Raw genomic sequence first — 46,382 nt, 5'->3', positions numbered from 1 at the left:
GGCATGACCGCTCTCGCCACACCACAGATCGAGGAGGTACCGCCCCTACAGATTACACCCAAGGCCGCCTGAACGATGCGGCCCGGTGGCACACCTGAAATTACACCACGTTGACGGACACGACCGGATCGCACGACTGCCGGTACGCTCGAAGAGGCCCGGCACCAGCGCGTGTACCATGCAGGCCATACCGGCAGCGATCATGGTGAGGCCGAAGCTGCTCGCTACCACGAGATGCTCGCCATAACTCTCCTGCACGGTGCGCGGATGAGCCAGAAACAGTCGGTCAAGCATGGCTTTCTCCCCTTTGATTGGAACGACGACAGTCTATGGCAGCGCGGCGGTGCATTGGTTCTTTATTTGCATAGACAATTAGCCGTAAGGAGATCGTCGTTCGCTTTGGAGGCCTTTGATGGAGAATCTAGTTCTCGACGCCACCGACCGCCGTATCCTGTCGATCCTGCAGGAAGACGTGACAGTCCCCATTGCGGAGATTGCGGAGCGCGTCGGGGTATCCCAGACGCCGTGCTGGAAGCGGATCAAGCGCCTGGAACGCGACGGTGTGATCTCCAGGAGAGTGGCCGTCCTCGATCGCGTGAGGCTGAGTCTTGGCGTCACCGTCATCGTCGCGATCAAAACCGCTCATCACACCGACGACTGGTTGCAGACCTTCGCCGAGGGCGTCGCGCGCATCCCGGAAGTGGTCGAGTTCTACCGCATGAGCGGCGACGTAGATTATCTTTTGAAGATCGTGGCGCGCGACATCGCCGACTATGACCGCATCTATCGGAAGCTGACCAAGGTCGCCCCGCTCCACGACGTCAGCTCGTCGTTCGCGATGCAGGAAATCAAGTCGACGACCGCCCTACCTCTGTTCGACTAATAGCCGGTGCGCCACGGCATCGAAGCGGGCCGCGATCGCGTCCCGATTGCGATGCCGGCCCTCGGCAACGACCTGCACACCCGCACGCCACACGCCGCGAACCCGCCCGGTTGCAAAAATCCAGCGGTCGAGCGCGCTGTCACCTGCCGCTGCAACTGCGGGAGCGAGTTCGACCAGATCGGCAGCATCGCCGACCTCGAGTGCCGGGCCATCCGCCAAGGCGCACCGTCCCCCCTCCAACGCCGCGTCGAACAATGTTCGCCCGTTGGAACGGATAGTGTCGGCCAGGACCGTGCGCTGCTGCCGAACCAGACGCTGGCTATATTCCAGCGTCCGCAATTCCTCCGCCAGATCGATGCGGACGTTGGAATCGGTGCCGATCCCGAACCGGCCATCCGCTGCGAGGAACGAGGCAGCGGGGAAGATGCCGTCGCCCAGATTCGCCTCGGTAACCGGGCACAGGCCCACTACCGCGCCGCGCGCGGCGATCGCGCGGCATTCGGCATCGGTGATGTGCGTCGCATGGACGAGACACCAGCGCGGGTCGACGGCCGCGTGATCGAGCAGCCATTCGACCGGACGCCGCCCGCTCCATGCGAGACAATCCCGGACCTCCTTCATCTGCTCCGCGATATGGATGTGGATCGGCCCCTTCGTCATCATCGTGAGCGCCAACAATTCGGCCGGCGAGACGGCGCGCAGCGAGTGCGGAGCGATACCAACGATCGCATCCGGAAGAGTGGCCGCCGCCTGTAGCGTGCGTTCGTACAGTCGCGCGAAACCGTCGAGATCGGTGAGAAACCGGTGTTGTCCGTCACCGGGCGGGGTGCCTCCAAAGCCGCCATGCGCATAGAAGACGGGCAGCAGGGTCAGGGCGATGTCGGTCTGCGACGCCGCGACCGCCAACGCGAACGCCATTTCGGCCGGATCGTCATAGGCTTCGCCGGTCGGCTGATGATGCAGATAATGGAACTCGCCACTGCGCGTGAAGCCGCTCTCCAGCATCTCCACGAAGGCCATCGCGGCGATCGCCGTCAGGTCGTCGGGCGTGATCGCGCCGACCAGACGGTACATGAGATCACGCCAGCTCCAGAAATCGTCTCCGTCCGGCCCTGAACGCGTCTCCGCCATTCCCGCCATCAGCCGCTGAAACGCATGGCTGTGCAGATTCGGCATGCCGGGCAAGACACTGCCGTGCCGCTGCTCGCCGGCGTCCGGCGCTGCGTCGACCTCGATCCTCGTGAACCGACCCGCCTCGATGTGAAAGCGCACCTGCGATCGCCAGCCCGTCGGGAGCAGCGCCTGCTCGAACCACAACGTCGTCATGCATCCCCCTTTTCGTCAGTCAGGGCTGGACACTATGCCGCATCCGTGATTTTGTATAGACAAATAGGGAGGCGTAATGACGGTCCGATTGTGGCGTAACGCTCGCCTGGCGACAATGGTGGGCAGCGACCTTGGCTGCGTCGATGATGGCGTCGTCATCGCGGATGGCGGGACCATCCGCTATGCCGGTGCGGCGGGGTCGGCCCCGGACCTGCCCGACGCCGAAACGATCGATTGCGAGCGCCGCTGGATTACGCCGGGCCTGATCGATTGCCACACCCACCTGGTTTATGGCGGCAACCGCGCCGGTGAGTTCGCCAAGCGACTGGAAGGCGCAACCTATGAGGACATTGCCCGGGCGGGCGGTGGTATCGTCTCGACGATGCGTGCGACGCGAGCCGCCAGCGAGGACGCACTCGTGGCGCAAACCCTGCCCCGCCTCGATGCCTTGCTCGCGGAAGGCGTCACGACGGTCGAGATCAAATCGGGCTATGGCCTGTCGCTCGACGACGAACTGAAGATGCTGCGCGTGGGCCGCGCGCTGGGTCGGGTGCGCGATGTCGGTATTGCGACGACGTTTCTGGCGGCGCACGCTGTTCCCCCGGAATATGCCGACGATGCCAACGGCTATGTCACCGCCATCGTCAACGACATGATGCCGGTCGTCGCGAAAAGCGGTCTTGCCGATGCGGTCGATGCCTTTTGTGAAGGCATCGGCTTCACCCCCGCCCAGACCGAGCGGGTCTTTGCCGCCGCGTCGCATCACGGGCTACCCGTCAAGCTCCATGCGGAACAGCTCTCGGCTCTGGGCGGGGCGAGCCTCGCCGCGCGACACAGCGCATTGTCGGCCGACCATCTCGAACATGCGACCGATGCTGACGTCGCCGCGATGGCGGCGGCAGGAACCGTCGCCGTCCTGTTGCCAGGGGCCTTCTACTTCATGCGCGAGACGCAGTTGCCGCCGATCGCGGCGCTGCGGGCCGCCGGCGTTCCGATCGCGCTTGCGACCGACAGCAACCCCGGCACCTCGCCCCTGACCTCGCCCCTGCTCGTCCTCAACATGGCCGCGACGCTGTTTCGCCTGACCGTCACCGAGGCGCTACGGGGGCTGACCATCAACGCCGCCCGCGCACTCGGCCGCAGCGACACCATCGGTTCGCTGGCGCCCGGCAAGGCGTGCGACCTCGCGATCTGGTCGATCGAGGACCCGGCGGAGCTGGTCTATCGCATCGGTTTCAATCCCCTCCACTCCCGCATCAGGAACGGTCGATGATCCTTCGCCCGGGCAACGTGCCCTATGCCGACTGGCTTGCCATCTATCGCGGCGCGCTGCCGCGACTGCACGACGATTGCCATGCTACGATCGCGGATAGTGCGGCTGCGGTCGATCGCATCATCGCGCGGGGCGAACCGGTGTACGGCATCAACACTGGCTTCGGTAAATTGGCCAGCGTCCGGATCGACACCGCCGATCTTGCAACGCTCCAGCGCAATATCGTCCTGAGCCACGCGGCCGGTGTTGGCGACCCGATGCCGGTGCCGGTGGTCCGGCTGATGATGGCGCTGAAACTTGCGAGCCTCGCCCATGGCGCATCCGGCGTCCGTCCGGCGACGATCGCGCTGCTCGAGGCGATGCTGGCGCGCGGATTGACGCCGGTCGTACCTGCGCAGGGGTCGGTGGGTGCGAGCGGCGATCTCGCCCCCCTCGCCCATATGACTGCCGCCATGATCGGTGTCGGATCGATCATGATCGACGGACAGAGGGTGCCTGCGCAGGATGCGCTGGGTCAGGCGGGCCTTTCCCCCTTGACGCTTGGCCCCAAGGAAGGGCTGGCGCTGCTCAACGGGACGCAGTTCAGCACCGCCTACGCGCTCGCCGGGTTGTTCGAGGCCGAAAGGATCTTCCGCAGCGCATTGGTGACGGGCGTCCTGTCAACCGAAGCAGCCAAGGGATCGGACGCGCCCTTCGATCCGCGTATTCATAGCCTGCGTGGTCATCGCGGCCAGATCGAGGTGGCGGCTGCATTGCGGGCGATGATGGCGGATTCCGCGATCCGGGCCAGCCACCGCGAGGACGATGTGCGCGTGCAGGACCCCTATTGCCTGCGATGCCAGCCTCAGGTGATGGGTGCAGTGCTCGACCTGCTGCGCCAGGCCGCAGCGACATTGATCGTCGAGGCAAACGGCGTCAGCGACAATCCGCTGATCTTTCCGGACACCGACGAGGCGTTGTCCGGTGGCAACTTCCACGCCGAGCCGGTCGCCTTCGCCGCAGACATGATCGCCATGGCCTTGTGCGAGATCGGCAGCATCGCCGAACGCCGGATCGCGATGCTAGCCGACCCCGTGCTTTCCGGACTGCCGGCGTTCCTTACACCTAGACCGGGCCTCAACTCCGGGTTCATGATCCCGCAGGTAACGGCAGCCGCGCTGGTCAGCGAGAACAAGCAGCGCGCCTATCCGGCGTCGGTGGACTCGATCCCGACCTCGGCCAATCAGGAAGATCATGTATCGATGGCCGCGCACGGCGCGCGCCGGCTGCTCGCCATGACGGCGAATGTCGATGCGGTGCTGGGCATCGAACTGCTGGCGTCGTGCCAGGGGTGCGACTTCCATGCGCCGCTCGCGTCGAGTGACACGCTCGAGGGCGTTCGGCAGCGGGTGCGCGATCATGTGCCGATGCTGGTGGACGATCGACACATGGCGCCCGACATGGCGGAGGCCACCGCGTTGGTCTTCGACGGCGTGCTGATCGAACTGTCCGGCGCATTGCCCGGCGTCGTCGCATGACCCCGCCATGGCTCTCGGTACGTCGTGCCGACACCCCGCTTATTCTCGCGATGCCCCATGGCGGCACGACCTTACCCGATGGTTTGGCTGACCGGTTCCGATCGCCTTGGCTCGCGCGCCGTGATGCAGACTGGCATATCGCTGATCTTTACGATAGTCTGGTGGACGCTACGATCGTGTCTACCGACGTCTCGCGCAGCATCATCGACGTCAATCGCGATCCATCGGGCGCCTCGTTATATCCAGGTCAGGCGACCACCGAATTATGTCCGACGACGACCTTCGACGGGGAAGCATTGTACGCCGGGGAAAGCACGCCTGACGACAGCGAGATCGCGTGCCGGCGCGAAACCTGGTTCGACCCTTATCATGACGCGATCGCCGCGGAGATCGTCCGCCTGCGTGCGAAACACCCGCGTGTCGTCCTATATGACTGCCATTCAATCCGCAGCCGCATCCCGCGCTTGTTCGATGGCGAACTGCCGGTCTTCAATATCGGCACCAATGGCGGGCTGACCTGCGACCGGTCGCTCCGCGACGCCGTCGAGGCCGCCTGCTCGGCGTCGGGCCAAAGCCTTGTCGTCGACGGCCGGTTCCGGGGCGGGTGGACGACGCGCCATTATGCGCAGCCGGCCCAGGGGCTCCACGCCATTCAGATGGAACTGGCGATCCGCGGATACCTGACCGAACCCGACGCGGTGTCGCCCGACAACTGGCCACCACGGTTCGACCCTGCCCTCGCCGCGCCGATGCGCGCCACTCTCGCCAATATCCTGTTCACCTGCCTGGAGTTTGCCCGATGAACCGCGTCGACCCATCCCGCATCATCCGTCCGGCCACCGGCACTACGCTCAGCGCTAAGAGCTGGCAGACCGAGGCGGCGCTGCGGATGCTGATGAACAATCTCCATCCCGACGTCGCCGAAAACCCGCAGGAACTGGTCGTCTATGGCGGGATCGGACGGGCAGCGCGCGACTGGGCAAGCTATGACAAGATCGTCGAGACGCTGCGCCGACTGGAGGACAATGAAACGCTGCTGGTCCAGTCGGGCAAGCCGGTCGGGGTGTTCCGCACGCACCGCGACGCACCGCGCGTCCTAATCGCAAATTCCAACCTCGTGCCGAAATGGGCGACGTGGGAGCATTTCGACGCGCTCGATCGCAAGGGGCTGGCCATGTACGGCCAGATGACCGCAGGCTCGTGGATCTATATCGGCACGCAGGGGATCGTGCAGGGCACCTACGAGACGTTCGTCGAGATGGGTCGTCAGCATTATGACGGTGACCTTTCTGGCAAATGGCTGCTGACGGCGGGGCTTGGCGGTATGGGCGGCGCACAGCCGCTGGCGGCGGTGATGGCGGGCGCCTCATGTCTCGCGATCGAGTGCCAGCAGAGCCGGATCGATATGCGGCTGCGCACCGGCTATCTCGACCGGGCAACCGACAGCCTCGACGAGGCGCTGGCGATCATCGCAGAAGCACAGGCACCGGTATCAGTTGGGTTGCTGGGCAATGCCGCCGAACTGCTGCCCGAGATGCTGAAGCGCGGGGTGCGCCCCGACCTGCTCACCGACCAGACGAGTGCACACGATCCCGTCAACGGCTATCTGCCGATCGGATGGAGCGTCGAGCGCTGGCAGGCAACCCGTGAACAGAATCCCGCAGCGGTAGCCGAGGCGGCCAAGGCATCGATGGCCCGGCATGTCGAGGCGATGCTGGCCTTCCAGCAGCAGGGTGTGCCGACCGTCGACTATGGCAACAACATCCGCCAGGTCGCCCGCGACGAAGGCGTCGAGCACGCGTTTGATTTCCCCGGCTTTGTCCCCGCCTATATCCGGCCGCTCTTTTGTCGCGGGATCGGGCCGTTTCGCTGGGCGGCACTGTCTGGTGATCCGGAGGACATCTACCGCACCGATGCGAAGGTGAAGGATCTCCTGCCCGACGACGCGCACCTGCATCGCTGGCTGGACATGGCGCGGGAGCGCATCCGGTTTCAGGGTCTGCCAGCACGCATTTGCTGGGTCGGGCTTGGCGATCGGCATCGCCTTGCGCTCGCCTTCAACAAGATGGTCGCAAGCGGCGAGCTGAGAGCGCCGGTCGTCATCGGCCGCGACCATCTGGACTCCGGTTCGGTGGCCAGCCCCAATCGGGAAACCGAGGCAATGCGCGACGGCAGCGACGCGGTGTCTGATTGGCCCCTGCTGAACGCGCTGCTCAACACCGCGTCGGGCGCAACCTGGGTATCGCTGCATCATGGGGGCGGTGTCGGCATGGGCTATTCGCAGCATTCGGGGATGGTGATCGTCGCTGATGGTACGCCGGAAGCTGCCGAACGGCTTGGCCGGGTACTGTGGAACGATCCCGCGACCGGTGTGATGCGGCACGCCGATGCGGGCTATCCCGTTGCGGTAGACTGGGCGAGAAAGCAGCGACTGGACCTGCCCGCGATCCTGTGAGGAGTCCGATCCATCTACCTGCCGCCGTTCGGAAGGCTCAGCCCTGGCAGAACGGCGGTGGGCGGACGACGACGATCATGCAGGTCCCGTCTGACGCCAGTCTCGATACGCTGGATTGGCGGATCAGCATCGCCGACATCGATAGCCCAGGACCTTTCTCGCTTTTCCCGGGAATGACCCGTCACCTCATGGTTCTGAAAGGCGGGGTGCAGCTCATTGGAGAAAATGCGGATGCCACTCTCGGCATAGCCGAAGGTGCCTTCAGGTTTTCCGGCGATCGGAGAATATACGCCACGCCGTTGGTAAAGGGTACACGGGTCTTGAACGTCATAGTCCGGCGAGGTCGGTTCGATGGATCGTTGCGGCGCACCACGTTCGGCAGCGAGCAGCGAGGCGACAACATCGCTGTATACGTCGCAGATAAGGCTGCCGTCGTAACCATCGCGGGTTGGGATTATCATCTGAGCGGCGAGGACGGCCTCATGCTCACCGGTCCCGGCGAAGTCCTGGTTTCCTCCGGGTTAATCGCCGTGGATATCTCATGCCGGTGAGATGTTTGCGCAGGCAACTTTCGCTCCTTTCTCATCGATCTGAGAGATAGCTATGGAGCAATTCTGGCGGGCCCTGGCGAACTCACATATTTTAAAATCTGACCGCCTTACGCCGGTGAGATCGCAATATCGTGCGTAAATTATCACTGTAATTGGCTTCAACGTGCTGTCAATCTGCGCCTTAACCGACAGCGCATGTTCGAAGTGGGTGTCTAGACTACAAGTAGACCCAGTTGGCGACGTTCGCGGCGCCTTTAGCGCTTCCCGAAAGCGGCCGCTGGTTCATGTGCTGCTGGGTGGCTGGAATTGGGCCGGCAGTGGACTGGCAGGTTTTGGGCGCTTCAGCGCCCAGAGCAGACGTTCGCTCCGGTAGCTGTGGACCAGCAAACACCCAAGAGCGAGCGAACATATCGCTTGGTCAGCTCTCAAATGCGGGACGCGCTGCGGAGCCGCGCCGAGGTGCTCGGGCTGACGCTCACACCGAGGGCGCGCCCCTGGCTGATCCATTCGCAACACGAATAATTCCCGGCGAGCTCTACTCATGGCAGGTGAGCTGGTCACCGTTGCATCCCCACCCGTTCGCGCTATGTTCGAAGAAGGGGGTGCGCGTGGCCTTTCAAATCCTTTCGCTTTCTGGAGGCGGATTCCTCGGCCTCTACACCGCCGCTGTGCTGGCGGAGCTGGAGGAGCGGTCGGGCAAGCCGCTGAACCAATGCTTCGACCTGATCGCGGGCACCTCGATCGGGGGCATCATCGCGCTCGGCCTCGCCGCCGGGCGCTCGGCCAGCGACATCCGCGATGCCTTCATCGAACATGGACCACGCATCTTTCCCCGCGCCCAGCCGAAGACAAAGACCGCCTCGCTCGTCCGATTCGCGCGCAACGTGCCCAAGCCGCTCTACGGCTCCGCTCCGCTGCGCGACACGGTCGAGCAGATCGTCGGCAAGGACACCCCCATGTCGGACCTGGTCCGGCCCGTCGTGATTCCGGCCGTGAACCTTACCAAGGGCGGCCCCAAGGTGTTCAAGACTGGGCATCATCCGCGTTTCGTGCTGGACTGGCGCCTGAAGGTGGCCGACGTGGCGCTCGCCACCTCCGCTGCGCCCACATACTTCCCGGCGCACCGGATCGACGACGAGCTCTTCGCCGACGGCGGCATGTTCGCGAACTCGCCCGACATGATCGCGATGCACGAGGCCGAGATGTTCCTCGGCGCGCGGCGCGACGACATTCGAGTGCTCAGCGTCGGGACGACCACCACCGACTTCGCCATGTCCAGCTCGCTCAACCCGGACTTGGGGGTGTGGGGGTGGACGAGAAACCAGAGGCTCACCGACGTGATGATCGGGTCGCAGCAGGCGTTGACCAACGATATGATGAAGCACGTCCTCGGCGACCGTTACATGCGCATCGACCGCCGTCAGGCCGACGAGCAACGCCCGGAGCTCGCGCTCGACGTGGCGACGCCAGGCGCGGTCGCGAACCTGCAGTCGATCGCCCGCGCCTCGTTCGCCGAGGTGTCGGGGGACGAACGCCTGCGCGCGTTCCTCGCGCACGAGGCGCCGCCATTCACCTTCGTCAACGCGAGCATCTGAGGCCCCATGTCCCGCGCCGCACGCCTGTTCCATTCCAAGTCCGACCAGACGCTCTACTCGCGCATCACGCCTTCCAGCGATCAATTCGCGACGCAGCAGGCGCGGTGGAACGACTTGGCCGACTTCCTGAAGTCGCGGCTCAAGGACGACACGGGCTACGCGATGAGCACCTGGCTCCAAGGGTCCTACAAGTTCGACACCCAAATCCGCCCGTGGGAATCCGGCGCCGAGTTCGACATCGACCTCGGCCTCTACTTCGAATGGTCCGGCGACGACGACGACGGCGAATATGAGCCCGAAGGGTTCAAGGAACTCGTGCAGAACGCGCTGCTGGACTATGCCGAAGACCGCGAGAACGACGCGTCGGGGGTCGCGGACCCGAAGGAGCGCTGCTGCCGCATCGCCTTCAAACCCGACTTCCACATCGACGTGCCCTCCTACCATCTGGATCGCGGCGCCGACCGGCGCGCTCTCGCGACCGAGACCCGCGGATGGGAGGACAGCGACCCCAAGGCGATCTACACGTGGTTCAAGGACCTGCACGAAGACGCGGCGGACCGCGCACAGCTGCGGCGCCTGGTCTGCTACTTTAAGATGTGGGCGGCGCTGAAGATCGAGGACGAGGCCGCGCGACCGTCGTCGATTATGCTCACCGTCCTGGTCGCCGAGGCGTTCGGGGAACTCGACCGGTCTGACCTGACCGACGATGACGACGTGCTAGAGAAGACGATCACCGCGGTCGCCGACCGGCTGGAACCCGATACCGAGGTCCCCAATCCGGCCGACACCGGCGAGGACCTCAACAGGCTGACGGCTGATGCCAGCAAGGACCTCGTCGTGCGGCTGCGCGAGTTCGAGGATACCGCCCGGCGGGCCAATACCGCCACCAGCGAGGAGAGCGCCGCCGAGATCTGGACCGAGGCCTTCGAGCACTTCTTCCCCATGCCCGAGGACATCGACGGCGAGTATGGCGGCGAACGCAGCGAGGCGACCGTCGCCAAGAGCACGGCGCTTGTGGCCTATACTTTCGACCCCCGGATCTACATCCGGGCCGTCTCGAGGGACAACGACAGCTACGTCCGCGATGGCGTGAACTCGATCGCCACGATCGTGAAGAACTGCTCGATCCACTTCGAGCTGATCAACGCCGACGAGCTGCCGGCCGGCGCCTCGGTGCGCTGGACCGTCCGCAACCGCGGGCACGACGCCTGGAGCAAGAACGACATCGGGCACTTCGCCGGGGCGGAGCTCACCGCCGACGAGCATTCCGCCTACAACGGCAACCACGCCATGGACGTCACCGTCTATCAGTGGGGCCGCATCATCGGCCGCCGTCGGGTCGAGATCAACGTGCGCGGCGGCGTCGTGCCGCCGAGGAACAAGCCCATGAAGCGCATCTTCAGGCGCCGCTAGATTCGGCGAGGTAGTCCTGGGAAGAGTGGAAAAGAGGCACGGTCAGAACGGCGGATCGTCTTCCTCCTCGTCGATCAGGTCTGCGGGCGCGGCCGATAGCGTGATGCCCGCCTTGCGTCCGGCCTCGTGGAACCACAAGTCGACGATCTTCGCGTCGTCACTCGCCGGCAGCGGATCGGCGCTCCGAACCCTGAAGGTCGTGGGCAGGTTAACCGAGTTGCCGAACACCAGTGCGTGCTGCTTGGGCAGCGTCGGTAGCCTGCGCAGCACACCATCCGATATCGACGGCGACATCTGCCTGATCTGCGACAGGTCGTCGGGGTTCTGGATGCGATGCACGACGAAGTTCGAGCATTGCGACAGCACGGTCTTCGACAGTTCGCTCGGCCGTTGCGACGCCACCAGCAGGAACAGGCCATACTTGCGACCTTCCTTTGCGATCCGTTCGAAGACCCGACCGGCGTCGAGCGCGTATTTTGACGGCGCGGAAGATACGTAGCGATGCGCCTCCTCAAGCAGCAGATGGACGGGAAAACGGCTGCGGGGATCTGCCCGCCGCAGCAATCGGAACACCATGCGCGCCGTGACGGCGCTTACCAGCTCGACGACCTCGTCCTCGACGGCGTTCATGTCGATGATGACGATCTGCGCCGTCTTGACGTGACCCCCCTGCGCGGCGCCCAAACCTAGCAGGCGGGCGAGGAACGGGCCGGTATCCTTGGTCCCGCCGGCAGCGGCATGCCGCAGGAACGCGTAGTCCTCGCGCTCGAGCAGCGCCTTGAACCGGGTCACCATCTGCGAGCAATAGTCGCGGATCTGGCGATTGCCGTGCGCCTCCTCATACAGCAGCGCCAAGTCGATCGCGTCGCCCAGAGCCGCGAAATCGAAGGGGCTGTTCGTATAGTCGGGCAGCTTGAAATCGTCGATGACGAAGCCACCGTCCCCGTCCGCCCCAACCAGGTATTCGAAAGCGTCCTCGATGTGGTCCATCTTGCCGAAGTGCGTGTGCACCATCGCGCCGATTGTGCCCGAATTGATTTCCGTGGTGCGGAAGCGCTGGAGTATGCCGAGGATCCGCGTCTCCTTAGCACCAGGGGGACTTTCGTCCGACAGTATTTGGGTGACGCACTTGGCCAGGATATGGTTGCGGATGTCGTTCAACTGCTGGTCGGCGGCACCACCGAACAACGTCGCCAGACCCAGCGCCATGCGCAGGATCGGAACCTGCGTGCGCTCGCTCGCCTGCAGCAGCAGTTCCCATTCCGACAGGTCGAGGAACCAGTGCGGAATGCGGAAGCGGCCGGCCGCGGAGCTGCCGTCCAAGATGAGCCTGTCGACCCCAATCACCCCGGGGCCAGCAAGGCCGCCGAACGCCTGGTGGTATTCGCCGTTCACGTCGAGCACGACGAACGTCGCGCCCCGCGCGTGATGCTCTTCCGGCTTGTCGAACAGCTCCTGCAGGATCGACGCGACTGTGCACGACTTGCCGCTGCCGGTGTTGCCGAGCACCGCGGCGTGACCGCCGAAGAACTCGTCGATGCGGACCTTCACCTGATAGCCCTCGAAGACGACCGACCGTCCGATCTCGAGGATGCGCAGACGGGTGGCCTCCGCGGGAACACAGTCGCCGCCGTACGGACCCGTCGACCTCTCCCACGCCGGACTGGTGTCGAAGATGCGGTCGAGCTCCTTGTCTAAGGCATAGAGCGCGTCAGCATAGAGGGAGGGGAAAATGGAAACGCCGAAGCGGAACCTGCCGCCTTCCACAGGCAGCATGCCCACTGGCACGACGTCGAGGAACTTGGCGGACCCGGCTCTGTCGATCTCGCCGCCGGCACCGGCATCGCGCTCGCGCAGGCCGACGATCTCGGCGACGACATACTCGGCCTGCGCAGGTATCATGACGAACGACCCGAGCCGCGCGACGTAATGGACGTCGTCGAAGCCGACAACGGTGAAGCTGTCGGTGCCGCCATGCATCTCGATGACGAACCTGTCCGCCGCCACCGCGACGACCGAGCCGATGGCGCGGCGGCGGTCGTCAGTCGTCATCGGTTGTCACCGTCGCCGCAGGCGATCCGGCCGCCATGGTCTGCAGCACCAGCTTGACTGCGTCGTCGATCCGGTCCGACGGACGCCGCGGCAGCAGGTGCTCAACGATGGTGCTAAAGAAGTGGGCCGGCGCACCGCCAGGCGGCCCCGACCCGCCGATAATCCATATGCGCGGATCTGCCAGCGCGCGCAGCTTGGCTATGTCGCCACTGGAATCCGGGTCAGCAAAGACGATCAACCTGAACGTCGGGATAGTCAGGGCCTGGTAGATGATGTTGTTCAGGTGCTCGTCGCCGAACGCGTATCCCATGGTGATCAGCACGCTCTGCTCGCGCACGATGCGCGACTGGAACTCGCGGAATAGGTCGGAATAGGGCGAGCCGAGGCTGGAGTTCTGCTTAGCCGGCGTCGGGAAGATCATGACCTTCGACGGTGCGGTCTGCGGCCACGTCTCGCGGATCGGGAAAAGGCCGTGATCGTCCTCGGTCCAGCTGATCGAGCCGTGCAACTTGCACAGGTACACGAACCCGTCGACGGCCGACCACTTGCGGTTCGTGATATCTAGCTGCTCGGCCAACGCATATCGGAACGTGGCCGGATTGAACCGCCGCTCGACGACGCCCGAGAAGCCATTGGCGTATGGCAGGCCCAGCCGATCCATCGCTCGCTCGCTGAACAGGTCGTAGTTAGTGGTGAAGACCCAAGGGCGCGGCAGCGACCGGTCACGAAGGACCAGGCGCCGATAGAACGATTCGTAAAGCGACAGGACGTTGCCGTCCCCGCTGGCGAAGGCACCGGCGGTGCACCGCTCCCACAGGAACGCGTGCACCTTGGCGATCATTCCCTCGATGGTCGCGACCTCGTCCTCGTCGCCAGCGTCGTCGCTCCGGGCCAGCACGAAACGGAGTGCATGCAGCGTCTCCATAAGCCGCTCGAGGTTGCGCGTGTAGTCGCCGGTCAGTGTCAGGCCGTGCCCCGCCAGGCGTAACAGGTCCGACGCGCTGAACGCCCAAGCGGGACCGCCCGCGACTGCACCGGCCGCACCGCAGAACTCCTTCGCCAGCGGCGCCATCGTGGCGATGCCGCGCTCGGCGCCGTCCTTCATCATCGACGAGCAGCCCGCGCCGAGCAGGAAGGCGACATTGCGCGCGCCGAGCGCCTCACCCAGCGCCTTGCGCACCTGCTCGGGACCCTTGTCCCAGTCAAGTTCTTGCGTCCCGTTGTCGCCAGACCTGACGAAGGTAAAATACTGCGACACACTCGATGCAGTCGCGCCAACTATACTCTGATCCGCCCCATCGCCCATCTCGCTCAAACCCCGCCCCCTTCGCTGACGCGACACTTCTCCACATGCCGTCCGCCATCGGCACCCGTGCAAGCCTTTCTGCGGGTCCAGCGCATCATCCGCAAGCCGTGCCGACGGTGGGCCCCGAATTGGGCAATGTGCCGCAATGCGTTTCGATGATCAGGGCAAACCTATTAATCGGGACGAACCGGCCGGGCACGTCATAGGAGAAGTCTCTTGTCGGTGAGAAATTTATTAGCGAAGGGAAGGCTTCATTGTAGTTTCACAGCGTTGCTGCCGCTTGCCTGTTCCTGAATGAAGGGCCGTTTATCGCCACCTTTCCTCAAAGAGATCAGACAGCACTCCACCAATCACGCAAATCGGTGTTTGCTGAACTAGCGGCGGCTTTCAGGATCTTCAGGCGGCAGGCGCAATGACCGTCATGGGGCCCATAGCTGACTACCAAACGAACCTGAACGAAGGGCCGCTTACCGCCTCCGCTTTCGCCAAAGCGTTCAGGCGACTCTCCACCATCAGCGAGCGTTTGTGGCGCCCTGCGTGGAACCTGAACGAGCGGCAGCTTACCGCGGCCGACGACCCGAAAGCGGACGGGCTGCTATCCACCAAGAACCGCCGTCAGGCTTGAACAGGCGGCTTTCTACGCGACTGATCCCGCTTGAGGGGCCAGATGCTTCTGAAGCTGCATGCCATAATCCGCTGCCAACGGATGTTCTTTCGCGAGCTGTCGATGATGCAGCAACATGATTCGGCGTGTGACAACCGGGTCACCGAGGCGGATCAGACGGATACCATGCTGGTGCTGGACCGAATGGGTATACAGTCTCGGCAAGATACCAACAGCAAGACCACTGCGCGCAAGGCCGTAAAGTGACTCAACCTGATCGACGCGATAGCGCTGCGACGCAGTGAGACCGTGAGGCAGAAGGGCCGCGGCAGCGAGTTCGCCGATGCTGCCGCCAGCGAAATGCACGATCTCCGATCCTGTCAGCGCAAGCCAAGATTGGATTTCACGCTGCGCGAGCGGATGCTGGCTGCTGGCGACCAACAGCAGATCGTCCTCGACGAGCAGCTGACTTTCGAACCGCGGATCGGAGGTTGGGGCGGCACTGACGATCATGTCGAGCCGCCCCTCGCCGAGGCCGCATAGCAACTCGTCACTGCGACCGTCGGACAATTGAACGGACGGGGGGTCGACGACTTCGTCCAGCGCCGCAACCGCCGATGCCACCATGGCCATCGCGGACGGCATCACTCCGATACGGATCGCTGGCCGTTCGTGCGTAAGCGCCGCGCTCATGTCGACAAATACGTGCTCGGCGGTGGCCAGCAACCGCTCCACATGAGGCAGGATGGCGCGGCCGGGCTCGCTTAGCGCGACTGAGTGCGTGGTACGAACGAACAGCGGCATTTCCAACCGCCCCTCGATCTGCCGGATCAGCGCACTGAGAGCTGGTTGTGTCACCGATAGGTCTGCAGCCGCGCTGCTGAAGCTGCCGACTCGCGCCACTGCGGCGAACCCGCGTAATTGCCGAAGTGACAGCGCTTGGAGCCGTTTGGTCAACCGATCCGGGCCGGCAATCATCAGTACGTTTCCCGCGGCTGGTTATAAGCCTACCTAATAACGAAATAGGCGGAAAATCATAGCATTTGATCAAGCCCGCTATAGTCTCACTGCGTCATCCGATGAGCTTCCTTTGAGAGAAGTACGGTTGACGGGGGGATGACGCCCAGCCGCTACAAGCGGCGGACCAACCGAGGCATTGCAGGTGGACATGAATGGCCGTCAAGCGGGCAGACCCGCCTGTGGCCGATAACACGCGCGAGACGGTGCATTGTAGCGCCGGCTTGCGAATTATGTGGGGGCGCCGCCGATGCTGAGCCAATTCGAATTCTTGACCTCGACCCGCGAGATGAGCCGCCTGACCGTATCCACCGGCGCGCTGCTCGCCGCACTCGCTGTGGCGCCGCCTGCGGTTGCGCAGGATGTGGCGCAGCAGGTCGCGCCGACACCCGACGAGACCGACACCGCCACACCGTCGAGCGACATCGTCGTCACCGGATCGCGCATCCGCACTCCGAACGCGACCAGCGTCAGCCCGATCAATACTGTGTCCGGTGCCGAGATCGGCAGCCGCGGTGCCACTCGGGTCGAGGATCTCATCAACACGCTGCCCCAGGCCTATGCAGATCAGGGCGGCGGCAACCGTGGCGGCACGGTCGGGGCCAGCGGCACCGCCACCGTGAACCTGCGCAATCTCGGGAACCAGCGCACCCTCGTTCTGATCGACGGCCGCCGCCTGATGCAGGGCGATCCCGCCCGCGGCGCCGCGCAGGCCGCCGACATCAACAACGTCCCCGCCGCGTTAATCCAGCGCGTCGACATCGTCACCGGCGGCGCGTCTGCAGTCTACGGCTCGGACGCGCTCGCCGGCGTCGTCAATTTCATCCTGAAGCGCGACTTCGACGGTCTCCAGCTCGATGCCACTGCGGGTCTGTTCACGCACACCAACGACAATCCGATCAGCAGCGTCGCCCGCGCCGCCGGCGCCACGCCCTATAGCGGCGACAACAAGGACGGCGGCCAGCAGAGCGTATCGCTGACGTTCGGCAAGAACTTCGCCGGCGGTCGCGGCAACGTCACCGCCTTCGTCGGCTATCGGTCGATCGACGGCGTCGGCACCGCCGCCCGCGACTTTTCGACCTGCAACCTCAACGCCACCGCCGCCGGCTACGCCTGCTCGCTGTCGAGCGCGACGTCGCCCGCACAATTTCAGCTCACCAATCCCACGACGGGTGCGGTGCGTGGCAGCTTCACGCTCGATGCTGCGACGGGGAACAGCCTGCGCACCTATCGCAGTTCCGACGGCTTCAACAACGGCAACACCTACGATCTGCAGGCGCCCGACAAGCGTATCAACGCCGATCTGTTCGCCAACTTCAAATTTTCCGACGCCGCCGAAGTCTATGGCGAATTCATGTTCATGCGCGACGAGGCGGACATCCGCCTGTCGCCCACCGCGACCTTCTCGGTGCCGTTCAGCGTCAATTGCTCGAACCCCTATCTGTCGGCGTCCGAACGCAACCAGATCTGCACCTCGGTCGGCCTCACCAACGCGCAGAGCGCTACGGTGATCGTCTCGCTGCGCAATGCGGCTGGCGGTTCGCGGCACGATTACACCAACCACGAAAGCTATCGCGGCGTCCTCGGCCTGCGCGGCGACCTGTCGTCGGACTGGCATTACGACATCTATGGTCAGTACGGCCGCACCAACTACGACTCGCGCCTGATCAACGACTATTCGCTAGCCCGCTTCGGCAACGCCCTGCGCGCGGTGACCAACGCCAGCGGCCAGATCGTCTGCGAATCGCTGGCTACCAACCCCTCCTGCGTGCCGCTGAACATCTTCGCGATCGGTGGCATCACGCCGGCGGCCCTGAACTACGTCCAGAACACCGTCACGCGCACCGGCTATACCGAGGAAGCGATCGCCAGCGCGTCGCTGACCGGCGACCTGGGCTTCGCCAGCCCGTTCGCCACGCACAAGGTCGGCGTCGCGATCGGCGCGGAATATCGCCGCGAAGAGATCCGCTTCACCCCCGATCAATTCTATTCGAGCCGCGACGTCGCCGGCAATTCGGGCGGCGAATTTCCGATCGCCGGCTCGTTCGACGTCAAGGAAGTGTATGCGGAGATCCGCGTACCGCTGGTCGAGGACAAGCCCTTCTTCCGTAGCCTGAACGTCGAAGGCGGCGTGCGCTATTCCAGCTACAGCACCGCCGGCGACACCTGGGCATACAAGGCGGGTGCCGACTGGTCGCCGATCGGCGACATCCGTTTCCGCGGCAGCTACCAGCGCGCGGTGCGCGCACCCAATCTGGTCGAGCTGTTCGGACCTCAGCGGCAGGTGACCGCCAGCATCTCCGACCCTTGCGAGGGCACCGCCCCGCGCGCGACCGCCGCACAATGTGCGCTGAGCGGCGTGACCGCGACCCAATACGGCTTGATCGCCCCCGCCGCGGGGCAGCAGTCCGGCGCGCTGATCGGCGGCAATCCCCGGCTCGATCCGGAAACCAGCAACACGACGTCATTCGGCGTGCAGGTGACCCCGCGCTGGCTGCGCGGCATCACCGTGACCGCCGACTATTTCGATATCCAGGTCAAGAAGCTCATTACCACGGTGCCCGCCGGCATCACGCTCAACCAGTGCATCAGCCAGGGCGTGTTCTGCGACCTGATCCGACGCAACGCCGCGACCGGGTCGCTGGTGACGGGCGGCTTCGTCACCACCACCAGCATCAACTCGGGCTACCTCAAGACCAGCGGGATCGACCTGTCGGTGGCGGCGGACCAGAACCTCGCCGACCTCTTCGGCGGCAATCCGGGGCGCCTCGCGATCAACGCCGCGGGAACGTCGACGCGTAAGTATGAAACGCAGATCCTGCCGGGCTCGCCGGCGTACCGCTGCGACGGCTATTTCGGCGTCACCTGCGGCGTGCCGATCCCCAAGTGGCGGCATCGCGTGTTCGTCACCTATACGATGCCGGACGGCATCTCGCTGTCTGCGACGTGGCGGCACCTCGGCGCGACGCGCAATGACCGCTCGAGCAGCGCACCTTATCTGACCGGCACCTTCCAGCCCTATGACAAGTTCCTGCCGACGGTGGACTATCTCGATCTCGGCCTGTCGATCGGGGTCGCGCGCAGCTACACGCTGCGGCTGGGGGTGAACAACGTGTTCGATACCGATCCGCCGCTGACCGCCAGCACCGGCACGGGCCAGGTCAGCAACGGCCCCTTCTATGCCGGCATCTACGACGCGCTCGGCCGCTATGTCTTCGCCGGCGTGAGCGCGCGCTTCTGATGCGCCGGCTCGCACGCCGGTTGGGGAGCGTGGGGATGGCGCTGGCAGCCGCCCTCCCCGCGCCCGCCCCGCTCGCCGCCCAACAACCGGGCGCCGGCGAGACAACCCGCGTCTTCTTCGACAACGACTTTCTGGGCCCCGGACAGAGCAACATCCAGGCGATGATCCCGCTGCTGCGCGACCCGCAGGTCAGGCTGGAAGGCGTCGGCGTCGTCACCGGCGATGCCTGGCTGACCGAAGAGGTGCAGCACCTGCTTCGCTTCCTCGAGATCGCGCATCGTCGCGACGTCAAGGTCCACGCCGGGGCGGAGATGCCGCTGCTCCGCACGCCCATGGAAATGGCCAATTGGGAGGCCGCATACGGCAAGATCCCGTTTAAGGGCGCCTGGAGCACGCCGCGAGCGGGGCGCACCTATCACCCCGACCAGCCGCGCCTCGTCCCGCCGCTGCCGGAGGGCGCGCCGACTTTGAAGCCCGCCGCCGAGGACGCGGTCACCGCGCTGATCCGCGCCGTCCGCGCGCATCCGGGCGAGGTCACGATCGTCGCGGCGGGGCCGCTCACCAACATCGCGCTCGCGCTGCGCTTCGCCCCGGACCTCCCGGACCTCGTCAAGGCGATCGTGATCGAGGCGGGGAAGGTCGACACCGGCTTCGGCCGTGCGACCGGCAACACCGATTACGCGACCGATTTCAACTTCCTCTTCGATCCCGAGGCGGCGCACATCGTCCTCACCGCGCCATGGAAACGGATCACCGCGGTCGGCAACGTCTCGTCGAGCGTCAAGATGACGCCAGAACTCGCCGACCGCATCGCCGCGGCGGGACGGCCGGTCGGCGGTTATGTGAAGCGCTACGCCCGCCTCGGCCAGCCGCTGTGGGACGAGATCACCGTCGCGGTCGCGCTCGACCCCACGCTCGTCACCGAGGAAGTCGTCGCGCACCTCGATGTCGAGACGCAGCGGAGCGCCAGCTACGGTCAGCCCCTGATCTGGAAATCGGACATGGCGCCCGCCGGCACGCGCGCGGTGCATCTGGTACGGGCAATCGACGCCGCACGCTTCACCCGGCGCTTCGTCGAGCAGGCCGCACGATGAGCGTCGCCCGCCTGCTGGCCCCGCTGCTGGAGCGCCGCTTCGACCTCGCCGCCCGCGGCACCACGCCTGCGCGCGAGGCGATGGCGGGGATGACGAGCTTCCTCGCCGCGGCCTATCTGATCGTCGTCATCCCCTCGCTCCTGTCGAGCGGCGGGATGGACAAGGGTGCCGCCACGACCGCCGCCATCCTGCTGCTCGCCGGCGGCAGCGCGGCGATGGGCCTCTACGCCAACCTTCCCTTCCTCGTCGGCCCCGGCATCGGCGGGTCGGCGATCCTGGGCGTCACGCTGGCGCAGGTGGAGGGCGTGCCCTGGCCGGTCGGCCTCGGCATCGCGCTCTGCTCCGGCCTCGCCTTTCTCGCGCTGACGCTCACCGGCGCGCGCGGGCTGGTGGTGCGGATGATCCCGCCGCAGATCAAGCTGGGGCTGGGCGCGTCGATCGGCCTGTTCATCGCGCTGCTCGGCTGCCGCGATGCCGGCATGGTGGCGGTCAACGCGCGCTCGAACGCCCTCGCACTCGGAGACTTCTCCGCCCCCAGCCCGATCGTTGCACTGATCGGCCTCGCGGTCGCCGTCGCGCTACAGGCGCGGCGCGTGCCCGGCGCGATCCTCGCCGGTATCGCCGCCGCGGCGCTCGCCGGCATTCCCTATGGCCTGACGACGCTGCACGGCGCGGTGTCGCTGCCGCACAGCATCGCGCCGGTCGCCTTCCGTCTCGATCCGGTCGGCGCGCTGACGCTCGCGGCGCTGCCCTATATGTTCGCCTTTTTCGCGGGCGAATTCTTCTCGACGCTGGGTACGACGCTGGCGATCGGTGCCAAGGCCGGGCTGACCGATGGCGAAGGCAACTTGCCGGGGATCGAGCGGCCATTCCTGGTCGATTCGATCGCGGCGACGGTCGGCCCCTTGATCGGCATTCCCGCCGGCACCGCACTCGTCGAATCCGCCGCCGGTGTCGAGGCGGGCGGCAGGACCGGTCTGACGCCGCTCTGCGCCGCGCTCTGCTTCCTCCTCACGCTCGCGCTGCTGCCGATCGCGATGGCGATCCCGCGCGCGGCGACCGCACCGGCGCTGATCCTCATCGGCATCTCGATGTTCGGCACCCTCGCCCGCGCGCACCAGGGTGACGCGCTCGATCTGTTGCCGGCGATGGCGATGGTGCTGCTGACGCTGATCTCCAACAGCTTCGGCACCGGCATCGCCGGCGGCCTGCTCGCCCATGTCCTCGTCATGCTGCTCGCCGGGCGGGCGCGTGAACTGCCCGTGGGCCTGATCGTGCTCAGCCTGCCGCTGGGCTATTATTACTACACCGCCGCCACCGGACACTGACCCGCCATGCCTCAGCCTGCCCAGCTCGGGAACGTTCCCGAGAGCCCCATCGGCCGCCCCGTCTCTTTGGAGCAGCGCGCCTTCTTCCACGCCATTCCCAAGGTGGAACTGCACTGCCACCTGCTCGGTGCCGTACGCCACGAAACCTTTGCCGAGCTCGCCGCCCGGCACCACGCGCCGGTCACGCCCGACGAGATCGCCGGCTTCTATACACGCGGCGAAAAGCCGGTCGGCGTGCTCCACGTGCTGCGCACGCTGGAACGGCATCTGCTGCTGGAGCCCGAGGCGTTCGAGCGGATCGCCTACGAATATCTCGCCGATGCCGCGGCGGAGAACGTCCGCCACGCCGAATTCTTCTGGAACCCGACCGCCAGCCTGCGCGACCGCGGCCTGCCCTATGCCGAGATGCAGGCGGCGATCCTCGCCGGCATGGCGCGCGCGGAGGCGGATCATGGCATCACGTCGCTGCTGATCCCCAGCATCGACCGCGAGGCGGGTGCCGACGCCGCACTCGACATGGTGCAGGCGATGATCGCGCACCGCGACCGCCGCGTCGCCGGGATCGGCATCGATTATCGCGAGACGGAGAACCCGCCCGAACGCTTCATCGCAGCCTATGCGCTGGCGCGTGAAGCGGGCCTGCGCGCCACCGCACATGCCGGCGAATTCGGCGAGCCGTGGACCAATGTCGAAACGGCGGTCGACCGCCTCCACGTCGACCGGATCGACCATGGCTATACGATCGTCGACAATCCGACGCTCGCGCAGCGTTACGCGGAGGCCGGCATGGTATTCACCGTCGTGCCGACCAACAGCTGGTATCTGCGCACGCTGCCGCGCGAGCGCTGGGCGCTGGATCACCCGATCCGGCGGATGGCGGAGCTCGGCCTGAAGCTGCATCCCAACACCGACGATCCGACGCTGCACAACGTCACGCCCGCCGGGGCCTGGGAGCTGATGTACTCGCACCTCGGCTTCGACGTCGCCGCGTTGCGCGCCATGATGCTCAACGGCATCGCGGGAAGCTGGGCAATCTCCGAACAGCGGCAGCAATGGCAGGCGGAGTTCACGCGCGACTTCGACGCTGCCGCGGCCGCCACGAACCTCGCATGACCGACGGCGCGACCGCCGGGGTCGTTCGCCTGAGCCATGCCGCCGCGGCAGAGGTGCCACCCGCGGTTCGGGCGATGGCCCGGCTGTGCATCCTCGACTGGTTCGGCCTCGCGATCGCAGGATTGCGCGAGCCGGTGGCGGAGCTGCTGCTCGCCGAGGTGCAGGCCGAGGGCGCGGCGCCGACGGCGACGATCCTCGGCGCGGGCAAGCTGTTCAGCGGGCGACAGGCGGCGCTGGTGCATGGCGTCGCCGGGCATGCGCTCGACTTCGACGACGTGAACCTCGCGATGCACGTCCACCCCACGACCGTGATCCTGCCACCGCTGCTCGCGCTTGCCGAGATGCGCAGGCTGGACGGAGACGCGGTGCTCCGCGCCTTTGTCGCCGGCTACGAAGCCGCTGGCATGATCGGTGCCGCGCTGAGCGGCCCGCATTACGCGCGCGGCTTCCACGCGACGGGCACGATCGGCGCGCTGGGCGCGGCGGTCGCGTGCGTGCATGCGCTGGGACTCGACGCTGCCGGACAGGCGCGCGCGCTCGGGCTCGCCGCGTCGATGGCGGCGGGGCTGAAGGCGCAGTTCGGCACGATGGCGAAGCCGATGCACGCCGGCCGGGCAGCGGAGACCGGGCTGCTCGCCGCCCTGCGCGCCGAGCGCGGCGTCACCGGCACCACGACGATCTTGGAGGCGCGGCAAGGCTTCGCCGACACGCAGGCGGAGGGCTGGCCCGCGGATGCACCCGTGTGGGCCGGCTATCATCTGCTCGACAACCGATTCAAGTTCCACGCCGCCTGCTTCGGCGTGCACGGCACGCTGGAGGCGATCGGCGCGCTGCGGCGTGCACACCCGTTCACCACCGGGGATGTACGGGCGGTGCGGCTGACCGTGCATCCGGAGCGGGATGCGATGTGCAACCTCTCCGATCCGCAAGACGGCAACGCAGCCAAGTTCAGCCTGCGCTTCAACGCCGCCCTCGCGCTCGCGGGTCGCGCCACCGCCGATCCCGCAACCTATGCGGACGGAAACGTCGCCGATCCGGCCCTGCGCCGCCTGCACGATCGGGCGACCGTGACGCTGGCGGACGGCGATTGGCCCGAGGACATGACCGCGGTCGAGGTCGAGCTGCACGACGGCCGGACGCTGCGCGACACGCGCGACATGGCCAAGCAACGCCTGCTGCCGGACGCCGCGGCTCCGACCCTCGCGGCCAAGTTCGACGCGCTGGCAGGGCCGCGGATCGGAGCCGCTGCCGCTGGGCGCCTGCGCTCGGCGATAAACCGGTTCGAGGACCATCCGGTCGAAGCGTTGCTGGCCTTGGCGGCACCGCCCCGCTGAGCCTGCGCTCGCTTCGAAACGATTGACCCGCAGAGGCGATCCGCCGCAACGAGGGCATTGCCCCTGGCAGAGGATGGGACCCACGACATGCCGGCCTTTTCCCGGTTCCTGCGCTATTTCATGGCGGTCGGCCGGCTCGGCTCGATCCGTCGCGCCGCCGACGAGCTGCACGTCTCCGCCTCCGCGATCGATCGCCAGATCCTGAACGTCGAGGCGGAACTCGGCATGCCGCTCTTCGAGCGGTTGCCGACCGGACTGCGTCTTACCGCCGCGGGCGAGATCATGATGGCGGCGGGCAGCCGCTGGCAGAAGAACATGATCTCGGTTCGCGCGCAGATGGAGGACCTGCGCGGACTGAAGCGCGGCCATGTCGAGATCGCGGTCATCGACGCGCTGGCAAAGGGCTATATCCCCGCGGCGATCCAGACGATCCAGGCACGCTATCCCGGCATCACCATCGGCGTGAAGGTGCTGGACAACGGCGCGGTGCGCGAGGCGGTGCTGCGCGGCGACGTCGACATGGGGCTGTTGTTCGATCCCCAATCCTATCGCGACCTGCAGGTGCGCGCGTTCGTCGATGTCGTGCTCGGCTTCCTGACCCCGGTCGGCCACCCGATCGGCGAGCGGCGCGAGGCGCGCTTCTCGCTCTGCGAGGGCTCGCCGCTGGTGCTGCCGGCACGACCGCTCGCGGTCTGCCAGCAGGTCGAGGTGCTGATCGGCACCAGCGGCATCGAGCCGCGCCGTCAGGTGACGTCCGACAATATCCAGATGATCGTCTCGATGGTGCTTCAGGGGCTCGGCGTCGGCGTCCTCACCTCGCTCGACGTGCTGACCGAGGTGCGCCAGGGCCTGCTGTCCTTCACCCGCATCACCGACCCTGTGCTGCGGCCGATGGCGCTGGCGCTGTGCACCGCGGCGCAGCGCGTGCCCTCCCATGCCGCCAGCATGGTGCTCGACGAGATCGAGGCAGGGTTTGCACAGCTCGCTTATGCGCCCGCGGGCGGGCGGCCGAGCGCGTCACCGTCGACGCTAGCCTGACCGGACGATCCCGTCGTCGCTCACGCCGGCAAGGCCCAGGCGCGGCGGCCGCGCAGGTAGGTCGCTCGGACGGCGCGGTCGTCGCCCAGGATCTGCAACGCGAACAACCGCTCCGCCAGCGTCGCATCGCGCGTCCGCCGCGCCATCAGCGGCGTGGCGGCATCGTCGAGCACGACGAAGTCGGCCTCCTGCCCCGGCTCGAGCGCGCCGATCCGGTGATCGAGGCACAGCAGCGCGGCGCTCCCCGCGGTCGCCAGATACAGCGCGCGGAACGGATCGAGCCGCACGTCGCGCGACAGCGCCGCCTGGTAGGCGAGGCCGGCGTTGCGCAGCAGCGACAGGCTGGTGCCCGCGCCGATGTCGCTGCCGAGGCCGAGCTTGAGGCGGAACCGGTCGGCCTGCGCGAGGTCGAGGAAGCCCGATCCCAGGAACAGGTTCGATCCCGGACAGGTCGCGATCCCCGCGCCCGCCTCCGCCAGCCGCGCGCAGGAGCGGTCGGTGAGGTGGCAGGCATGCGCGAACACGGAACGCGGCGTCACCAGGCCGAACCGGTCGTAGACGTCGAGGTAATCGGCCGCATCCGGGAAGCGTTCGGACACCGCCGCGCACTCGCGCCGGTTCTCCGCGAGATGCGTGTGGAGCAGGACGTCAGGATGCGCCGCCAGCAAGGCACCCGCAATCGCCATCTGCGCATCGGACGAGGTCAGCGCGAAGCGCGGCGTTACCGCATAGCCCAGCCGCCCGCGCCCGCGCCATCGCGCGATCAGCGTCTCGCTATCCGCGCGACCTTGCTCTGGCGTGTCGCGCAGACCGTCGGGGCCGAGATCCATCAGCACCTTGCCCGAAACGACGCGCATGTCGCGCGCCAGCGCCGCCTCGAACAGCGCATCGACCGATCCTTCGTGGACGGTCGCGAACACCAGCGCGCTGGTCGTGCCGTGACGCAGCAGTTCGTCGAGGAACGCGCTCGCCAGCGCGTCGGCGTGCGCGCGCTCCGCAAAGGCCTTTTCGGCCGGAAAGATATGCCGCTCGAGCCAGTCGAGGAGTTGCTCGCCGTGCGATGCGATCCGGTCGAGCTGGGGATAATGGACGTGCGCGTCGACGAAGCCGGGCACGATCAACCCTGCGAGGTGCTCGACCGGCACGTCGGCGAAGCGTGCCGCCAGGTCGCGATACGGCCCCCGCGCCACGATCACGCCGTCCTCGACAATTAGCAGGCCGTCCGGCTCATGCCGCACCGCGTGCGGATCGTCGCGGGGATCACGGGCGACCGACAGAAGCTCGCCGTGGAACGCCTGAATCATCGTCCACCGTCCAGTTGCACCAGCTGCGCGAGCGTGGCGAGGGCGATCACCTCCGGCTCCTTGCCCGTAATGCTCTCGATACCGATCGGGCATGTCAGGCGGGTCCGCGCCGCCTCGTCCACGCCGTCGCGTGCCAATCGGCCGAGGAAGCGCGCGCGCTTGGTCGCCGATCCGATCACGCCCACGAAGGCGACCGGCGAGCGTCGCAACGCGGCCTGGACCAGCGCATAGTCGAGCGCGTGGTCGTGGGTCAGGATGACGACCGCGGCATCGGCGGGCGCGTCTGCGACGCAGCGCGACAGGTCCGCCTCCGCGACTAGCGTCACGCCGTCCACCGCCGCGAACGCCTCGCGCGTATCGAACCAGGCGAGGCGCAGCGGCAGGTGGCGCGCCTGGAGCGCGATCGCCTGGCCGACGTGCCCGGCCCCGAACAGATAGAGGGGGCGGCGCGGTCGACCGATCACCTCGCTCCAGCACGCGCCCGCGCGCGGCAGGTCGCCGCGCGCCGACGGCACGATCCCGGTGCCGTCCCCCGTCACCCATCGCGCGACGCCCCCGGTGCCGAGCTCCGTGACGAGGCGCAGCCCAGGCGCGACATCCTCGGTCCAGCCGAGCGCTCCCGGATCGACATGCTCCACGAGCAGCCGCACCCGCCCGCCGCAGCATTGGCCGAGCAGCGGTCCCAGCGGATAATCCTGCACCCGCCACGTTCCCGGCGGATGAGTCAGGATCGATCGTGCCTGTTCGATCGCGCGATGCTCCAGCTTGCCGCCGCCGATCGTGCCGGATAGCGCCTCCGCCGTCACCAGCATCCGGGTTCCCGCCCCGCGCGGCGCGGACCCTTCGGTCGCCACCACGGTGACCATCGCGGCCGGCTGCGCTACCGCCAGCGCCCTAAGTTGGTCGATCCACGCCGTCATGCGGCACTATGGGCCGCGATCGCGCGGAGGATCGCCTCCGGCGTGGCAGGCGCATCCAGCGGCACGGTCGCGCGCGAGTCCGGCGCGGTCGCCGCGATCGCTGCGGACAGCGCCGAGAAGACCGAGAGCGCGAGCATGAACGGCGGCTCGCCCACGGCCTTGGACCGGTTGATCGTCGGTTCGACGTTGCCACCGTCCCACAGCGCGATGCGGAAATGCTTCGCCCGGTCCGACGCGGTCGGGATCTTGTAGGTCGCGGGCGAATGCGTCAGCAACCGGCCGGATGCGTCGAAAACGAGTTCCTCGGTGGTCAGCCAGCCCTGCCCCTGCACGAACGCCCCCTCGATCTGGCCGAGGTCGATGCCGGGGTTGAGCGACCGGCCGACGTCGTGAAGGATATCGACCGCCAGCACGCGATGCTCGCCGGTCAGCGTGTCGATCACCACCTCGCTCACGGCAGCACCATAAGCGAAGTAAAAGAATGGGCGGCCGCGATGGGTGGCACGGTCGTAGGCGATGTGCGGCGTCGCGTAATAGCCCGTCGCAGACAGCGACACCCGCCCCATATGGGCGCGCCGCGCCACCTGCGCGAAGGGGATCGTCTCGGCCCCCACCGCGACACCGTCGGGCGTAAAGCGCACCGCCTCCTCCGCGCAACCATGGCTGCGCGCCAGGAATGCGGCGACACGATCGCGGATCGTCCTTGCCGCCTCATACGCCGCCATGCCGTTGAGGTCGGCGCCCGAAGAGGCGGCGGTGGCGGAGGTGTTGGGCACCTTGTCAGTGCGTGTCGCGGTGATCCGGATCGTCTCGATCGGCACCGCGAAGACGTCGGCGACGATCTGCGCGACCTTGATGTAGAGGCCCTGCCCCATTTCGGTGCCGCCGTGGTTCACCTGAATGCTGCCGTCGGCGTAGACGTGGACCAGCGCGCCCGCCTGGTTGAGGTGGGTGGTGGTGAAGCTGATGCCGAACTTGACCGGCGTCAGCGCGATCCCGCGCTTCAGCACCGGGCTCGTCCGGTTGAAGGCGTCGATCGCGGCACGCCGGGCGTCGTAGCGCGCCTCGGAGCGTAGCCGCGCGATCAACTCGGGCGCGATATTGTCGGCCACCGTCATGCCATAGGGTGTGACGTTCCGGCCCGGGCCGTAGAGGTTGGCGATCCGCACCGCGAGCGGATCGAGGCCGAGGTGCGCAGCCACCGCATCCATCACTCGTTCGATCGCCAGCATGCCCTGCGGCCCGCCGAAACCGCGGAAGGCGGTGGCCGAAACGGTGTTCGTCTTCCAACGTTCGGACAGGATCTCCACGTCCGGCAACCAGTAGCAATTGTCGCTGTGGAACATCGCGCGGTCGTTGATCGCAGGCGACAGATCGACGGTCGCGCCGCACCGCGACGCCAGCGTCAGCCGCAGCCCCTCGATACGCCCCGCGTCGTCGAAGCCCACGTCCCACGCCACCTCGAATTCGTGACGCTTGCCGGTGACGATCATGTCGTCGTCGCGGTCGCACCGGAACTTCGCGGGGCGGCCGGTTCGATGCGCGACGAGCGCGGCAGCGGCGGCGAAGGCCGCGGCCTGCGTCTCCTTGCCCCCGAAGGCGCCGCCCATCCGTCGCACCTCCACGGTGACGTCGGCGGAGCTCAGGCCGAGCACCTGCGCGATCAGATGCTGGACCTCGCTGGGGTGCTGGGTCGAGCTGAGGACATGCACCTGCCCCTCCTCGCCAGGCGTCGCCAGCGCGATCTGCCCCTCGAGATAGAAATGATCCTGCCCGCCGATCGCGAGCCCGCCGGTCAGGCGATACGTGGCCTGCGCGAGCCTCCCCCCGGCATCGCCCCGCGCCATCCGTTGCGCGGGCTCGATCCACGATCCGGCCTCGCGCGCGGCGGAGATCGAGACCAGCGGCGCCCGCGTCGCATAGTCGATCCGCCCCAATCGCGCCGCGCGCCGCGCCGCATCCCGGCTCGTCGCCGCGACCACGAATATCGGCTGGCCGACATAGGCGACGGTGCCGTCTGCGAGCAGGCGATCGTCGTGCGCCACCGGGCTGACGTCGTTCTCGCCCGGAATGTCGGCGGCGGTATAGACCGCGACCACGCCGGGCGCGGCACGCACTGCGTCGAGGTCGATGGCGACGATATCCGCATGCGCCTCGCTCCCGAGCCCGAACGCGAGGTGGAGCAGGTCGACGGCCTCGGGCAGGTCGTCGATGTAGCGCGCCACGCCCGTGACGTGCAGCGCCGCGCTGTCGTGCGGCAGCGAGGGCTTCGGGACGACGTCAGGCATCCGCCGCCTCCACGTCGCGCACCGAGACCCGGTGCCCCGCCTCGCGATGCCACATGCGCCACAGCAACGATGCCGCCGCCTGCCCGCGATAGGCGGCGCTGCCGCGCACGTCGTCGAGCGGGGTGAAGTCGCCCGCCAGCGCGTCCGCCGCCTCCGCGATCGTCGCTTCGTCGAAGGTCCGGCCGGTCAGCGCCGCCTCGCAACCCGTCGCCCGACGCGGGGTCGGCGCCATGCCGCCGAACGCCACGCGCGCCTCCGCGACGATGCCGTCCACGATCCGCAACCGCAGCGCGCCGCACACCGCGGAAATGTCGCTGTCGAACCGCCGCGACAGCTTGGCGATGTAGATGAGGTCGTCGGCATGCGGGCGTGGCACGAAGACGCTTTCGACGAACTCACCCCGACGCCGGTCCTGCCTGCCATAATCGAGGAAATAGTCGGCCAGCGGGATCGTGCGCCGCCCTTCCGCGCCGGCCAGCGTCAGCGTCGCGTCGAGCGCGATCAGCGCGGGCGGCCCGTCGCCGATCGGCGAGCCGTTGGCGATGTTGCCGCCAACCGTCGCCGCGTTGCGCACCTGCAACCCGCCGAGCCGGCGCACCAGTTCGCCGAGATCGGGGTGCAGGCGGCCGAGCGCGGCATGTGCGTCCGCATAGCGGACCGCCGCACCGATCGTCAGACCGTCCGCATCCTCGTCCAATCGGCGCAGTTCGGGGATGTCGCCGACGAAGACGACGGGTCCCAGGTCGTGCAGCCCCTTCGTCACCCAGAGCGCGACGTCGGTCCCCCCCGCCACGATCCGCGCATCCGGCGTGGCGGCGAGCAACGCCGCGAGCGCCTCGACACTCTCCGGCGCATGCCAGCCCTTCCCCGACGCCCTCGCCGGGATCGCCGCGAGCTGCGCCGCCAGCGCCACGTCGTCGCGTGCGATCGGGGGCGCCGCGCGGCCCGCCTTCAGGATCGGGCCATAGCCCGTACAGCGGCACAGATTGCCCGCGATCACATCCTCGACCGGCAGGTCGGAGCCGACCGCGCCGATGCTGCGGCCGTGTAGCGCCATGACGAAACCCGGCGTACAGAACCCGCATTGCGAGCTGCCGTTCGCCGCCATGCAAGCCTGGAGCGGCGTCGGCGGCACGCCGGCGGCCGTCAGGCTCTCGACCGTCATCAGCGCCTTGCCGTGGAGCATCGGCAGGAACTGGATACACGCGTTGACCGCGCGCCACCCGACGCCGCTACCCCGCGCCTCTCCGACCAGCACCGTACACGCGCCGCAATCGCCCTCGGCGCAGCCTTCCTTGGTGCCGGTACGGCGCATCGTATAGCGCAGATGGTCGAGCAGCGTCGCCGTCGCGGGCGCGTCCGCGATCTCGATCGTCTCGCCGTCGAGGATGAACCGGATGGCCACGTCAGCTCCCGCGATAGGTGGAATAAGCGAACGGCGAGACGAGCAGCGGCACATGATAATGCCCGCCCGCCGCGGCGATGCCGAAGGCGATCGTCACCACGTCAAGGAACGGCGGCTCCGGCAGCGTCACGCCGGCGGCGCGGAAATACGCCGCCACCGCGAAGTCGAGACGATAGCCGCCTGCCGCCAATCCGGTCGGGAACAGGCCGGGGCAGCGCCCGTCCGCATCGGTCGTCCCCGACGCGATCGGCCCGGCCGGACCGTGCAGGCTCACCGCCATCCCCGCCGCCGGGCGACCGTGCATCGTATCGAGCACATGCGTCGACAGGCTGGTCATGCCGTTGCCTTCCGCGACCATTCGCCAGCGAACTCGGGCTCGTCATAGGCGATGAAGGCATCGATTAGCGCCTCGGCATCGTCGAGGAAGAGCTGGTCGGCCACCCCCTTGGCGAGCCGTGGCAGCGCATGCTTCAATCCCGACAGCGCCGATGCCGACAGGCCGATGCTCGCGAGGGCCGAATAGTTGAACGCGAACAATCCGTGCAGCGACGCCGCATCCTCCGCGCGCCGCGGCAACAGCTCGAACGCCGGCCCCAGATAGGGGTGCGCGTCGAGCAGCGGATGCGCGGCGCCCGCCGGCGGGGCGTAGCGGTCCGACCAGCGCGCGATGCGGTCGGCGAGCCCGCGCAGCTCTGGCCGCAACCCCGGATCGGACAGCAGCCCGGTCGACAGCACGAGGAAATCGAAGTCGAAGGCGCGCTGCGGCGTCGCCACCCGCGCGCCCTCCCCCGCCGGTGCGACCGACAGCCACGGGCTGCCGAGATGCAGGGTGAAGCCGGGGTGGGCCGCCGCGGCCTCGAACATGTCGCCGGTCGGCGGCTGGTTCTTGACCAGGAAGTCACGCATCGCCCGGTACTTGTCCGAATCCCCGAGCGCGGGGTAGCGCGGCGTCAGACCCACCCGCTCCATGAAGCGGATCGGGTTGACCCGTGGCAGCGCCGCCCGCCGCGCGAAGACGTGCACCTCCGCCACCCCCGCCTCGAGCGCGGCATTGGCATTGTCGAAGGCCGAGGCGCCGATGCCGAGAATGCCGATGCGCTTGCCCGCCAACGCCGCATAGTCGATCGCCGCCGAGGTATGTGCGTAGAGATGCGGCGGCAGGGCGTCGCTGACGAACTGTGGCACATGCCATTCGCCGCCGCCCTGAATGCCGGTCGCCAGCACCACCTTGCGCGTCGTCAGCACCTCGCCATCGGCCAGCGTGACACGGAACAGACCCGGCGCGGCGGGATCGATCGCCACCACCCTGGCGTCGTTGCGCACGGGCAGGTCGAGCACGCGGCGATACCACCGCAGATACTCCATCCACATCGGCCGCGGGATCTTGCCGAGCGCGGCCCAGCCCTCGGTGCCGAACTGCGCCTCGTACCAGGCGCGGAAGGTGAGGCTGGGGATGCCCATGTCGACGCCGGTCAGCTGCTTGGGCGTGCGCAGCGTCCGCATCCGGGCATAGGTGACCCACGGCCCCTCGCGCCCCGCCGGATTTTCGTCGAGCACCAGCAACCGGTTCACCCGCTCGCCGATCAGCGCGAACGCCGCCGCCAGCCCGCTCTGCCCGCCGCCGACGATCAGCACGTCATGGACATGGGCCCCGCGCGGCACCGTCCAGTCGGCGCCACCCCAGTCGAGCCATTCCAGATCGCGCGCGACCCGCGCCTCCAGGTCGACAAGACTCATGCGGCATCCTCCAGCCTGAGGCGGGTGATCTTGCCGATCTCGTCGATCGCCGCCGCGATCTCGCTATCGGGATCGTTGGCCAGCCGCGCCTCCATCGCCGCGAGGATCCCCGCCTTGTCGGTCAGCCGCACGCAGATGATGAAGGGGAAACCAAAGCGCGCGCGATAGCGGGCGTTGAGGTCGTGAAAGCGTGCGAACTCCGCAGGGGTCAGCCGGTCGAGGCCGGCGGAGGCCTGTTCCGCGGCGGACGCCCGCGTCAGCGTGCCGTCGATCGCCGCCTTCCCCGCCAGTTCCGGGTGCGCGCGGATCAGCGCCAGCCGCTCCTCGCCGTTCGCCGCTGCCACCACCGCCATCAGATCGGCATGGCGATCCCCCGACGAAGGTTGCGCATCCGCGCGCGCCTCCACCCAGGGGCTGTGCTCGAACAGCGCGGTCATGATCCGCTTCCTTCCAGGCTGACATGCGCGGAGACGACCTTCCAGCCGTCGTCGAATTTGACCCAGGCCTGCGTCTGCCGCCCGCGCCGGTCGCTGCCCTCGCGGTAGAATTCGGCGTCGGCGGTGGCGAACCGGTCGCCGTAGACGGTAATGGCGACGCGCCCCAACCGCCGCTGCGGCGATCCGCCGCGCCCTTTCCGGAACTCACGGATCGCCTCGATCCCGTACAGGACTTCGCCCACGCCATAGCGGTTCGTCGTGGGCGCGTCGTGGAACAGCGCGTCCATCGCCGGAATGTCGTCCGCCATCAACGCGCGCTCATAGAAGTGGAAGGCCGCCGTTACCTCGGCGAGCGCCTTGGGATCGTCGATCGTCATGCCGGGTGCACCGCCAGCCAGTGGCGCGCGATGTCGATCCGCCGCGCGATCCAGGCATCGCCGCTGGCGATGACATGGTCGACGAACCGCGCCACCGCGAGCGCGCGCGCCGGCCGCCCGGCGATGCGGCCATGCAATCCCACCGACATCATCCGCCCGCCCTCCGCGCGCAGCGCCTCGAACGTATCGCGCAGGTAGCGGAAGAACTGCTCGCCCTCGGTGAAGCCGTTCAGCGCCACCATCTTCATGTCGTTGACGTCGAGCGAATAGGGGACGATCAACTGCCCCTCCACGTAATAAGGCAGATCGTCGGCATAGCTGTCGGAGTCGTAGACGAAGCCGCCCTCCTCGCGCACGATCCGCGCCGTGTTGGGGCTGGTGCGCCCCTGGTACCAGCCGAGCGGGCGTTCGCCCGTCAGCCGCGTATGGAGTGCGATCGCGCGTGCGACATGGTCGCGCTCCACCGCCTCCGGCACGGTCTGATAGTCGATCCAGCGCAGCCCATGGCTCGCCACTTCCCATCCCGCCGCGAGCATCGCCTCGACCGCCGCGGGGTTGCGCTCCATCGCCGTGGCGACGCCGAAGACGGTGACGGGAAGCCCACGCTCGGTGAACAGCCGGTGCAGGCGCCAGAAGCCGGCGCGACTGCCATATTCGTACAGGCTTTCCATTGCCATCGCCCGCGCGGGATGGCTCGCGGCGCCGACCATCTCGGACAGGAACGCCTCCGACCCGGCATCGCCGTTGAGGACGCTGTTCTCGGCGCCCTCTTCGTAATTGACGACGAATTGGACCGCGATCCGCGCGCCGCCCGGCCAGCGTGCGTCCGGCGGCGACGCGCCATAGCCGATCAGGTCGCGGCCGCTCATGCGTCCCACGCCGCCAGCGCCGCATCGACGCCGGCCCCCGGCGGGGCGACGAAGCCCTCGGCACGCAGCACCGTCTCGAGCGCGCCCATCGTGATCGCGACCTTGTGCTTCATCGCGTTGTAGCCCATCGCGCCGATCCGCCAGACCTTGCCGGCGAGCGGACCGAAGGCGGTGCCGATCTCGATCTCGAAATCCTCGCGCATCCGGCGACGCACCGCCTCGCCGTCGACGCCACCGGGAATGTGGATCGCGGTGACGTTGGTCATCCGGTGCGCATCGTCCCCGAACACGGCGAGGCCCATCGCCCGCGCCGCCGCCGCGACCGAGGCGCCGGCGCGCGCATGCCGCGCGAACCGTTCCGCCAGCCCCTCGCCCTGCGCCACACGCGCGCATTCGCGCGCTCCGTAGAGCATCGTCGTCGCTTCGGTGTGATGGTTGAGGCGCTTCTCGCCCCAGTAATCCATCACCATGGCGAGATCGAAATAATTGGACGCGATCCGCGGCCCGTAGCCGTCGCGGATGTCGTCGCGGCGGATGCCGCGCTCGACGTGCCGCCGGGCGAGGATCCGCTCCGCCGCGCGATCCGAGATGGTGATCGGTGCCGAACCCGACGGTCCGCCCAGACACTTCTGCAATCCACCGGTGACGACGTCGACACCCCAGCCGTCCGCCTCGATCGCCATGCCGCCGATCGTCGCGGTCGCATCGACATAGCTGTACGCCCCCGCGGCACGGCACAGCGCGCCCAGCCCGGCGAGCGGCTGCGCCATAGTGGTGGAGGTGTCGCCATGAACCGTGGCGACGACGCGGGGACCGTGCCGCGCGATCGCCGCCGCGATCGCGTCGCGCGGCACCACCTCGCCCCAGGGGGCCTCTACCGAGACGACGGTAGCGCCGATCCGCGCCAGGATCTCCTTCAGCAGCAGACCGAAGCGGCCGAAATTGATCACCAGCACCGTGTCGCCGGGCTCGACCAGCGACACCAGCGACGCCTCGATCGCGGCGCGGGCGGTGCCGTCGACGAGGAAGGTCCAGCGATTGTCCGTGCCGAACACCGGCCGGTACAGCGCCATGACCTGCTCCATATAGCCGGTCATCTCGGGGTCGAACTGACCCAGCAGGTCGGCCGACATTGCGCGCAGCACGCGCGGATGCGCATTGACCGGGCCGGGGCCCATCAGCAGGCGCTGCGGCGGGTCGATCTCGCCGAACAGGGTGGGATCAAGGCTCGCCAACATGCTCTCCCAAGCGTTCGATGAAGCCGGTCATCACCCGCAGCGCGACATCGGCGTCGGCGGCCTCGACATGCTCGGCCGGATTGTGGCTGATGCCGCCGCGGCAGCGGACGAAAAGCATCGCGGTCGGGCACAGCGCCGCCATGATCATCGCGTCGTGCCCCGCCCCCGACACCAGCCGGCGGACCGGCTGGCCGGCCGCGGTCGTGGCGGCATCGAGCAGGTCCATCAGGGCGGGGTCGCAGGGGCTGGCGGGCAGGTCGTGAATTCGCTCGATCGCGATATACAGACCGCGCGCCGCAGCGATCGCGGTGATTGCGGCGACGATCCGTTCGGCGGCGGCATCGCGGCGGGCGGCGTCGCCCGATCGCACGTCGATGGTGAAGGAAACCGCACCGGCGATGACGTTGGCGGCACCCGGCGCGGCCGCGATCGTCCCCACCGTCGCCACCAAGTCTCCCGCATCGGCGCACGCGACCGCCTCGATCGCCAGCACCATCGCCGCCGCGCCGGCCAGCGCGTCGCGGCGGAGCGGCATCGCGGTCGTCCCGGCATGGCCGGCGACGCCCGTCACCTGCACGGCATAGCGGCATTGCGCGGCGATGCCGGTGACGGTGCCGACTGCCAGCCCCTCCGCCTCGAGCACCGGCCCCTGCTCGATATGCGCCTCCAGATAGGCCAGCGCCGGCGCATGGCGTGCATCCGCCAGCCGCTCCGGCGCGGTCCCGTTCGCCGCGAGCGCATCGGCTAGCGTCACGCCGGCGCCATCGGTCATCGCCGGCACTGCGTCCAGCGTACCCGCGACCGCCCGGCTCGTCAGCATCGCCGCGGGGAAGCGCGATCCCTCCTCATCGCCGAACGCGATCACTTCGATCGCGAAGGGCATCCGCCGCGCCGCCCCATGCAGTGCGGCGACGCATTCGATCCCCAGCATGACGCCGAGCGGCCCGTCATAGCGCCCCGCGTCGCGCACGCTGTCGAGGTGGCTGCCGATCAGCAGCGGCGGCCCGTCGCACGTCCCCTCGTAGCGACCGATCAGGTTGGTGGCCGCATCGCGTCGCACGGCCATGCCGGCCGCGACCATCCAGTCCGCCACCGCATCCTGCGCCGCGCGCCATGCCGGGCCGAGCCAGCCACGGTACAGGCCGTCCGCCGTGTCGCTATAGGGCGCGACGCCCAGCACATCGCAGCGCGCCACCGCGCGCGCACCGCCGGCGGCCATATCGCTCACCACGCCGCGACGCCCCCGTCGCTGCGCGGATCGCTCGCGCCGTCCAGCCGGCCGTCGCCGTGGCGGACGACCGCACCGGCATGCCCCATCACCGCGCTCGGCGCCTCCAGCCGCTCGACCTCGTGCCCGGCGGCCGCCAGCGCCGCATAGACCGTATCGTCGAACCCCGGCTCGATCTTCAGCGACGTGCTCTGCTCGCCCCAGGTCCGCCCGAGCAGCCAGCGCGGGCGGCTGATCGCCTGTTGCAGGTCGACGCCGCCGCGATAGCGCGCGAACAGCGTCGCCTGCGTCTGTGGCTGGCCCTCGCCGCCCATCGTGCCATAAGCCATGACGCGGCCGTCGTCGAAGCGCGCCAGCGCCGGATTGAGCGTGTGGAACGGCTGACGTCCTGGCCGCAACGCGTTCCACCCCTCCGCAGCCAACCGGAAGCTGCTGCCGCGATTCTGCCAGGTGATGCCCGTGCCCGGCAGCACCAGTCCCGAACCGAATTCGAAATAGGTCGACTGGATGCACGACACCACGCGCCCCTCGGCATCCGCGGCGCCGAACCAGCAGGTGTCGCCCCATTGCGGCGGCTGCGGCCACGGCAGCGCGCAACGAGGATCGATCCGCGCCGCCATCGCATCGAGCGCAGCAACGTCGTCGAGCAGCGCCTGCGCCGCTGCGGTCATATAGGCGGGATCGCCGCAATGCCGGTCCCGCCACAGGAACGCCTGTTTCGTCGCCTCCACCAGCGCGTGCACGAAGGCGCCGTCATCGACGGCGTCGATCTTCAGCCGGTCGAACAACGCCAGGATCAGCAGCGACGCTACGCCCTGCGTCGGCGGTGCGCTGTTGTAGAGGGTCGCACCGGTGATCGGCACCGTCAGGGGAGCGGGGCGCGTCGCGCGATGCGCCGCCAGATCGGCCGCCGACACCGGGCTGCCCAGCATGTCCAGGTCCGCCGCGATCCGATCCGCCAGCGCACCCCGATAGAAACCATCCAGCCCGTCCGCCGCCAGCAGCCGCAGCGTGGCGGCGAGCGTCGGCTGCCGCAGCCGATCGCCCGCCGCGAACGGCCGGCCATCGGGCTCGAAGATTGCGGCATAGGCCCCCGGCTGGTCGCGCAACTCGCCGCCCTTCGCCGCAGCGATCGCCGCGCCGCCGGCTGTGATCGCCACCCCCTCCTCGGCGTAGCGGATCGCATCGCGGAGCAGCCGATCGAGCGGCAGCGAGCTGCCGACGAGCGCCGCCTCCCAGCCCGAGATCGTCCCCGCCACCGTATTCACCGCCAGCGGCCCGCGCGTCGGCACGGCGTCCAGCCCCGCGTAGAGCGACAGCTCGGCCGCGGCCGCCGCGCCGCCGCAGCCGTGGATCGCGTGCGTTCGGCCGTCGGGCTCGGCGATCAGCCAGAAGCCGTCGCCGCCGATCCCGGTCATATGCGGGTAGACCACCGCCAGCGTCGCCGCGACCGCGACGCACGCCTCCGCGGCGCTGCCGCCGTCGCGCAGCACGTCGCACCCGGCGTTCGCCGCCAGATGATGCGGCGCGGTGACGATGCCGTGGCGGGCGGAGACGGTGCGCATCACCCCGCCCCGCCCAGCCAGGCGAAGCGCGCGATGAACAGCGCGGCGAGGACGAACAGGAACGCATCGCGGCGGGTCGCACTACCCCTCAGCAGCGTCAGCAGCGCATGCGCGACGATCCCGAAGGCGAGGCCGTTGGCGATCGAGAATGTCAGCGGGATCATCGCCACGGTGAGGAAGGCGGGGATCGCCGCCAGCGGGTCCTCCCACGCCACCTCCGTCACCGGCAGCAGCATCAGCCCGCCGACGACGATCAGCGCCGGCGCGGTCGCCGCCAGCGGCACCAGCTGCGCATAGGGCGCGACCAGCATCGTCGCGAGGAACAGCAACCCCGTCACCACCGCGGTCAGCCCGGTGCGACCGCCCGCCTGCACGCCGGCGGCGCTCTCGACATAGCTGGTGACGGTGCTCGTCCCAGCGAGCGATCCCACCATCGTCGCGACCGCGTCGGTCACCAGAATGCGATCGAGGCCGGGTATGCGGCCCTCGGCGTCCATCAGCCCGGCGCGCTTGGTCACCGCGACCAATGTGCCGAGGTTGTCGAACAGGTCGACGAACAGGAAGACGAACAGGATTTCGAGCAGCCCGAGCCCATGCCGCCCCGCCCCGCCGAATACCCCCGCGAGGTCGAGCCGGAACGCGGTGCCGGTCAGCGCCGACAGGCTGTACGGCGTCGGCGTGACATGGACCTGCCCGACGATCGCCGCGACCGCGGTCGTCGCGGCAATGCCGATCAGCATCGCGCCGCGCACCTTGCGCACGCTCAGCGCGCCGATCAGTGCGAGCCCGAACAGCGCGAGCAACGCGTCGGGCTTTGTGAGGTCGCCGAGCGCGACGAAGGTCGCCGGGCTCGACACGACGATCCCTGCATTCTTGAGCCCGATGAAGCCGATGAACAGGCCGATGCCCCCCGCCACTGCGGCGAACAGATGCGGCGGGATCACCGCCACGATCAGCTGGCGGATCCCCGTCAGCATCAGGATCAGGAAGCCGACGCCGGAGAGGAACACGCAGCCCAGCGCCACCGGCCATGGCACGCCCATCTGCTGCACCACGGTGAAGCTAAAATAGGCGTTGAGCCCCATGCCAGGCGCCAGCGCCAGCGGCACGTTGGCGATTATGCCCATCAGGATCGAGGCGAAGGCGGCGGCGAAACACGTCGCCGCGGCGACACCGGCGACGGGCATCCCGGCCTGTCCCAGGATCGCGGGATTGACCAGCACGATATAGGCCATGGTGAGGAACGTGGTGACGCCCGCCAGCACCTCCGACCGCGCGGAGGTACCGCGCTGGGTCAGCGCGAACCGGCGTTCCAATGCCCCCGCCCGCTCCGCCGTCATGCGCCGACCCCCTCGATCGCCGGAACTGGAAACGCGCCGCCGATAAGGCCCTGTGCCTCCCAAAGCGTTGCAGCGCGCAACAACTCTGCCTCGCCGCCGCGTCGCCCGATCAGTTGCAGGCCGATCGGCAGCGCGCCGGCCGCCCGGCACAGCGGCACCGCGAGCGAGGGCAGTCCGGCGAAGCTGATCGGCTGGGTATGGATGCCGAGGTCTGCGCGGGCCGGCACGCGCTTTCCGTCGATCACGATCCAGGGATCGTCGATACGCGGCGCGGTGCAGGGCGTCGCGGGCGCCAGCAGCACGTCGTAGGGCGCGATCGTCGCATCGACCTCGGCGTGGAACGTCTCGCGGAACGCAAGGGCTTCCTCGTACAGCCCGCGCGGCAACAGCGCGCCGGCGATCAGCCGGTCGCGCACCGCCGGGTCGAACGCCATAGCCTGCTCCGCCAGCGCGTCGCGATGGAGCGTCCCGCCCTCATAGGCCGTGATCAAGAAGGCCGCCGAACGCGCGCGCGCGATGTCGGGCAGCGTCAGGATCGGCGTGTCCGCCGCGAGCGCATCGATCGCCGCGAGCTGATCAGGATCGGCATTGTCGCGGAACCGGCCGCCGAGCCGCGCGAGCCGCAACGGGCGCTCTCCGGCGGCGCCCCGGCGATCCGACAACACCTCCCACACGAGCGCCATGTCCGCGGCATTCGCGGCGAACGGCCCGACGTCGTCGAAGCTCGCCGCGAAGGGAAAGACGCCCGCCATCGGCAGTGCGCCGTGAGTAGGCTTCAATCCATAGACGCCGGTCAGGCTGGCGGGGACGCGCACCGATCCGTTGGTGTCCGACCCCAGCGCCAGCGGCAGCAGCCTCGCCGCGACTACCGCCGCCGATCCGCCCGACGATCCCCCGGCGAGCCGTTCGGGGTCGTGCGGGTTGCGCGTGGTGCCGTGGCGGGCGTTGATCGTCGCGAAGCCATAGGCGAATTCGTCCATGTTCAGCGTCGCGACCAGCACCGCCCCCGCCGCCTGCATCCGGCGCACCGCCTCGGCGTCGTGCGCCGCGGGCTGGGCATCGGCATAGATCGCCGATCCGGCGGTGGTCGGCAGGCCGGCGACGTCAAACAGATCCTTCACGCCGTAGGGTACGCCGGCCAGCGGCCCGGGGTCGCGCCCCGCCGCGACCGCAGCGTCTACCGCCGCTGCATCGGCCAATGCCCGGTCCCGCAGGATGCCTGTCACGGCACGCATGGCCGGTTCCGCAGCTTCGATCGACGCCAGCGCCCGCATGGCGACATGCCGCGCAGACAGGCGTCCCGCCCGCACCGCTGCGGCGGTTGCCCCCGCACCGGTCACGATCGCAGCACTCCGGCATGACGGGTCAGCAACGCGAGATTGTCCGCGACGCCCGGCAGGCAGGCATCGGGGATGACGAAGCCAGCCGCAGCCGCCGCGGCGATCGCGCCTGCCTCCCCCACCGGCGGCGGCGGCAGGGCTGGCGGAGTGAGTCCCTCCTGCGGTCCGGGCTCTGCGTCGCGCGCGAGCCGTGCCGCCAGCGTCGCGCACAGGAACAGCTGCAACTGGTGGAACACCATGAGCGGCAGCACGACCAGTCCCACCTGCGCGGGCGCGAACAGCGCACCGGCCATCGGCACGCCCGATACGAGGCTCTTCTTCGATCCGCAGAACAGCAACACGATGGCGTCCCCGCGCGCCAGCCGCACGATCCGCGCCGCCGCGACGTTCGCTGCAATCACCACTGCCAGGATCAGCGCGCACCACAGCACAAGCGTCGCCAGGTCGCCGGCCGCGACACGATGCCAGATCCCGTCGACCACCGCGGCGCTGAACGCCGCGTAGACGACCAGCAGGATCGATGCGCGGTCGACCGGCTGCAACACCGCGCGGTGCCGCGCCACGAAGCCGCCGATCCACGGCCGCAGCAGATGACCTGCAACGAACGGCAACAGCAATTGCAGCGCAATCGTCCGAACCGCGCCACCAGTCATGCCCCCTCCGAGCTGCTGCATCGGATGCAGGATCAGCTGCACCAGCACCGGCGTTGCCATGATCCCGATCAGGTTGGACAGCGACGCGGCGCACACGGCCGCCGCGACATTACCGCGCGCGACCGCGGTGAAGGCGATCGACGATTGCACCGTGGACGGCAGCAGCGTCAGGAACAGCAGCCCCGTGCCGAACACCGGGTCGATCGCGCCCCGCCCCACATACAATATCGCGATTCCGACGGTGGGGAACAGCACGTAGGTGGACGTCAGCACCAGCCCGTGCAGCCGCCAGTTTCCCATGCCGGTAACGATCGCCGAGCGCGACAGCTTGGCGCCATGTAGGAAAAACAGCAGTCCGATCGCTGCATCAGCCAGGACGCCAAGGGCAGTCGCGGCCCGCCCCGTCACCGGCAGAAGCGACGCGATACCCACAGCTCCTCCCAGAAGGACTAGGAAAGGATCGATCCTCAGCGAGACAGGAACGCGAGCCACCCGATGGTGATGGTCCGCCGGACATCGATCATCAAACGCAATGAAGCGGACGGATCGTTGCAAAAATGCGCGCACATCTATATCGGAGGGGCGCTCACCTACGTAGATCTTAATCGTCTGTACTGCTTTCGGATCAACGGCAAAATTTTTGGCTTCCGCCCCAAAGCACATTAGCGGCTGCCCCAAAATGATGGGACGCTGAACCCCGTCATTGCCTGAACGGACTTGTGGATTTGCGATCACCGCCAAAAGCGGCCGCGCGGCTCTCCTTCAGTGCCACGCATGCGAGGCCCTGCCCCGCCAGCTGAACAAACGTCCGCTTCCTCGGGATCGGCGCTCGAAAGCGGTCAGGCCGCTTTACACCACTTTTTGCCGAGAAGCAGCATCTTGGGAATGAGGTCCATCTTCCTCACCCGACGCGGGGTTCGTGTCGATTGGCTCATCGAGCGGCACGCGCGATCCTGTGGTGGATTCGTCCACCCGGTCCTGCTATATAGACGACGACCCGACGTGTTGATGGATGCGAGCGTTGGGTATGGTCTCGGACGGCACGACCTGGCGTGTCAACGAAGAGGCACGGGGCGCGCCATCAACCCCACGTCCTCGAGAGCTGCTTCGGGTTTAAATGCAGTTCGGCCCTCAGGCGGGGCGACCGTCGCGTGACCAGGACGCGATCTTCATAGTTTTGGAGATCGTGATGTCGTACGCCCGAAAGAAAGACGTTCCCACCGGCACTTTCAAGTCGACCGCCGAGCGGAGTGTTGCGATCCTGACGCGGCGCCAGGCGGCCCTGACCGCAGCGCAGACCGCTTTGCAGATTGGCGACGTACAGCAGATCATCGATCTCGCCGTGGAGTTGATCCAGGGCTTCGACAAGCCTGGCGAAGATCGGAAAATGGCGGCGCACATCAATGCCCGTGTCAAGGCGCTGACCGAGGGCCAGCGCTTTGTCACGACGTACGACGGCGCGCGTGACAGCAAGCCGGACATTGTCGACCACCGTGCCTACGTGATGAGCTTCCTGAGCGCGCGCGGGAATGACGAAGTGGCTGTGCTGTTCGAGCCCGTGCTCCTGCGCAAGGCCGGGCTTGCAAATTCGGAAAGCTACGAGTTGCATCGTCATGCAATGCGGCTTGATCGGCTCAAACACCACCATCCCGCTGTTTATGGGTTGGTGATGGAAGGGCGGCTGGGGGAGGCAGCAGCCTTGTTCCGCAGGCATGTTTCCAGGGGGCCGATAGCGGATCTCGCCCTGACCATACGGGTTCAGGCCTATCTGCTCGTCTTTCGTACGGTGCTCGACTTTGCCCAGGTCCTGAACAGACTCGCGCTCACGCCGCTTGGCCAACGGTTCAAAGGCAAAACCGTCTGGTTGACCACGGCGACCGTCCTGGCAGAGTCCGTCTGCGCTCCCGCCAGGATCGTCGTCGAGATCGCGGAGCGCGGCCAATTCATCAGGCGCCAGCTCAGCTATCAGGACACCGTGGCCATCGCCACGCAGAACGACTGGCTGCCGGCAACCGCAGAAGGCCTCACACTGGCCAGCATCGCCAGCCGTGTAGAAGAGCGCCTGAACGCCGGCGAGATGCTCTCCATCGACCGGTTGCTAGAGGCCCTGGCGGAAGCCGCTCGACGCGTGGACTTCAACCGCAAGGCGCTGCAGGCTCGTGGCTTTGCGAGGCGCGACTTTTGCCACGCGATGATGGGCCTCACCATTGGCGAGGCCGTGACATATCTTTCAGTGACGATGCTGCGGGCGCTGGCGCGCGTGGATGAGGTGACGGAGCGGCTGTTCCCCGATGCGCATCTACCGCGTGGACGGCGCGCCGAGCCACCCGATGCAGATATCCGTCTGGCTACAGGCTTGCTGCGGGCCGACGCGGAACTCGACCGCTGCGTGGTGCGACATATCCAGGATCTCGATGCGGCGACAAAGAGCGGAAGAAAGTCGCTGCAGTCGCTCCACTGCGCTTTGAAACGCGAAGCTGTCCGAGCCAAAACGGCGGAGCTGATCCACGTGCCGGTGACTGACTGGTTTGAGACCCGACGGTGATGCGCAGTCAGATTAACCGTCGCGCTCCCGTTCGGCTTTCGTGCAACTTCTGGGTCCCCCTTTGGCGGGGCCGACGTGGTGCAGGAACAGCACCATGTCGATTCGAGGTCCATCATCAGGCGAGACGGAGCCTGCGCTCGACGGAGAGTGCCGGACCCTAGCACTGGAAGGCCTCGTGCGACTGCTCGCGCGTCAGGCCGCGGCAGCAGCCATCCGGGGACATTCCGCAACAAGACCTAGCGTCCTCGCTACGACGAAGATGGAAAGATAATTGCGATGTTGATGAAGGCCTCGCCCGCGATCGCCATTTACGGCCGCCATTCCACCAGCATGCAGGCGGCCACATCGAGCGCCGACCAGGCAGTGTCGTGCATGAAGCTGGTCGACTATCTCGGTGGCCGGGTCGTCGCGACCTACCTCGACCCGGAACAGTCGGGCTATCGCCGCGACCGTGCGGGGCTGAAGAAGCTGTTGTGCGATGTCGAGAATGGACGGGTCGATATCGTCGTGTGCGAAGCGCTCGACCGTTTGGCCCGCGATGCCGAGGACGTCGCCTGGCTCGGCAAGAAGCTGGCCTACCACCGGGTGTCGCTGCATACGGTCAGCGAAGGCCATGTCGACGAGATCAAGTTCGCGGTCGCGGGCCTGCTGGGCGCGATCTTCCTGAAGCACCTCATCGACAAGACCGTGCGCGGGATGGAGGCCGCCGTCCTGGCGGGCCGGTTCGCCGGCGGCCGCGCGTACGGGTTCAAGCGCGTCATCCGGCTCGACGGACGCGGCGAGCTCATTCGCGGACTGCTGGAGATCGACGAGTCTCAGGCGGATATCGTCCGCCGGATCTACACCGACTTTGCGGCCGGGCGTTCGTCCATCCAGATTGCAAAGGGCCTCAACGAAGCCGGCATTCCAGGCCCGCGGGGCGGACAGTGGAATGCTTCGACCATCCGCGGCGATCCGAAGAAGGCCGTGGGCATCCTCAACAACCCGCTCTATGTCGGCCGCCTCGTCTGGGGTCGCCGACAGTGGCGCCGCAACCCGGACAGCGAGATGCGCGAGCGCCGCTATCGGCTGCGAGACAAGTCGGAATGGGTCGAGGTTGCCGTTCCTGACCTGCGTATCGTCGACGACCGGCTCTGGGACGCTGTGCATGCCGAGATTGAGCAGCGACAGCGGCCACAGCTCGACGCGCCTCTCGCTCGACAGAATCGCAAGAAGCACCTTCTATCGGGCCTCATCCGCTGCAGTGTGTGCGGGTCGAATTATACCGTCAGCGGCAAGGACTATTATCGCTGCGCTGGCCAGAAGGAGCGCGGCACCTGCGGCAACACCGTATCCGTGCGCAAAGCGCTCGTGGAGCATGCGACGCTGGCGGTGTTCCAGCATCACCTCTTCACACCCGACCATGCGCGCATCTTCGCCGACGAGTTTGCGCGGGAGCTGGACCGCCTCACCCGTCATGCCGAGCGCCGCGACGATGCGCTGAGCGAGCGTCTGGCGGTGGTCACGGCGGAGATTTCCAACCTCGGCGCAAACATGCTGGCGGGCGTCATCAGCGAGACGTTGACGAAGCTGCTGGTCGAGCGGGAAGCCGAGAAGCAGCGGCTCGAAGCGCAGATCCAGCTTCAGCCCGACATCGAGACGATCACCCTGCCGGCACCTGCGGACCTGACGGCGATCTTCGCGAGGAAGGCTCAAAACCTGACGGAGACGCTCAACGAGGACCAGATCCGCGGCGAAGCGGCCGAGATCCTGTCACGGCTTATCGAGAGCGTGACGATCTACCCATGCGAGGACGGTTCAGCCGAGGCGGAAGTGGTTGCGCGGGTTGCGGATCTGGCGGCTTGGGCCACAACCGACGAAGCCGCCCCGAAGGGCGGCGTGTCGAGTTCCATGGCGGTGGTTGCGGGGACAGGATTTGAACCTGTGACCTTCAGGTTATGAGCCTGACGAGCTACCGGGCTGCTCCACCCCGCGACACTGCATTACCGGAGTGAGA

The 46,382-nt window shown here is 67.6% G+C and carries 37 protein-coding genes and 1 tRNA gene; 17 read left to right on the top strand and 21 right to left on the bottom strand.

The window, feature by feature from the left end; all coding sequences use genetic code 11:
- Positions 1-45 precede the first annotated feature (45 nt).
- Entirely contained in the window at positions 46-294 is a 249-nt protein-coding gene (locus ACGVWT_RS17575) for a DUF6356 family protein (RefSeq protein ID WP_394427540.1), read from the bottom strand.
- A gap of 118 nt (positions 295-412) precedes the next feature.
- On the opposite strand from ACGVWT_RS17575, the gene ACGVWT_RS17570 reads away from it, so the two are divergent.
- Positions 413-883 (top strand): Lrp/AsnC family transcriptional regulator, encoded by a 471-nt coding sequence (locus ACGVWT_RS17570; RefSeq protein ID WP_315462528.1) that lies wholly within the window; start codon positions 413-415, stop codon positions 881-883.
- Here the strand turns inward: ACGVWT_RS17570 and ACGVWT_RS17565 are convergent.
- Positions 866-2,209 carry a formimidoylglutamate deiminase gene (locus ACGVWT_RS17565; RefSeq protein WP_394427536.1) on the bottom strand — a complete coding sequence of 448 codons (1,344 nt, stop codon included), beginning with the start codon at positions 2,207-2,209 and terminating at the stop codon, positions 866-868. The genes ACGVWT_RS17570 and ACGVWT_RS17565 overlap by 18 nt on opposite strands.
- A 76-nt stretch (positions 2,210-2,285) precedes the next feature.
- Between ACGVWT_RS17565 and hutI the strand changes: the two genes are divergently transcribed.
- From hutI to ACGVWT_RS17530, 7 genes are all read left to right on the top strand, one after another.
- Positions 2,286-3,482, top strand: coding sequence for an imidazolonepropionase (gene hutI / locus ACGVWT_RS17560; RefSeq protein ID WP_315462526.1), 1,197 nt, complete (start codon positions 2,286-2,288; stop codon positions 3,480-3,482).
- A complete protein-coding gene (hutH, locus tag ACGVWT_RS17555; RefSeq protein WP_315462525.1) occupies positions 3,479-4,999 on the top strand; it encodes a histidine ammonia-lyase in 1,521 nt (506 codons plus the stop codon). Before hutI ends, hutH begins: the two co-directional genes overlap by 4 nt.
- The gene (hutG, locus tag ACGVWT_RS17550) at positions 4,996-5,802 is read left to right on the top strand and encodes an N-formylglutamate deformylase (protein ID WP_315462524.1); all 807 of its coding nucleotides are present in this window, start codon (positions 4,996-4,998) and stop codon (positions 5,800-5,802) included. Before hutH ends, hutG begins: the two co-directional genes overlap by 4 nt.
- Positions 5,799-7,454, top strand: a complete 1,656-nt coding sequence (hutU, locus tag ACGVWT_RS17545) for a urocanate hydratase (protein ID WP_315462523.1) — start codon at positions 5,799-5,801, stop codon at positions 7,452-7,454. Before hutG ends, hutU begins: the two co-directional genes overlap by 4 nt.
- Entirely contained in the window at positions 7,349-8,005 is a 657-nt protein-coding gene (locus tag ACGVWT_RS17540; protein ID WP_315462522.1) for a HutD family protein, read from the top strand. The genes hutU and ACGVWT_RS17540 overlap by 106 nt, the downstream gene beginning before the upstream one ends.
- Positions 8,006-8,613: 608 nt before the next feature.
- On the top strand, positions 8,614-9,600 hold the full coding sequence (locus ACGVWT_RS17535) for a CBASS cGAMP-activated phospholipase (RefSeq protein WP_315462521.1): 987 nt from the start codon (positions 8,614-8,616) through the stop codon (positions 9,598-9,600).
- Positions 9,601-9,606: 6 nt separating this feature from the next.
- On the top strand, positions 9,607-11,013 hold the full coding sequence (locus ACGVWT_RS17530; RefSeq protein WP_315462520.1) for a CBASS cGAMP synthase: 1,407 nt from the start codon (positions 9,607-9,609) through the stop codon (positions 11,011-11,013).
- Between the two features lie 42 nt (positions 11,014-11,055).
- Here the strand turns inward: ACGVWT_RS17530 and ACGVWT_RS17525 are convergent, their stop codons facing one another.
- The gene (locus tag ACGVWT_RS17525; RefSeq protein WP_315462519.1) at positions 11,056-13,065 is read right to left on the bottom strand and encodes an ATP-binding protein; all 2,010 of its coding nucleotides are present in this window, start codon (positions 13,063-13,065) and stop codon (positions 11,056-11,058) included.
- On the bottom strand, positions 13,055-14,371 hold the full coding sequence (locus tag ACGVWT_RS17520; RefSeq protein ID WP_315462688.1) for an SIR2 family protein: 1,317 nt from the start codon (positions 14,369-14,371) through the stop codon (positions 13,055-13,057). The genes ACGVWT_RS17525 and ACGVWT_RS17520 overlap by 11 nt, the downstream gene beginning before the upstream one ends.
- Positions 14,372-14,783: 412 nt before the next feature.
- Here ACGVWT_RS17520 and ACGVWT_RS17515 point away from each other — a divergent pair, with 412 nt between their 5' ends.
- Complete coding sequence (locus ACGVWT_RS17515; RefSeq protein WP_315472045.1) at positions 14,784-14,996, top strand: hypothetical protein; 213 nt, start codon at positions 14,784-14,786, stop codon at positions 14,994-14,996.
- Between the two features lie 12 nt (positions 14,997-15,008).
- Here ACGVWT_RS17515 and ACGVWT_RS17510 read toward each other — a convergent pair whose 3' ends face one another.
- Positions 15,009-15,953, bottom strand: a complete 945-nt coding sequence (locus ACGVWT_RS17510) for a LysR family transcriptional regulator (protein ID WP_315462518.1) — start codon at positions 15,951-15,953, stop codon at positions 15,009-15,011.
- A gap of 289 nt (positions 15,954-16,242) precedes the next feature.
- Here ACGVWT_RS17510 and ACGVWT_RS17505 point away from each other — a divergent pair, with 289 nt between their 5' ends.
- The 6 genes from ACGVWT_RS17505 (at position 16,243) to ACGVWT_RS17480 (ending at position 25,140) form a co-directional block, all read left to right on the top strand.
- Positions 16,243-19,233: a TonB-dependent receptor domain-containing protein gene (locus ACGVWT_RS17505; protein ID WP_315462517.1), complete on the top strand. Its 2,991-nt coding sequence runs from the start codon at positions 16,243-16,245 to the stop codon at positions 19,231-19,233.
- A gap of 35 nt (positions 19,234-19,268) precedes the next feature.
- A complete protein-coding gene (locus ACGVWT_RS17500; RefSeq protein ID WP_315462516.1) occupies positions 19,269-20,327 on the top strand; it encodes a nucleoside hydrolase in 1,059 nt (352 codons plus the stop codon).
- On the top strand, positions 20,324-21,655 hold the full coding sequence (locus tag ACGVWT_RS17495; protein ID WP_315462515.1) for an NCS2 family permease: 1,332 nt from the start codon (positions 20,324-20,326) through the stop codon (positions 21,653-21,655). The genes ACGVWT_RS17500 and ACGVWT_RS17495 overlap by 4 nt, the downstream gene beginning before the upstream one ends.
- Positions 21,656-21,661: 6 nt before the next feature.
- Complete coding sequence (gene add, locus ACGVWT_RS17490; RefSeq protein WP_315462514.1) at positions 21,662-22,768, top strand: adenosine deaminase; 1,107 nt, start codon at positions 21,662-21,664, stop codon at positions 22,766-22,768.
- The gene (locus tag ACGVWT_RS17485) at positions 22,765-24,102 is read left to right on the top strand and encodes an MmgE/PrpD family protein (RefSeq protein ID WP_315462513.1); all 1,338 of its coding nucleotides are present in this window, start codon (positions 22,765-22,767) and stop codon (positions 24,100-24,102) included. The genes add and ACGVWT_RS17485 overlap by 4 nt, the downstream gene beginning before the upstream one ends.
- 87 nt (positions 24,103-24,189) lie before the next feature.
- Positions 24,190-25,140, top strand: a complete 951-nt coding sequence (locus ACGVWT_RS17480) for a LysR family transcriptional regulator (protein WP_315462512.1) — start codon at positions 24,190-24,192, stop codon at positions 25,138-25,140.
- 20 nt (positions 25,141-25,160) lie between these two features.
- Here the strand turns inward: ACGVWT_RS17480 and guaD are convergent, their stop codons facing one another.
- The 15 genes from guaD to ACGVWT_RS17405 are packed head-to-tail and all read right to left on the bottom strand — an operon-like array spanning position 25,161 to position 42,333.
- Positions 25,161-26,444, bottom strand: a complete 1,284-nt coding sequence (guaD, locus tag ACGVWT_RS17475) for a guanine deaminase (protein WP_315462511.1) — start codon at positions 26,442-26,444, stop codon at positions 25,161-25,163.
- Entirely contained in the window at positions 26,441-27,364 is a 924-nt protein-coding gene (xdhC, locus tag ACGVWT_RS17470; RefSeq protein ID WP_315462510.1) for a xanthine dehydrogenase accessory protein XdhC, read from the bottom strand. Before xdhC ends, guaD begins: the two co-directional genes overlap by 4 nt.
- Complete coding sequence (gene xdhB / locus ACGVWT_RS17465) at positions 27,361-29,652, bottom strand: xanthine dehydrogenase molybdopterin binding subunit (RefSeq protein WP_315462509.1); 2,292 nt, start codon at positions 29,650-29,652, stop codon at positions 27,361-27,363. The genes xdhC and xdhB overlap by 4 nt, the downstream gene beginning before the upstream one ends.
- Positions 29,645-31,057: a xanthine dehydrogenase small subunit gene (gene xdhA / locus ACGVWT_RS17460; RefSeq protein ID WP_315462508.1), complete on the bottom strand. Its 1,413-nt coding sequence runs from the start codon at positions 31,055-31,057 to the stop codon at positions 29,645-29,647. Before xdhA ends, xdhB begins: the two co-directional genes overlap by 8 nt.
- A 1-nt stretch (position 31,058) precedes the next feature.
- Positions 31,059-31,394 (bottom strand): hydroxyisourate hydrolase, encoded by a 336-nt coding sequence (gene uraH / locus ACGVWT_RS17455; protein WP_315462507.1) that lies wholly within the window; start codon positions 31,392-31,394, stop codon positions 31,059-31,061.
- On the bottom strand, positions 31,391-32,794 hold the full coding sequence (locus tag ACGVWT_RS17450) for an FAD/NAD(P)-binding protein (protein WP_315462506.1): 1,404 nt from the start codon (positions 32,792-32,794) through the stop codon (positions 31,391-31,393). Before ACGVWT_RS17450 ends, uraH begins: the two co-directional genes overlap by 4 nt.
- Positions 32,791-33,231: a 2-oxo-4-hydroxy-4-carboxy-5-ureidoimidazoline decarboxylase gene (uraD, locus tag ACGVWT_RS17445; RefSeq protein ID WP_315462505.1), complete on the bottom strand. Its 441-nt coding sequence runs from the start codon at positions 33,229-33,231 to the stop codon at positions 32,791-32,793. Before uraD ends, ACGVWT_RS17450 begins: the two co-directional genes overlap by 4 nt.
- On the bottom strand, positions 33,228-33,608 hold the full coding sequence (hpxZ, locus tag ACGVWT_RS17440; protein WP_315462504.1) for an oxalurate catabolism protein HpxZ: 381 nt from the start codon (positions 33,606-33,608) through the stop codon (positions 33,228-33,230). The genes uraD and hpxZ overlap by 4 nt, the downstream gene beginning before the upstream one ends.
- Positions 33,605-34,477 (bottom strand): allantoinase PuuE, encoded by an 873-nt coding sequence (gene puuE, locus ACGVWT_RS17435; RefSeq protein ID WP_315462503.1) that lies wholly within the window; start codon positions 34,475-34,477, stop codon positions 33,605-33,607. The genes hpxZ and puuE overlap by 4 nt, the downstream gene beginning before the upstream one ends.
- Positions 34,474-35,715 (bottom strand): alanine--glyoxylate aminotransferase family protein, encoded by a 1,242-nt coding sequence (locus ACGVWT_RS17430; RefSeq protein WP_315462502.1) that lies wholly within the window; start codon positions 35,713-35,715, stop codon positions 34,474-34,476. The genes puuE and ACGVWT_RS17430 overlap by 4 nt, the downstream gene beginning before the upstream one ends.
- Complete coding sequence (locus ACGVWT_RS17425) at positions 35,699-36,934, bottom strand: allantoate amidohydrolase (protein ID WP_315462687.1); 1,236 nt, start codon at positions 36,932-36,934, stop codon at positions 35,699-35,701. Before ACGVWT_RS17425 ends, ACGVWT_RS17430 begins: the two co-directional genes overlap by 17 nt.
- A 5-nt stretch (positions 36,935-36,939) precedes the next feature.
- Positions 36,940-38,508 (bottom strand): gamma-glutamyltransferase family protein, encoded by a 1,569-nt coding sequence (locus tag ACGVWT_RS17420; protein ID WP_315462501.1) that lies wholly within the window; start codon positions 38,506-38,508, stop codon positions 36,940-36,942.
- Complete coding sequence (locus tag ACGVWT_RS17415) at positions 38,508-39,848, bottom strand: NCS2 family permease (protein ID WP_315462500.1); 1,341 nt, start codon at positions 39,846-39,848, stop codon at positions 38,508-38,510. The genes ACGVWT_RS17420 and ACGVWT_RS17415 overlap by 1 nt, the downstream gene beginning before the upstream one ends.
- Positions 39,845-41,188, bottom strand: a complete 1,344-nt coding sequence (locus tag ACGVWT_RS17410; RefSeq protein WP_315462499.1) for an AtzE family amidohydrolase — start codon at positions 41,186-41,188, stop codon at positions 39,845-39,847. The genes ACGVWT_RS17415 and ACGVWT_RS17410 overlap by 4 nt, the downstream gene beginning before the upstream one ends.
- A complete protein-coding gene (locus ACGVWT_RS17405; RefSeq protein ID WP_315462686.1) occupies positions 41,185-42,333 on the bottom strand; it encodes a bile acid:sodium symporter family protein in 1,149 nt (382 codons plus the stop codon). The genes ACGVWT_RS17410 and ACGVWT_RS17405 overlap by 4 nt, the downstream gene beginning before the upstream one ends.
- A 625-nt stretch (positions 42,334-42,958) precedes the next feature.
- On the opposite strand from ACGVWT_RS17405, the gene ACGVWT_RS17400 reads away from it, so the two are divergent.
- Both ACGVWT_RS17400 and ACGVWT_RS17395 read left to right on the top strand, forming a co-directional pair.
- A complete protein-coding gene (locus ACGVWT_RS17400) occupies positions 42,959-44,386 on the top strand; it encodes a hypothetical protein (RefSeq protein WP_315462498.1) in 1,428 nt (475 codons plus the stop codon).
- 276 nt (positions 44,387-44,662) lie between these two features.
- Complete coding sequence (locus ACGVWT_RS17395; RefSeq protein WP_394427543.1) at positions 44,663-46,327, top strand: recombinase family protein; 1,665 nt, start codon at positions 44,663-44,665, stop codon at positions 46,325-46,327.
- Here ACGVWT_RS17395 and ACGVWT_RS17390 read toward each other — a convergent pair.
- A tRNA-Met gene (locus tag ACGVWT_RS17390) sits at positions 46,284-46,360 on the bottom strand. The genes ACGVWT_RS17395 and ACGVWT_RS17390 overlap by 44 nt on opposite strands.
- Between the last annotated feature and the right edge of the window lie 22 nt (positions 46,361-46,382).

Source organism: Sphingomonas sp. S6 (assembly GCF_043498045.1).
GTDB lineage: Bacteria > Pseudomonadota > Alphaproteobacteria > Sphingomonadales > Sphingomonadaceae > Sphingomonas.
Note: the sequence above shows the minus strand (reverse complement) of the source record. Positions and strands in the feature narration are given on the sequence as shown.

Bases quoted from the DNA above. Each gene is read 5' to 3' on its own strand.
- ACGVWT_RS17575 (WP_394427540.1), bottom strand. From the start codon at position 294: ATGCTTGACCGACTGTTTCTGGCTCATCCGCGCACCGTGCAGGAGAGT.
- ACGVWT_RS17570 (WP_315462528.1), top strand. From the start codon at position 413: ATGGAGAATCTAGTTCTCGACGCCACCGACCGCCGTATCCTGTCGATC.
- ACGVWT_RS17565 (WP_394427536.1), bottom strand. From the start codon at position 2,209: ATGACGACGTTGTGGTTCGAGCAGGCGCTGCTCCCGACGGGCTGGCGA.
- hutI (WP_315462526.1), top strand. From the start codon at position 2,286: ATGACGGTCCGATTGTGGCGTAACGCTCGCCTGGCGACAATGGTGGGC.
- hutH (WP_315462525.1), top strand. From the start codon at position 3,479: ATGATCCTTCGCCCGGGCAACGTGCCCTATGCCGACTGGCTTGCCATC.
- hutG (WP_315462524.1), top strand. From the start codon at position 4,996: ATGACCCCGCCATGGCTCTCGGTACGTCGTGCCGACACCCCGCTTATT.
- hutU (WP_315462523.1), top strand. From the start codon at position 5,799: ATGAACCGCGTCGACCCATCCCGCATCATCCGTCCGGCCACCGGCACT.
- ACGVWT_RS17530 (WP_315462520.1), top strand. From the start codon at position 9,607: ATGTCCCGCGCCGCACGCCTGTTCCATTCCAAGTCCGACCAGACGCTC.
- ACGVWT_RS17525 (WP_315462519.1), bottom strand. From the start codon at position 13,065: ATGACGACTGACGACCGCCGCCGCGCCATCGGCTCGGTCGTCGCGGTG.
- ACGVWT_RS17520 (WP_315462688.1), bottom strand. From the start codon at position 14,371: ATGGGCGATGGGGCGGATCAGAGTATAGTTGGCGCGACTGCATCGAGT.
- ACGVWT_RS17515 (WP_315472045.1), top strand. From the start codon at position 14,784: ATGACCGTCATGGGGCCCATAGCTGACTACCAAACGAACCTGAACGAA.
- ACGVWT_RS17510 (WP_315462518.1), bottom strand. From the start codon at position 15,953: ATGATTGCCGGCCCGGATCGGTTGACCAAACGGCTCCAAGCGCTGTCA.
- ACGVWT_RS17505 (WP_315462517.1), top strand. From the start codon at position 16,243: ATGCTGAGCCAATTCGAATTCTTGACCTCGACCCGCGAGATGAGCCGC.
- ACGVWT_RS17500 (WP_315462516.1), top strand. From the start codon at position 19,269: ATGGCGCTGGCAGCCGCCCTCCCCGCGCCCGCCCCGCTCGCCGCCCAA.
- ACGVWT_RS17495 (WP_315462515.1), top strand. From the start codon at position 20,324: ATGAGCGTCGCCCGCCTGCTGGCCCCGCTGCTGGAGCGCCGCTTCGAC.
- add (WP_315462514.1), top strand. From the start codon at position 21,662: ATGCCTCAGCCTGCCCAGCTCGGGAACGTTCCCGAGAGCCCCATCGGC.
- ACGVWT_RS17485 (WP_315462513.1), top strand. From the start codon at position 22,765: ATGACCGACGGCGCGACCGCCGGGGTCGTTCGCCTGAGCCATGCCGCC.
- ACGVWT_RS17480 (WP_315462512.1), top strand. From the start codon at position 24,190: ATGCCGGCCTTTTCCCGGTTCCTGCGCTATTTCATGGCGGTCGGCCGG.
- guaD (WP_315462511.1), bottom strand. From the start codon at position 26,444: ATGATTCAGGCGTTCCACGGCGAGCTTCTGTCGGTCGCCCGTGATCCC.
- xdhC (WP_315462510.1), bottom strand. From the start codon at position 27,364: ATGACGGCGTGGATCGACCAACTTAGGGCGCTGGCGGTAGCGCAGCCG.
- xdhB (WP_315462509.1), bottom strand. From the start codon at position 29,652: ATGCCTGACGTCGTCCCGAAGCCCTCGCTGCCGCACGACAGCGCGGCG.
- uraH (WP_315462507.1), bottom strand. From the start codon at position 31,394: ATGACCAGCCTGTCGACGCATGTGCTCGATACGATGCACGGTCGCCCG.
- ACGVWT_RS17450 (WP_315462506.1), bottom strand. From the start codon at position 32,794: ATGAGTCTTGTCGACCTGGAGGCGCGGGTCGCGCGCGATCTGGAATGG.
- uraD (WP_315462505.1), bottom strand. From the start codon at position 33,231: ATGACCGCGCTGTTCGAGCACAGCCCCTGGGTGGAGGCGCGCGCGGAT.
- hpxZ (WP_315462504.1), bottom strand. From the start codon at position 33,608: ATGACGATCGACGATCCCAAGGCGCTCGCCGAGGTAACGGCGGCCTTC.
- puuE (WP_315462503.1), bottom strand. From the start codon at position 34,477: ATGAGCGGCCGCGACCTGATCGGCTATGGCGCGTCGCCGCCGGACGCA.
- ACGVWT_RS17430 (WP_315462502.1), bottom strand. From the start codon at position 35,715: ATGTTGGCGAGCCTTGATCCCACCCTGTTCGGCGAGATCGACCCGCCG.
- ACGVWT_RS17425 (WP_315462687.1), bottom strand. From the start codon at position 36,934: ATGGCCGCCGGCGGTGCGCGCGCGGTGGCGCGCTGCGATGTGCTGGGC.
- ACGVWT_RS17420 (WP_315462501.1), bottom strand. From the start codon at position 38,508: ATGCGCACCGTCTCCGCCCGCCACGGCATCGTCACCGCGCCGCATCAT.
- ACGVWT_RS17415 (WP_315462500.1), bottom strand. From the start codon at position 39,848: ATGACGGCGGAGCGGGCGGGGGCATTGGAACGCCGGTTCGCGCTGACC.
- ACGVWT_RS17400 (WP_315462498.1), top strand. From the start codon at position 42,959: ATGCAGTTCGGCCCTCAGGCGGGGCGACCGTCGCGTGACCAGGACGCG.
- ACGVWT_RS17395 (WP_394427543.1), top strand. From the start codon at position 44,663: ATGTTGATGAAGGCCTCGCCCGCGATCGCCATTTACGGCCGCCATTCC.